This window comes from Veillonella parvula, from assembly GCF_040097785.1.
Lineage (GTDB): Bacteria > Bacillota > Negativicutes > Veillonellales > Veillonellaceae > Veillonella > Veillonella parvula_D.
The window spans coordinates 807,398-854,590 of record NZ_JBBNNS010000001.1 but is presented as its reverse complement, the minus strand read 5'-3'; the positions used below and the strand labels follow the sequence as shown (position 1 = coordinate 854,590).

General features: G+C 39.5%; 34 protein-coding genes, 3 tRNA genes, 1 rRNA gene, 1 pseudogene and 1 riboswitch (1 of these 40 running past the window's edge). Of the genes and pseudogenes, 34 read left to right on the top strand and 5 right to left on the bottom strand.

Going from position 1 to position 47,193, the window contains the following annotated elements:
* Positions 1 to 18 precede the first annotated feature (18 nt).
* From rrf to AAA071_RS03985, 3 genes are all read left to right on the top strand, one after another.
* Positions 19 to 135, top strand: a 5S ribosomal RNA gene (gene rrf, locus AAA071_RS03995).
* Positions 136 to 892: 757 nt separating this feature from the next.
* Positions 893 to 968 (top strand) — tRNA-Trp (locus tag AAA071_RS03990).
* 112 nt (positions 969 to 1,080) lie between these two features.
* Positions 1,081 to 1,157: transfer RNA gene (locus tag AAA071_RS03985), tRNA-Arg, on the top strand.
* Between the two features lie 123 nt (positions 1,158 to 1,280).
* Here the strand turns inward: AAA071_RS03985 and AAA071_RS03980 are convergent.
* Positions 1,281 to 1,559, bottom strand: coding sequence for a helix-turn-helix domain-containing protein (locus AAA071_RS03980; RefSeq protein WP_128114310.1), 279 nt, complete (start codon positions 1,557 to 1,559; stop codon positions 1,281 to 1,283).
* 168 nt (positions 1,560 to 1,727) lie between these two features.
* Between AAA071_RS03980 and AAA071_RS03975 the strand changes: the two genes are divergently transcribed.
* The 12 genes and pseudogenes from AAA071_RS03975 to AAA071_RS03925 all read left to right on the top strand — a co-directional run bounded on the left by AAA071_RS03975 (position 1,728) and on the right by AAA071_RS03925 (position 16,922).
* Positions 1,728 to 3,428 (top strand): efflux transporter outer membrane subunit, encoded by a 1,701-nt coding sequence (locus tag AAA071_RS03975; RefSeq protein WP_195213053.1) that lies wholly within the window; start codon positions 1,728 to 1,730, stop codon positions 3,426 to 3,428.
* Between the two features lie 21 nt (positions 3,429 to 3,449).
* Positions 3,450 to 4,490: an HlyD family secretion protein gene (locus tag AAA071_RS03970; RefSeq protein ID WP_195213054.1), complete on the top strand. Its 1,041-nt coding sequence runs from the start codon at positions 3,450 to 3,452 to the stop codon at positions 4,488 to 4,490.
* Positions 4,491 to 4,499: 9 nt separating this feature from the next.
* Positions 4,500 to 4,997 (top strand): annotated as a pseudogene (locus AAA071_RS09515) (ABC transporter ATP-binding protein); the annotation flags it as partial.
* Positions 4,998 to 5,192: 195 nt separating this feature from the next.
* Complete coding sequence (locus AAA071_RS09510; RefSeq protein ID WP_412226865.1) at positions 5,193 to 6,299, top strand: ABC transporter ATP-binding protein; 1,107 nt, start codon at positions 5,193 to 5,195, stop codon at positions 6,297 to 6,299.
* A complete protein-coding gene (locus tag AAA071_RS03960) occupies positions 6,296 to 7,408 on the top strand; it encodes an ABC transporter permease (RefSeq protein ID WP_195213056.1) in 1,113 nt (370 codons plus the stop codon). The genes AAA071_RS09510 and AAA071_RS03960 overlap by 4 nt, the downstream gene beginning before the upstream one ends.
* Positions 7,408 to 8,523: an ABC transporter permease gene (locus tag AAA071_RS03955; protein WP_156697027.1), complete on the top strand. Its 1,116-nt coding sequence runs from the start codon at positions 7,408 to 7,410 to the stop codon at positions 8,521 to 8,523. The genes AAA071_RS03960 and AAA071_RS03955 overlap by 1 nt, the downstream gene beginning before the upstream one ends.
* A gap of 137 nt (positions 8,524 to 8,660) precedes the next feature.
* A riboswitch (cobalamin riboswitch) is annotated at positions 8,661 to 8,832 on the top strand.
* 566 nt (positions 8,833 to 9,398) lie between these two features.
* Positions 9,399 to 9,483: transfer RNA gene (locus tag AAA071_RS03950), tRNA-Leu, on the top strand.
* A 196-nt stretch (positions 9,484 to 9,679) separates the two neighbouring features.
* Positions 9,680 to 12,976 carry a transcription-repair coupling factor gene (gene mfd / locus AAA071_RS03945; protein WP_195213057.1) on the top strand — a complete coding sequence of 1,099 codons (3,297 nt, stop codon included), beginning with the start codon at positions 9,680 to 9,682 and terminating at the stop codon, positions 12,974 to 12,976.
* Positions 12,973 to 14,580, top strand: a complete 1,608-nt coding sequence (locus AAA071_RS03940; protein ID WP_195213058.1) for a putative polysaccharide biosynthesis protein — start codon at positions 12,973 to 12,975, stop codon at positions 14,578 to 14,580. The genes mfd and AAA071_RS03940 overlap by 4 nt, the downstream gene beginning before the upstream one ends.
* Entirely contained in the window at positions 14,564 to 15,334 is a 771-nt protein-coding gene (mazG, locus tag AAA071_RS03935; RefSeq protein WP_195213059.1) for a nucleoside triphosphate pyrophosphohydrolase, read from the top strand. The genes AAA071_RS03940 and mazG overlap by 17 nt, the downstream gene beginning before the upstream one ends.
* Before the next feature lie 51 nt (positions 15,335 to 15,385).
* Positions 15,386 to 15,685 (top strand): HU family DNA-binding protein, encoded by a 300-nt coding sequence (locus AAA071_RS03930; RefSeq protein ID WP_004696710.1) that lies wholly within the window; start codon positions 15,386 to 15,388, stop codon positions 15,683 to 15,685.
* 82 nt (positions 15,686 to 15,767) lie between these two features.
* The gene (locus tag AAA071_RS03925) at positions 15,768 to 16,922 is read left to right on the top strand and encodes an MGDG synthase family glycosyltransferase (protein WP_101928796.1); all 1,155 of its coding nucleotides are present in this window, start codon (positions 15,768 to 15,770) and stop codon (positions 16,920 to 16,922) included.
* A gap of 43 nt (positions 16,923 to 16,965) precedes the next feature.
* On the opposite strand, the gene AAA071_RS03920 is transcribed toward AAA071_RS03925, so the two are convergent.
* The gene (locus AAA071_RS03920) at positions 16,966 to 17,286 is read right to left on the bottom strand and encodes a hypothetical protein (protein ID WP_008714437.1); all 321 of its coding nucleotides are present in this window, start codon (positions 17,284 to 17,286) and stop codon (positions 16,966 to 16,968) included.
* Between the two features lie 112 nt (positions 17,287 to 17,398).
* Between AAA071_RS03920 and AAA071_RS03915 the strand changes: the two genes are divergently transcribed.
* The 5 genes from AAA071_RS03915 to AAA071_RS03895 all read left to right on the top strand — a co-directional run bounded on the left by AAA071_RS03915 (position 17,399) and on the right by AAA071_RS03895 (position 23,513).
* Positions 17,399 to 19,414 (top strand): ABC-F family ATP-binding cassette domain-containing protein, encoded by a 2,016-nt coding sequence (locus tag AAA071_RS03915; RefSeq protein ID WP_101928797.1) that lies wholly within the window; start codon positions 17,399 to 17,401, stop codon positions 19,412 to 19,414.
* A gap of 132 nt (positions 19,415 to 19,546) precedes the next feature.
* Entirely contained in the window at positions 19,547 to 21,016 is a 1,470-nt protein-coding gene (locus AAA071_RS03910; protein WP_101928798.1) for a [FeFe] hydrogenase, group A, read from the top strand.
* Between the two features lie 273 nt (positions 21,017 to 21,289).
* Positions 21,290 to 21,919: a DUF47 domain-containing protein gene (locus tag AAA071_RS03905; protein ID WP_004697557.1), complete on the top strand. Its 630-nt coding sequence runs from the start codon at positions 21,290 to 21,292 to the stop codon at positions 21,917 to 21,919.
* Positions 21,912 to 22,910 (top strand): inorganic phosphate transporter, encoded by a 999-nt coding sequence (locus AAA071_RS03900; protein ID WP_008601598.1) that lies wholly within the window; start codon positions 21,912 to 21,914, stop codon positions 22,908 to 22,910. Before AAA071_RS03905 ends, AAA071_RS03900 begins: the two co-directional genes overlap by 8 nt.
* A gap of 429 nt (positions 22,911 to 23,339) precedes the next feature.
* Positions 23,340 to 23,513: a hypothetical protein gene (locus tag AAA071_RS03895; RefSeq protein ID WP_004697552.1), complete on the top strand. Its 174-nt coding sequence runs from the start codon at positions 23,340 to 23,342 to the stop codon at positions 23,511 to 23,513.
* A 230-nt stretch (positions 23,514 to 23,743) separates the two neighbouring features.
* Here the strand turns inward: AAA071_RS03895 and AAA071_RS03890 are convergent, their stop codons facing one another.
* Genes AAA071_RS03890 through AAA071_RS03880 form a run of 3 tightly spaced genes read right to left on the bottom strand, consistent with a single transcriptional unit; the run spans position 23,744 to position 26,550 of the window.
* Positions 23,744 to 24,748, bottom strand: coding sequence for an ABC transporter substrate-binding protein (locus AAA071_RS03890; protein WP_101928799.1), 1,005 nt, complete (start codon positions 24,746 to 24,748; stop codon positions 23,744 to 23,746).
* A gap of 21 nt (positions 24,749 to 24,769) precedes the next feature.
* On the bottom strand, positions 24,770 to 25,516 hold the full coding sequence (locus AAA071_RS03885; RefSeq protein ID WP_021148436.1) for an ABC transporter ATP-binding protein: 747 nt from the start codon (positions 25,514 to 25,516) through the stop codon (positions 24,770 to 24,772).
* A 26-nt stretch (positions 25,517 to 25,542) separates the two neighbouring features.
* Positions 25,543 to 26,550, bottom strand: coding sequence for a FecCD family ABC transporter permease (locus tag AAA071_RS03880; protein ID WP_101928800.1), 1,008 nt, complete (start codon positions 26,548 to 26,550; stop codon positions 25,543 to 25,545).
* A 251-nt stretch (positions 26,551 to 26,801) separates the two neighbouring features.
* Here AAA071_RS03880 and AAA071_RS03875 point away from each other — a divergent pair, with 251 nt between their 5' ends.
* The 14 genes from AAA071_RS03875 to AAA071_RS03810 form a co-directional block, all read left to right on the top strand.
* Positions 26,802 to 27,257, top strand: coding sequence for a PTS sugar transporter subunit IIA (locus AAA071_RS03875; protein WP_004696688.1), 456 nt, complete (start codon positions 26,802 to 26,804; stop codon positions 27,255 to 27,257).
* 20 nt (positions 27,258 to 27,277) lie between these two features.
* A complete protein-coding gene (locus AAA071_RS03870; RefSeq protein ID WP_004696686.1) occupies positions 27,278 to 27,553 on the top strand; it encodes a PTS sugar transporter subunit IIB in 276 nt (91 codons plus the stop codon).
* Between the two features lie 31 nt (positions 27,554 to 27,584).
* Positions 27,585 to 28,952 (top strand): PTS ascorbate transporter subunit IIC, encoded by a 1,368-nt coding sequence (gene ulaA / locus AAA071_RS03865; RefSeq protein WP_004698733.1) that lies wholly within the window; start codon positions 27,585 to 27,587, stop codon positions 28,950 to 28,952.
* The gene (locus AAA071_RS03860; protein ID WP_004698716.1) at positions 28,952 to 29,347 is read left to right on the top strand and encodes a YbaN family protein; all 396 of its coding nucleotides are present in this window, start codon (positions 28,952 to 28,954) and stop codon (positions 29,345 to 29,347) included. Before ulaA ends, AAA071_RS03860 begins: the two co-directional genes overlap by 1 nt.
* Before the next feature lie 258 nt (positions 29,348 to 29,605).
* Complete coding sequence (locus AAA071_RS03855; RefSeq protein ID WP_004698620.1) at positions 29,606 to 30,496, top strand: helix-turn-helix transcriptional regulator; 891 nt, start codon at positions 29,606 to 29,608, stop codon at positions 30,494 to 30,496.
* Positions 30,497 to 30,727: 231 nt separating this feature from the next.
* Positions 30,728 to 35,749 carry a TonB-dependent receptor plug domain-containing protein gene (locus tag AAA071_RS03850; RefSeq protein WP_165851637.1) on the top strand — a complete coding sequence of 1,674 codons (5,022 nt, stop codon included), beginning with the start codon at positions 30,728 to 30,730 and terminating at the stop codon, positions 35,747 to 35,749.
* A 186-nt stretch (positions 35,750 to 35,935) separates the two neighbouring features.
* Positions 35,936 to 41,014, top strand: a complete 5,079-nt coding sequence (locus AAA071_RS03845) for a TonB-dependent receptor plug domain-containing protein (protein WP_101928802.1) — start codon at positions 35,936 to 35,938, stop codon at positions 41,012 to 41,014.
* 35 nt (positions 41,015 to 41,049) lie between these two features.
* Positions 41,050 to 41,667, top strand: a complete 618-nt coding sequence (locus tag AAA071_RS03840; protein WP_004696674.1) for a MotA/TolQ/ExbB proton channel family protein — start codon at positions 41,050 to 41,052, stop codon at positions 41,665 to 41,667.
* 2 nt (positions 41,668 to 41,669) lie between these two features.
* Entirely contained in the window at positions 41,670 to 42,077 is a 408-nt protein-coding gene (locus AAA071_RS03835; RefSeq protein WP_004698605.1) for an ExbD/TolR family protein, read from the top strand.
* Between the two features lie 2 nt (positions 42,078 to 42,079).
* Complete coding sequence (locus tag AAA071_RS03830; protein ID WP_004696671.1) at positions 42,080 to 42,883, top strand: energy transducer TonB; 804 nt, start codon at positions 42,080 to 42,082, stop codon at positions 42,881 to 42,883.
* 28 nt (positions 42,884 to 42,911) lie between these two features.
* Positions 42,912 to 43,430, top strand: coding sequence for a flavodoxin family protein (locus AAA071_RS03825; protein WP_008601576.1), 519 nt, complete (start codon positions 42,912 to 42,914; stop codon positions 43,428 to 43,430).
* A 21-nt stretch (positions 43,431 to 43,451) separates the two neighbouring features.
* Positions 43,452 to 45,092 (top strand): heme anaerobic degradation radical SAM methyltransferase ChuW/HutW, encoded by a 1,641-nt coding sequence (hutW, locus tag AAA071_RS03820; RefSeq protein ID WP_120055516.1) that lies wholly within the window; start codon positions 43,452 to 43,454, stop codon positions 45,090 to 45,092.
* Between the two features lie 339 nt (positions 45,093 to 45,431).
* Positions 45,432 to 46,436 (top strand): carbohydrate kinase family protein, encoded by a 1,005-nt coding sequence (locus tag AAA071_RS03815; RefSeq protein WP_195213061.1) that lies wholly within the window; start codon positions 45,432 to 45,434, stop codon positions 46,434 to 46,436.
* Positions 46,437 to 46,442: 6 nt separating this feature from the next.
* A protein-coding gene (locus AAA071_RS03810) for a TrkH family potassium uptake protein (protein WP_195213062.1) crosses the window boundary here: on the top strand, positions 46,443 to 47,193 show its 5' portion. Its footprint extends 611 nt past the window's final position; the window shows 751 of its 1,362 coding nt (coding positions 1-751); it begins with the start codon at positions 46,443 to 46,445; its stop codon lies beyond the right edge, outside the window.

The following is a 47,193-nucleotide window of genomic DNA, read 5'->3' as shown; positions in this document are numbered from 1 at the left end:
AGTACAAACTCTGACAGATTCAGTGGCGATGGCTATGAGGATCCACCTGTTCCCATCTCGAACACAGTAGTTAAGCTCATAAACGCCGAAAGTACTTGGCTGGAGACGGCCTGGGAGGATAGGAAGCTGCTGATTGAAGCAAAGGCACACCTGAGGGTGTGTCTTTTTTTATGTATGGCTTTCTATCCTCCCAGGAGACCTGGTGAGTAGGGCAAGTTAAAGGTAATAAGAATTAAACAACGACAGATTCACTGCATCGCTTAGTTCATTATTTTTTAATTATATTATCAATTAATTGATAATATAATTAATGAAGGTCTAATTATAAATTTTAATAATTACTATTTATTACATATTCTATTCATGCATAGAATTATCACTTTTTTATATAGGTCCCTATCTAGCCTAGTAAATACGTGCTTTATAGCTATCTTTCTGATATTTAATAATATACCAAAATGTACCAAAAATTACTCGTTTTGATTATATTTCATATCACTTTCACTATGTTTTCACGAACTATCTATATACTAGCTATAGTTGATTGAGATCAACTAAGGAAATGGAGGTCTACTACTAATAACTTTTACCTGTCCCTTTTACAAATAATACAAACAACACAAAACAATACAACACATAAAACAACACTTAAATACACAACAATACTCTCCCTGTGTATAAACAAAACAATACATATACAAAACTCTCTAATTATATATACCATCTCCCGTATATATAAAGGTAAAAGTTAAGTAGACATAAGAGCCCTTGAAAGAGGGCTCTTTTCCTTTAATATTTCCTATTATTTTATTGATTAATAAGCCTATATTTCTTGACATAGTATGTAATATTTGTTAAACTAATCAAGTATCAAGCAAAGCTTGATGAACATAGGGGTATAGCTCAATTGGTAGAGTAGCGGTCTCCAAAACCGTTGGTTGTGGGTTCAAGTCCTACTGCCCCTGCCAAATTTTGGATGGCGGTCTTCGGACCGCATGTCCATAAAATTACTCAAAAAATATTAAAAAATGCTTGCGTAGCTGCAATCATTATGTTAATATAAGTGAGTACCTTGTACATGACTCAGTAGCTCAGCTGGATAGAGCGTTTGACTACGAATCAAAAGGCCAGGGGTTCGAATCCCTTCTGGGTCACCAAATTAAAGCATCACAGTAATGTGGTGCTTTTTTATTTTGCTTTATATATATATAAAGGACCCTACATATTTATGTAGGGTCCTTTTATGAGCTAATGATCTTTATTTAATTAACTAAGTTTTATTATTTCGCATGTGGCTGATCTGATTCAGCTACTACGTTAACGACAATTTCTTGATCTGCAGAAATAAGATTCATAATGATGGGGATTGGCTGTTCGATGGCTTCAGCTATACTTTTAATTTGTCGCATTGCAACAGGATAAGGTGTTGTTCTGTCACTTTGAAATAATTCTTCCAATTGGGTGATTTCTGCTTGACTTAGATTCGATTTATTTGCGAATTCTTCAACTGTCATATTATGTTGTTCGCGATAGCTTTTAATGATTTCACCGATATACATAATCGCCTCCACTTGAATTATATTAATACATTTTTATTTTATGTGAAAGTTCGATAAAACTCAAGTTAGATTGAAATGATACTTCATATTATTGATACATAATGGTTTTATATTATAAGATGAACATATAATGATACTGATATATATGGAAATGAAAAGAGGTTTGCTATGAAGACGAATAGAAAACAACTTTTAATTGTTTATATATGTTTAGCATTAGGGGCTTGGAGTGCTAGCGCTAGCATCAGCTTTAGTCAATCAAATAGAGATACGAATCAAACGCGTCGAGATAATACGACAATACAGCATAATTCTGAAAAAACTGTTTATGATTCTGACCAAGGCAGTCCTGTTATTGCATCGTATTACAAAGATGGCAAAAAAAAGAAGAAAAAGAGCACTGCTGCTGATGAGACTAAGCTTTCAGAGAAACAAAAAGCAACTAAAGAATTGAATGAACATTCTTGGGTAGAGGAAGTGGGAAAACATCCGTTACCGTATGAGGTTGTAGAAGGGAAAGCGGTCAGTGAAGAAGAATTAGCCCACTGGTGGAAGGTTTTTAACGATCCTGTATTGGATCAATTAATTGATTTGACCCTCAAAAATAATCGGCAGTTAGAGGTAGCTCGTTCTCGAGTTAGACAAGGACGGTTACAGTTGGGTATTGCTGAAGCACAGCGATTACCTTGGCTAGATGCTTCCGGTTCATGGTCGGCTAATAGAGGTCAGGGTGAATGGGATTCAGACCGAGAAGCGATAAAGAATTTACCTATATCTGATAAGATGACGAGAAATGTAGAAACCGGTAAATTGGGAATTGATGCGCGATGGGAAATTGATATATTCGGAAGACAAAAAGCAAAATCACGTGCTGCATCGAATTCGTTACAAGCATCACAGGCGGATTTATATTCCACTTGGGTATCTTTGAGCGCGGAAACCGCATTACAGTATATGTCGTTAAGAACTTTACAGGAGCAATTGCGCATAACAGAAGATGATGTGAAGCGTCAACAGGAAGCGTTGGAACTGATTAAGATAAATTATCAGTCTGGTATTATTAATGAATTACCTGTGCAACAGGCTACATATGCATTATCTCAGACTCAAGCGGAGATTCCTTCATTAAAGAAAAATATAGCTTCCACAATGGCTGCTCTTTCTATATTGACAGGAACAGTTCCAGGCGAGATTGACGGGTTATTGATGGAAAATACTTCATTACCTACGGTGGATCCACACATGTTTATCGGCATACCGGCGGAAGCTTTACGACAACGGCCTGATATTCAGGCGGCGGAAAGACGTATTGCGGCGCAACAACAGAAAACCAAGGCTGCAAAGGCTGACCTTAAGCCTAGATTTTCACTAAATGGCAGTATAGGCTTGGAGTCGTTTTCATCGGAAGGTCTTATTTCGGCTATCGGTAAAATGATAGGAATAGGACCATCTATCACTATGCCTATTTTCAATGCCGGTGCTATTCGTAAGAATATAAAGGTACAAACAGAAAAGGAACAGGAATACTTGGCACTTTACGAAGAGACTGTTTTGAAAGCTGTAGGAGAGGTCCGAAATGCGGTAACGGATGCATCTCAGGATCATATTAAGTCTGAGGAATTGAAATCTGCTGTAGAATCTGCACAGCAAGCGGAATCTTTGGCGCAAACCAATTTTGACTCCGGTCTTAGCGATTACTTAAGTGTTCTTGATGCACGAAGAAATGTATTGTCTGCAAGGCGGCAATATATCATGAGTCGGGGGCAAGAGTTTGCTGATACCGTTCGTTTATTCAAATCCTTAGGCGGTGGTTGGGAAGCCATGGACATGGATCAGGAGGCAGAGGCGGACTCGCATGCTAAGAAATAGTGTGAGAAACGGGGAATGATTATGAAAGAGAAACTTGATGTCCTTAAACGGTGGATGGCGAATAATAGAAAAAAGTGCGCAGGTATAATGATTGCCTTTCTAATAATTTTGGGTGGAGTAAGTTATTATGCTTATAATCAATACGAAGTGTACATGGCCTCTCATCATATTGTGTTGCAAGGCAATGTGAATCTGCGTGAAGTTAATGTTGCATTTCGGGGAAGTGACCGGATTGCCAGCCTTTTGGTGGATGAAGGTGCGGTGGTGAGCAAAGGGCAGATTTTGGGGTATTTACATTCTGATGAATTGAATCTTGCTGTACAGCAGGCTAAGGCTACCATTGCAGCACAGGAAGCTATAGTGGCCAAGTTGCAGGCAGGCAGTAGACCAGAAGAAATCGCTCAAGCATCGGCACGAGTTACATCTGCAGAAGCTGCGTTAGCTCAATCGAAACAGGAGACAGAGAAGTTACAAAAATCCTATAATGCTTCAAATGGTAAGGCCGTTAGTCGACAGTCTGTAGATGATATACAGGCGAAGGTGAAAGTATCGGAAGCCAAATTAAACGAGGCTCAGCAAGCATACAATTTAGCTGTCGCAGGGCCAAGACAGGAAGATATAGCACAGGCCCAAGCCCAATTGGATGCGATGAAAAGCGAACTGGCCCGTCAGGAGTTCTTGTTGAACCAATCTGTATTAACGTCCCCGATAGACGGTGTTATAACGGCCCGATTATTACAGGTCGGTGATATGGCTTCACCGAATACACCTGTATTTAAATTGGCTGAGAATACTAAGAAATGGGTTCGTGTATATGTGAACGAACGGGATTTAGGAAAAATTTATAACGGTATGGATGCAAATGTAACAACGGATACATATAAGAACGAACCGATTCACGGAACAATCGGATATATTTCTTCCGTAGCGGAATTTACACCTAAATCGGTAGAAACGGAGGATGTGCGTACTACACTTGTATATGAAGTGCGGGTATATGTAGATGATCCTGATAATCGTCTCCGTTTAGGAATGCCTGCCACTGTTTCCATTGATATATAGAGGTGTGCAGTGAATGATGTATATGCAATCGAAGGGTCACAATTATATAAAGAATTCCCCCTTGTCGGAGCTGATCCTATAATAGCATTGGACCATTTGGATTTTAAAATCCGGAAAGGCCGTTTAACTGCGTTGGTTGGTCCAGATGGGGCGGGAAAAACGACTTTGATTCGTTTGATAGCTGGTTTATTGGATGCCACGGCTGGTTCTTTAGAGGTCCTCGGAATGGATGTGAAAGCACATTCACAGGCAGTTCAAGATAGACTCAGTTATATGCCTCAGAAATTTGGGCTTTATGAGGAATTATCCGTCAGTGAAAACATGAATCTCTATGCAGATTTACACGGTATTCCTTTGCATGTGAGAACGAAGCGGTTTGAAAAATTACTGCATATGACAGGGCTAGCCAAATTTACTAAGCGTCAAGCCGGTAAATTGTCAGGTGGTATGAAGCAAAAGCTTAGCCTAGCTTGTACATTGGTTCGTTCTCCGGAGCTATTACTGCTCGATGAGCCTACCGTAGGGGTCGATCCATTTTCAAGGCGGGAGTTATGGGAGATCTTAGAGTCGCTGGTATGTACAGATGGAATTAGCGTACTTGTTAGCACTGCATACTTAGATGAGGCGGAGCGTTGTAAAGATGTTTTCGTCCTCAATAAGGGGCGCTTTTTAGCAACCGGGACACCGCATGAGTTGACTCAAATGTCTGAGGAACGATGCTTTCAGGTAAAGATTCCGAAGTCATTGAGCATGCGAAATGTACAGGCCGCATTGATGGATGACAGGAAATGCGTGGCGGATGCAGTTCCAGAGGCCGGTGCTGTGAGGTACATAAAAACAAAAGAAATGCTTTCGATTCCATGGCTTAATGAGTACGGTATGGAGGAAGAACCAGTTCAGAGCCGTTTGGAAGATACCTTTATGATGCTGTTAAAAGAGGATGAAATTGCCTCAAAACAAGGGGCTAAGCCTTTAGATAGTATCGATATGGATTTGGATGAAAGTGCGATAGAGAAAGAACGAAAGCATTTGTTGGCCCCCAATGAAATGGTTGAGCGTCCAGTAGAAATTTCCGTATCTCATTTGGTGAGGACATTCGGTGATTTTACGGCGGTGGCTAATACATCATTTACGGTGCAGCGCGGAGAAGTATTCGGGTTACTCGGACCAAACGGAGCAGGGAAGACGACGACATTTCGTATGTTGTGTGGATTATTGCCTGTAACGAGCGGGGATTTGCGCGTGGCCGGCATTGATGTCGTTAAATCCCGTACGGCGGCAAGAAGCAATTTCGGATATGTAGCGCAGAAGTTTTCTTTGTACGGTAATCTGTCTGTTATGGAAAACTTGAATTTTTTTGCCGGTGTGTACGGCCTTCACGGACAGAAGAAGCTTGATCGTATAGAAGCCGTTATCAGTGAGTTTCGTCTGAATGACGTGAGAGATATGATAGCCGGTGATTTGCCTGGTGGTTATAAACAGCGCTTGTCCATGGCGGCTGCCTTAATGCATGAGCCTAAAATTCTTTTCTTGGATGAGCCCACAAGTGGTATTGATCCTCTTACAAGGCGTAATTTCTGGCGACAGATTACTTCTTTATCAAAGCGAGGAACAACGATTATTATTACGACTCATTTTATGGATGAATCGGAATATTGTGACCGTATTATGATTCAGGATGCAGGAAAACTCGTTGTACTGGGAACACCTGATGAAGTTAGACGGATTGCCGGCGATGAGAATTGTACTATGGATGAAGCGTTTATCTCCGTCATACTAAAAAAACGGGAACAGGAGGATGACGTATGAACGGATTTATAAGACGGTTTTCCTCATTGGTATACAAGGAGACCTTACAAGTATTGCGCGACCCTAGCACTATTTTGTTGGGTGTTGTGCTACCTATACTACTTATTATCCTCATCGGCTCAGGGGTTACTTTGGATGTTAAACACGTGCCGATAGCAGTGGTTATGGAACGTCAAGATTCGATGACCCAAAGTGTGTATGACTCCTTATACGGCTCTGAGTACTTTCAACCTATAGCGGTTCGCGATAGAAAAACGGCGGAACTATTGATGGAAAAACGAAAGGTAGATGCCATATTGGTGATTCCACAGGACTTTTCTGATCAAATTATGCGTGGACAAGGGAAAGTGCAGGGGATTTACTATGGTGTCGATACTTCGGTAGCGATGAGTATAGAAAGTTATGTAAACTCAGCTATTAACTTATGGGCCGTTAAGAATATTCCGTTTATGCTACGTGGTGGATATATAACAATGAACCCTCGCATGTGGTTTAATGAGGCAAATACAAGTACCTGGTTTTTGATTCCCGGGCTTATTATGATTATCATGACGATTGTATCCGTTTTTCTTACGGCTGTCGTTATGGCTAGAGAATGGGAACGTGGTACTTTTGAGGCTTTATTCGTTACACCAGTTAAGCCTATTGAAATTATTTTGGCTAAGGTAGTGCCTTATTATGTATTGGCCATGTTGGGGCTGTTGTTTTGCCTCGGTGTTTCGTATTTCTTTTATGAAGTACCTATGCGTGGTTCCTTATGGATCATCTGCATTGTGTCCACATTGTATTTGATTGTTTCTTTAAATATGGGACTACTTATATCTGCGTTTACGAAGAAACAGTTCTTAGCTTGTCAAATGGCATTACTCACCAGTTTTTTACCAGCTTTAATATTGACGGGTTTTTTATTTGATCCACATTCACAACCTGTGGTGATTCAATATATTTCACGGCTTTTACCTCCTACATATTTTTTAGAATTACTGAAATCATTGTTCCTAGGTGGAAATAACTGGTATTTGATTATTAAAAATAGTGCCGTATTATCGGGGTTTGCTATTTGCTTTACAATATTGACAATTTATATTACGCGGAAGAAGGTGGAATAATGAATTGGCGCCTGTATTGGAATCAAATTGTCTCCATCATATGGAAAGAGCTATTAGCCACCTTTAAAGATCCGAAAACTCGTATAATCTTACTGTTACCGGTCATTATTCAAGGGTTCCTCTTCGGTTATGCCGCAACCTATAATCTCAACAAGGTTCCCTATGTATTGATTGATGAAAGTCATACGCAGACCGCAGCTGCATTAGAATCGACTATTAATTCATCCGGTGTTTTTGAACTGTATCAATCTGCGAACTCTCCGGATATAATCGCACCATTAATAGACTCCAACAAGGTTATTATGGCGGTTATCATACCTCAGGATTTTGAAGAAAACTTAAAGCATAAACAACCTACATCTATTACTGTTATTGTAAATGGAACGAATACAATGACTTCAGGTCTTGCCACAGCCTATATGGGGCAAATCATTTCTCAATTCAATCAGACTTGGTTAGGTGTTGAGCATAAGGGAATCACAATTGAATCTCGTACCTGGTACAATGAAAATCAGCAGTCTTCTTGGACTTTCTTGACAGGTCTCGTTATATTGATCAGTATGACACAAGTTATCATGTTGGGGGGGCTATCTGTGGCACGAGAACGAGAGCAGGGGACCTTTGATCAATTATTGGTAACGCCCGTATCATCTATGCAAATTTTGGTTGCAAAGTCTATACCACCCATGTTAATAGGACTGTTTCAAAGTACTGTATTGTTATTAATAGCCATGTTTTGGTTTAAAGTTCCATTTCGGGGCAATATATTTCTTGTGTATGCCGTGTTGTTTACGTTTATAAGTAGTAGCATTGGATTGGGGTTATCTATTTCGGCTATTGCAAAAAATATGCAGCAAGTTCTCGTATATGTTTTTGTCTTTCTTTTTCCACTAGCCTTATTGTCCGGATTAATCACACCTGTACATAATATGCCGAAAATATTGCAATATCTTACATATGGAAATCCTATGCGGTTTTCTGTTGAGGCAATGCGCAGAATTTATCTAGAAGGTGCAGGATTGACGGATATTTGGTTTAACTTTATTCCTATGATTATATTAACTATTGTTACTATGTCAATGGCGGGGTGGTTGTTTAGAAATCGTGTGGGATAAGTTTGTTTTCTAGCTAGTTGAATTATTAATTTCTGTTATAACAATACGGCAGAACTATATAGCTTTTTTTTATTAATAAATATGCTTTTGCCGTATTGACGAAATGAATTTAGACTGTTAGAATAAAAGCATAGAAAACATCATATTTGGGAATAGGTGCTGAAAAGCATAATAGAGAAGCTGGTTAAATGCCAGCACGGTCCCGCCACTGTATGGTCGAGCGAGTCTAAATTAAGTCACTGGGAAACTGGGAAGGCTAGATGAGCGATGAAGCCGAGTCAGGAGAACTGCCTATTCAACATTCACCATTTGACCTACGAGAGATAGGGAGGAGAAGTTAATAGCTCCTTTTTACGTATCCGTAAAAAGGATTTTTTAGTTCTATAGGATTTAAATTGTATTATATTTAATTTAGATTTTAGTTCTATACGACCTAAATGTCGTGCTATGGTCATGGTGGATTTACCTTCTTGGTATTACCAGCATGACGTATGTTATGACTGTTAATATATTTTATGGTAAATGTAGGGCATGCATTTATTCATCATCATCCTAAAAAAGAGGCTGACCCAGGGTTCTAGTAGTTCGGATTCTGGGTCAGTCTCTTTTTATTTTGCAAATATTAATTATCAGTAAGAACTTTTAGATTGAGACCTGTAGCGTTAAGGTTTAGATGAGGCGTTAAGCGTTAATATATATACAATTGTAGAGTTAAGAGTTTTTAGATTTAGAATTTGTTTTAGGTTTACGTAAATTGTAAGGTTTAGATAGTTATTATCCTTGGAATATATTTTTCGATGTATGAATTTTAAGTCATTTATAAAAAAATGATTGACGATGAATTCCATACATGATATTATTATTTCAGTTGAGACGCGGGAGTGGCGGAATTGGCAGACGCACCAGACTTAGGATCTGGCGCCTTACGGCGTGGGGGTTCAAGTCCCTTCTCCCGCACCAACTTTATTGCACCTATTGCACCTTTAGAGGTGTATTTTTTTTGCCTAAATTAAGTATTAACGTGGATATTTATATCGATAAACACATACATTTTGATAGGAAGATAGGTACAGATTTAACTACTACGTTATATGTTATAATAAATGAGTTAGAACTATTTAATTAATACAATCATAGTAATACTATATGGTGCAGTATGGATAATACATTAACAAAACTGCTTTCACAGAACCCATCCTTTGTGGATGGGCTAAACGCATTTCAGCGAAAGGGGAAGTCAGTCATATATGGTCTTAGCGGATCTCAAAAGAGTTTCCTCTTAAGTCAATCTTTTTCTGCAGGTCTTACAAAACCTGTAGTCATCGTAGTCCATGATAAGGACCATAAAGAGATGTGGGAACGGGACTTAGCTTTTTTCATGCCTAATGTGCCAGTCTTATCATTTCCTACAACAGATCATGTAGACTTTACGACTGTGGCTCGCAGTCTTGAAGACCAAGGTGCGCAGATGCGAGCATTAGCACTGTTGGCGTGGCAAGAGCCGGCAGTAGTCATTGCCAATGCTGAAGAGGTTACACAGTATGTTGTATCTCCTCATTACTTAAAGGGACAATCGTTGCATTTTGCTTTAAATGATGCGATTGAACGTGATGTAGTCCTTGAACAGCTCGTAACAATTGGATATGAACGCGTAGACCAGGTGGAACAACGTGGTCATTTTGCCGTGCGTGGAGATATTTTGGATATTTATCCTGTAAATAGTGATCATCCGATTCGTATTGAATTCTTTGGCGATGAGATCGATACATTGCGTTTCTTCTCCGTTGAGAATCAACGTTCCATTGAGCAAATTGAATCCTACACGGTGACGCCTTTCTTTCTTGGTAAAAGTGATGCAGAAAGTACTTTATTATCTTATGTGAAAGAGGGCACTCTAATTTATGACGAGCCAGGTCGTATTCAAGAAGCATTAAAGAAATTCCTTAAGGAAGATCCTACACATCGGAAAAATCATTGTGATTGGAATGAACTACAACGCACTGTAGATTCTGTGAATCAAGTGGCTTTCACATTTATGCAACAACGTTCTATTGGTCTCACTGGATTTAACCCTATTGGTATTCAAGGGAAGACGATGACGAGCTTTGAGCGTCAAATTCCCCTATTAACAGATGAAATAAAGCAATGGCATCGTTTAAATCACCAAGTAGTACTAGTATTAAATAATCAGCAACGACGAGAAGGTATTGAGCGTGCCCTTGAAGGGGAAAATATTGCATTTACTCATAGTGATACATGGATAGCAAAGCCGAACACTGTCGTTATTTTAAAAGGATTATTAACAGATGGTTTTGAATTGCCAAATAGTCATTTAGTAGTAGTCGTAGAAGGCAATATTTACGGACAACAAAAGCGCAAGCTTCGCACCAAACCTAAAAAGGGCCAAGAGATCAATTATTTCACGGATTTAACCCCTGGTGACTATGTTGTACATAGTATGCACGGTATCGGTAAGTATATTGGTCTTAAAACGATAGAAACGGAAGGCATCCATCGGGACTATATTGAAATCGCTTATGCTGGAATGGATAAATTGTTCTTACCTGCAAATAATTTAGATCAGTTACAAAAATACATCGGCAATGAAGGTGATGTGCCTCGTATTCATAAGATGGGTGGCCGTGACTGGGCTAAAGTTGTTACAAAGGCAAAAAAATCCATTGATGATTTGGCAGATAAGCTCGTTGAGATATATGCACAACGAGAAATCACAGAAGGCTTTGCATTCTTGCCGGATCAACCATGGCAGCAAGAGTTTGAAGATGCGTTCCCATATGAGGAGACGGAAGACCAGTTACAGGCTACGGCGGAAATTAAAGAATCTATGGAACGACCTGTTCCTATGGATCGCCTGCTCGCTGGTGATGTAGGCTTTGGTAAAACGGAAGTGGCTATGCGTGCCATTTTTAAGGCCGTTATGAGCGGTAAACAAGTAGCGGTACTTGTACCGACCACGGTATTAGCACAGCAACATTTCCAAACCTTTTTAAATCGATTTGCTCCATTCGGGGTTAAAGTAGATGTGCTTAATCGATTCCGAACTACATCAGAGAAAAAACAAATTCTTAAAGGCGTAGAGGATGGATCTATTGATATTCTCATTGGAACCCATTCATTACTTAACAAAAAGGTGGTATTCAAAGACTTAGGAATGCTTGTTGTAGACGAGGAGCAACGTTTTGGGGTAGCACAAAAAGAAAAGTGGAAAGAGTGGGCTAGCAATATCGATGTACTGACTTTGAGTGCTACACCGATTCCGCGGACTTTACATATGTCCCTCGTTGGCGTTCGAGAAATGTCTGTTATCAATACTCCGCCAGAGGAGCGATTGCCTGTTCAAACCTATGTGGTGGAATACGATATGAATCTCATAGCAGATGCTATCAAACGAGAACTTGCAAGAGGTGGACAGGTCTATTTCGTATATAACCGTGTCGCATCCATTAATCACATGGGAGAACTATTAGAATCCGCATTGCCTGGCTTGCGTTATGCTGTTGCTCATGGACAGATGACAGGCCGTCAAATTGAGGAGATTATGACCGATTTCTATGAAGGTCATTATGATGTGCTCTTGTCCACGAGTATCATTGAAACCGGCTTAGATATTCCTAACGCCAATACTATCATCATTTATGATGCGGATCGTTTAGGTTTATCTCAGCTATACCAAATGCGAGGGCGTGTAGGCCGTTCTCGTAGACGTGCTTATGCATACTTTATGTATCGGCCAGATAAAATACTTTCAGAGGCAGCTGAAAAGCGTTTGAAAGCCATAGAGGAGTTCACTGAGCTCGGCGCAGGATTTAAGTTAGCCATGCGAGATTTAGAGATTCGCGGTGCCGGTAATCTATTAGGTTCACAGCAACATGGTAATATCGCATCTGTCGGCTTTGGCATGTACGTGAGTATGTTAGAAGAGGCGATTGCAAAGGCTCAAAATAAAGAAGTTGAGCGAGATGTATCCATTGATCCAGCTATCGACTTAGAGGTAGATGCGTTTATTGACGATGCGTATATCAAAGATAGTGCTCGTAAGATTTCTGTATACCAACGATTGTTACATATTAAATCTAAAGAGCAACTCGACGATATGACGGATGAGCTCATTGATCGCTTCGGTACACCAACCGATCCAGTAGACCGTTTGTTGCGCATTGCTCAAATTAAGGAGCAAGCACGTCTACTGGGCATTAAGAGTATCGTCCGTAGAGATAAGCAACTCACTATCCATTGGCATGACGATTCTAAAATGGCCGATTGGGATATGGGGGCTGTACCAGAAGATTTATGGAAAAAAATGAAGTTTATGGATACCAAACCAGCCACATTATATGTGAGCCTTAATGGTATGAAAGGTTCTATTTTGACCATTACGGAAGCGGTGATAAAGGCTCTTAGCCACAAGTCACCGACTAAGGAGGGCCTATGAATCGATTTTTAAAGGGTGCCATGATTTTGACCTTAGCCGGTATTATCGTGAAGGTCATCGGTGCGTTTAGTAAGGTTCTTATCGCACGAATCTTAGGTGGTGAAGGAATTGGCCTATATATGATGGCCTATCCAATCTATCAAATTATCGTTAGTATTTCTGCGGCAGGTATTCCTGTAGCCATATCTATTATGATTGCAGAGAAACTTGCTAATGATGATATGCGAGGCGTACAACAAGTATTTTCCGTATCTTTGAGGGTACTCGCTATATTAGGGCTGGTATTCAGTTTGGCCTTATATGGAAGTGCGCAATGGCTCGTAGATAATCAAATCATCAGCGATCCACGTGCTTTAATTGCTATTCAGCTATTATCTCCAGCCATTTTTGTAGTGACCATCCTGAGCTGTTTTAGAGGGTATTTCCAAGGTTTCCAATATATGGTGCCTACTGGTACGAGTCAAGTATTTGAACAGATTTTTCGTGTGTCATCTATGGTAGGTTTGGCATACTACTTCATTGATCGTGGACTCCATTTAGCGGCAGGTGGTGCGACCTTTGCTACATTCCCAGGCGTATTGGCGGGGTTACTTGTATTAATTTATTTTTACTACCGACAACGCAATATTCGAGAGAAGATGCTTTTACAACAGAATTCTAATGCCATTTGTGAAAGTAACGGCACCGTAGTTAAACGATTGTTTAGTCTTGCCATACCGGTTTCTATGGCGAATATCATGCTTCCCATGGTATCACTCATTGATACATTTATAGTTCCGAAACGATTGATGGATATTGGATACTATCTCAATGAAGCAACCACACAATTTGGTTATCTGACGGGTATGGCAACATCTCTGATTGGGTTGCCGATCATTCTAACTACATCCTTAGCCGCTAGTCTTGTACCAGCCGTATCTGAGGCACATACTCAAGGTGATGTACATCGCATCGTGAAACGGGCGGAAACGGCGATTAAAATTGCTAATATGTTTACGATTCCAGCCTGTATTGGTCTCTGTGTACTAGCTACGCCAATATCGCAATTAATATATGCAACACCCCACGCAGGGCCTGTTATTGCTGTTATTAGCTTGAGTATTGTGTTCCTCGGTTGGCAGCAGGTTACTGCAGGTGTTTTACAAGGGTTAGGAAGGACAGTAATTCCTATGGTGTCGATTTTTATCGGCTTATTAGTGAAGACATTCTTAGATTATGAGTTGACAGGCAGTGTTGAGTTGGGCATTAATGGTGCAGCTTGGGCGACGAATTTAAACTTTGCTATTGCAGCGCTTATTAACTATATTTTTGTAAAAAGATATGTAGGTTCGGTACTGAACACATTAGAGTTATTAAAAATAATAGTATCTGCCATGGCCATGGGCGGTGCTACACAAGTCATCTATGTGAGCACTGTTGATTTATTAGGCAATGGTGGCGCTGTGGCTGCAGCAATTGTAGTGGCTATTTTTGTATATGGTTTATCGTTATGGCTTACTAAAGCTGTCGTAAAAGATGATATTTACCATTTCCCAATCATAGGCAAGCGCTTACAAGCTCGACGCAATAGGGAGGAAGCAAAGCTATATGAAGAACAATATTGATATTCAACCTTTAGTCGATGTAGTGAAAACTTTGCGTGCACCAAATGGCTGTCCTTGGGATCAAAAGCAAACGCATGAATCTTTACGCCGCTATTTTATAGAAGAGACTTACGAGGTGGTAGATGCCATTGATAATAAAGATATGCCAAATCTTCGTGAAGAGTTAGGTGATGTATTATTGCAAGTTGTCTTTCACAGTCAATTGGCAGAGGAGGCTGGTCATTTTACACTTCAAGACGTAATTAATGATGTCGCTGAAAAAATGATTCGTCGTCATCCTCGTGTTTTTAGCCCAGGAAATGATGAAAAATCATACACTTGGGATGAATTAAAGGCACAAGAAAAGAAAAATATTCAAAATTCTGTATTGGATGGTGTATCGAAAAGTTTACCTGCTTTAATGGCGGCTTATAAGCTCCAAGAAAAGGCTGCAAAGCTAGGATTTGACTGGGATGAGCTTGATCCTGTTTGGGCTAAAGTTTCCGAAGAAATGGGGGAATTTAAGGAGGCTATTGACCAAAATAATAGAGAAAATATGGAAAAAGAAGCAGGAGATGTGCTTTTTTCCTTGATTAATCTATTCAGATGGTATAAAATAAGCGGTGAAAATGCACTAAATCGCACAAACACAAAGTTCCGACAGCGTTTTTTACATGTAGAAGCTTGTGTTAACCAAAGCGATCGCTCATGGGAAGACTTTTCATTAGCTGAGCTCGATGCTTTTTGGGAGGAGGCTAAAGTGCAGGAAAAGTAACCTAGAGGTTTATACACTTCTAAGGTATTGTAATTTTAAGGAGGTTCTGTCATGAACAAAACAGAATTAATCGCAAGTGTTGCACAAAAAACTGAATTAACTAAAAAAGATGCTGAAAAAGCAGTAAAAGCTGTATTTGACACAGTAGCTCAAGAATTAGCAGCTGGTGGCAAAGTACAAGTTATCGGCTTCGGTACTTTCGAAGTTCGTGAACGCGCAGCTCGTGAAGGCCGTAACCCACAAAACGGTAAAACTATCACAATTGCAGCTTCCAAATCTCCTGCATTCAAAGCTGGTAAAGGTTTGAAAGAACAAGTTAACGCTGCAAAAGCTAAAAAACGCAAAAAATAATCCATATTGGATGTGAAAGAGACCTTTCGAGGTCTCTTTTTTTTATCTATTTATGGTATAATGCACAGAGAAAGGGTGCATTATGAATAACGAAACATCAAGGAAGGTTCTCATCGTGTCCGCCTCAATCGGCACTGGACATATGCAAGCCGCAAGAGCCATAGAAGAATATTGGAAAGAAAAAGAGCCACAAGCATCAATTACTCATGTTGATTTTCTTGATACAGAAACTATGTCTGTAGAGCATTTAATTAAGGGTACCTATATAAAGATGATTGACGTATTCCCCATGCTCTATGATATGATTTATCGCGTATCGAAAGGGGAAAAACGAGGTACCATTTTGCAAACCGCATTGTCGTACCTACTTAAAAGCCGCATGCTTAAACTAGTACAACAAGAAGAGCCAGATGTAATGGTTTTTACACATCCATTTCCTTGTGGGGCGGCATCGATTTTAAAGCGCCAAGGTCATATAGATGTGCCACTAGTGGCTATTATGACAGATTTTAGTAGTCATCAGTTTTGGCTCTATCCACAGATTGATGTTTACTATGTTGCAACAGAATCTATGGTACCTGAAATGGTAGCTTCAGGTATCGATGAATCTCGTATTCATGTATCTGGCATTCCAGTGCGGCGATCTTTTTTTCGTGATGCTATTGAAGAGTATAGCTTAGAGGAACCTGTGAAAGTTCTTGTTATGGGTGGTGGCCTGGGTCTAGGCTCTCTTGAGACGGCTTTAAAACATCTAGATGAAGTAAATGGTATTGGTGAAATTACCGTTGTAGCCGGACAAAATACGTCTCTTTACGAATCGTTAGTTGTCCTTAGTGAATCTATGAAGACGAAGACCACCGTATATGGTTATACTACCAATATTTCTGAGCTCATGAAATCATCGTCTTTGCTCGTTACAAAACCTGGTGCATTGACCTGTATGGAGGCTGTTACAATCGGATTGCCAATGGTATTCTTTAATGCTATCCCAGGGCAGGAAGAGGCAAATGCAGAACTGTTAGAGCAACGGGGGTGTGCTCGTTGGGCTCGCGATATTCACAACTTAGAAGATGTGGTAACTGCACTGTTAATTAATTCTCCGCGACTTCAACAAATGTCTGAGCGTGCTCGCGAATGGCATGTGGATGGGGCTGCTGATATCGTAAATAGTCTCATTGAAATTTTAGATGCTAGTGCACAAGATGAGCTTGTGAAAGCTCAAGAGGCAATTAGCTAACCAATATAGAAAAAGCGATGACCTAAAGGGCCATCGCTTTTTTCTATTGATACTGTTCAATATGTTCTTTTCGAAGTTTTTGTAATGTGACTAAGAAAGCATCCGTACTTTCTGCACCATCCAATAAATCTTTTAATTGGTAAGAGTCATCAAGGGTAACACTCCATTGGAAGGAGTCGTTATCGTCGTACACATTGAATACGACTGGTGTCTCTAAGTCCTCTGGCATATAGCCGTCATCATCGGACACAGTTGCATACGTGCCATCCTCTAAGAGCTCAGTAAATAATGTGTCATACCCATCAATGTCGATAAGTTCAAAGTTGATACTTTCATAAAAGTCTAAAACCATATCCGTCGCCATGTGGACCTCCTCATGAATATATATGTTACGTTTATTCTACTGAGGGCGCCTGTTACTGTCAATGGTAATGTGTAGTATAATAAATAACAGAATTACAAAATAGGAGCGGAATATGAACGTTATTAGTTTACAGAACATAGAGAAATCATATGGCACAAGGCTGTTGTTTAAAGAGGTGAGTATGACTTTTACCACGGAAAAACGATTAGGTCTTGTGGGCATCAATGGAACGGGTAAGTCTACATTTCTAAAAATATTAGCAGGACAAATGGAAGCTGATAAAGGCACCATTGAGCGTAATGGTAAGGCTAGCATTTATTACTTAGCGCAGACACCTGATTTTGATGCGGAAGCTACTTTGCTTGAGGCCGTTCTTGATGGAAATCATCCTCGGTTGCAAATGGTAAAAGCTTTTGAACGTATTAGTCGTGAGTATCGCCAAATGCAAGAGTCTGGTAAAGACGATGCTAAAATATCTCGCAACTATATGAATGCATTGGAGCAAATGGATCAACAAGACGGGTGGCAGGTAGAGCAAGAGGCGCGCATTATTTTATCTAAATTGGGCTTTCCTGATGTGGAGCAAAAGGTAGCTATGTTATCAGGAGGGCAAAAGCGTCGTCTTGCATTGGGGCAAGCATTGCTATATCCATGTGATCTTTTATTACTAGATGAGCCGACTAACCATTTGGATGAAGATAGTATTGATTGGCTAGAGTCGTATTTGAGTGTACGTCAAGGAGGATTATTAATCAGTACCCATGATAGATATTTCCTCGATTCCGTATGTAATGGTATTTTAGAGCTATCAAATCGTCATATGTATCAATACGATGGCAATTATGAAGAATTTATTGCCTTGAAAGCTGATCGAGAGGCTCGTGAAGCTGCTACGGAAGAAAAACGACGTCAATTTTTAAAACGAGAAATCGAATGGGTACGTCGTGGTGCTCTGGCTAGAACTACAAAACAAAAGGCTCGTCTTGACCGTTACGAAAAATTAAAGAATATGGAGAAAACCCGCCGGCCGGATCAAATGGATCCTATTGCGCTGAAGACACGTTTAGGAAAAACCATCTTTGATATTGAGCATTTAGAGTTTTATTTTGATGAACGTCCTATGATTAAGGACTTTACCTATCACGTGGTACGCCATGATCGTATCGGTATAGTAGGACCCAATGGTGTTGGTAAATCTACCTTTATGAATATCCTTGATGGCACCTACGAAGCGACGAGAGGCACTATCGGTAAAGGTGAGACCGTTCGCATTGCTCATTTTAAACAAGAGCTACCTGAATTTGATGAAGATATGCGCGTTCTCGATTATATTCGTGAGGACCACTCTTATATGGTACTCGGTGATGGGTCTACATTGAGCGCAGGACAAATCCTTGAGCGATTCCTTTTTACCCCAGAATTACATGGTGTACCGATTCGAAAACTCTCTGGCGGGGAACGTCGTCGTTTATACCTCTTAAAATTGTTGATGAGCGCCCCTAACGTATTATTGCTGGACGAACCGACGAATGATCTTGATATTCCAACATTGGAGGTATTAGAGGATTTCCTTGACTCCTTTAGTGGCGTCATCATCACCGTTTGCCATGATCGGTACTTCCTAGACCGCGTAGTGGATAAACTGTTTGTCTTTACAGGCGATGGGCATATTGAAATCGTTCATGGCTCGTATTCTGACTACAAAGATGCTCTTGATGAAAGTAGTGGCAGCAAGCGCCCATTCTATATGCCAAATGATAATATACCGGCTAATTCCAAAGCGGTACGAGCTGTAAAAGGTGGAGAGGCTGATAGCGATGACTCTGTTGATAATCAATCTAATAGGGTAGATACCCTTGGAAATGATAATGTTGTAGCTAGTGATGAAACAGATACTTTCAAAGAAATACCAAAGAAGGGTCTCAATAAAGCAGAAGAAGCGGAGTATGCCAAAATTATGGATGAATTGCCTAAGCTAGAACATTTAGTGAAGGGCCTCGATGTTATGATAAGCCAAGTGGCTACTGATTATGAAAAAATGCAGTCACTGATGGAGGAACGAGAAGAAACACAGACTCAAATAGATGCGCTCACTGAACGGTGGATGGAATTAGAGGAACGCCTATAACTCCTTTTATCATGCTATTTTTTAATATCTGTTATGCAAAGGAATTACGTGTAAGTTTATTGATAAAACTCACAATGTATAGTATAATTTCTACGATTAACGATAACAACGTTACCTAAGTAGGAGGAACTCATGAGTAAGTACCAATTTTTAGACCGTCGCGTGCCAATTGAAGACGGAAATATTGCATTAGTACAAGATTTAACCAAATGTAAAAATTGCTCCTTATGTCGTAAAGCTTGTGCTGTAGACATGGGTGTATTTGATTATTATGATTTAACAACAAATGGGGATCATCCAATTTGTATTCATTGTGGTCAATGTGCATCTATTTGCCCATTCGATTCTATTAATGAACGCTCTGAAATTGATGAAGTAAAAGCAGCTATTGCTGACCCTAATAAAATCGTCATCTTCCAAACTGCGCCTGCCGTACGTGTTGGCTTAGGCGAGGAATTTGGTCTTGATGCTGGTACATTTGTAGAAGGCAAAATGGTGGCTGCTCTTCGTAAATTGGGTGGCGATTATATTCTTGATACAAACTTTGGTGCGGACATGACTATCATGGAAGAAGCATCTGAGTTATTAGAACGCGTTATTAATAGCGATGCAGTATTGCCTCAATTCACATCTTGTTGTCCTGCTTGGGTTAAGTTTGCGGAAACATTCTATCCAGAATTCTTGCCAAACTTATCTACGGCTAAGAGCCCGATTGCTATGCAAGCGCCTACACAAAAAACATATTTTGCTGAAAAAATGGGCCTTGATGCAAAACAAATCGTTGCCGTTGCAGTAACACCATGTACAGCTAAGAAATTTGAAATTCGTCGTGATGAAATGAATTCCTCTGCGGAATACTGGGATACACCAGAAATGCGCGATACAGACTACTGTATTACTACACGGGAACTTGCAAAATGGTTGCGCGCAGAAGAAATCAACTTTGATGATCTTGAAGATTCTGCATTCGATCCATTGATGGGTGAAGCTTCTGGTGGTGGTATCATTTTCGGTAACACTGGTGGCGTTATGGAAGCGGCTATGCGTGCGGCTTACAAAATGGCGACAGGTGAAGATGCACCTCAAACATTGATTCCATTCGAAGCTATTCGCGGCATGGACGGTGCTCGCGAAGCAGACGTAGTGATTGGCGATAAAACATTACACGTAGCGGCAGTTCATGGTACAGGTAATTTGCGTAAGTTCATCGAACGCATGCGTGCAGAAAATATCCATTATGACTTCATTGAAGTAATGGCTTGTCGTGGTGGCTGTATCGGTGGTGGTGGTCAACCACGCGTTAAATTACCGATGGCTGACAAAGCTCGTGAAGCTCGCATTGCATCCTTGTATACTCGCGATGCAGAAGTAACTGTAAAAGCTGCTTGTGATAATCCAGATATCCAAAAATTGTATGCTGAGTTCTTTGATGGCAAACCAATGAGCCACAAAGCACATCATATGTTACATACTACCTTTGTAAATCGTTCTGAAGATTTAGGCCCTAACGGCGCTTGTACGCCTGCTACATGCCCTACATCCGTACCTAATTTGAAAAAGGCGGCAGAGGCGGCTAAAGCGGCGGCGGAAGCTAATAGCTAAGAGTTGATGGTTATTAGTTAATAAAAAGCACAAAGATAGCTAAGAAATATATAGCAGATAGTTGATATGTTAGTCAGCTATCTGCTTTTTTATCTATTTTATATAGTGGAAATATGGTCAATAAAAGTTTTCACAGATGTAGATTCTATATATGCCATATACGCATAGGGGTTAAAATATAGAGATTGGTAAATTGGTTTAGGAATTATCTGTAGTATGCTATAATTAAATTGTTATTATAGAAGCAATCAATACTGGTTCGGGAGGATCTTCATGGCTTTTAAATTAAAAGGAAAAGAAGAAAAATTTTTCAGTATTTTGGAAAAGCATGCTGCACTAACTTATGAAAGTGCGGAAATGATGGAACGCGTGTTTAAGGGGGATATCTCTAAGGAAGAGGCATTTCTTGAAATTGATACAAAGGAAAAAGCTGCCGATGAATTAGTAAATGAAACTGTAGAGCGTTTGCGCAAAACATTTATCACTCCAATGGATCGTGAGGATATTCAGCTTTTGATTGACCAACTGGATACTACATTGGATAATATCAAAGAAATCATGGATAAAATGGTTATGTATCACGTTGGCAAACCAAGTGATGGTGCTATTCGCATGAGTGAAATTGTTGTTAAATGCGTTAAGCATATCAACAAATCCATTGGTTATATGGGTAGTCTTAAAAAGGATCATGTGAAGGTAGAGGGGCGTGTTCACCAAGTATTGAAACTTGAGTCTGAAGCGGATAATATTTATCATGAAGAAATGGCTAAGCTCTTTACAGAGTGTACAGATCCAATTGAAATTATCAAATGGAAGGAAATCCTTAGCGCTATGGAAGATGTAATCGATGGCTGCGAAGATTTGGTTGGTACATTCCGCCGGGTAGTATTGAAGTATGCTTGATGCTCATTATTTAGTATGGCTAGTTGTATTTTTAGCATTAGCCTTTGACTATATCAATGGCTTTCATGATACGGCGAATGCCATTGCCACATCCGTTTCTACACGAGCTATTGAGCCTAAAAAGGCAATTATGATGACCGCTGCTCTCAATTTTTTGGGTGCAATGGTTAGTACCGGTGTTGCAAAGACTATCGGTGGTGATATAGTAATGTCGCCATCTCTTATCGATAGTGGTATTATTTCTGCAGCTCTTATCGGTGCCATTACATGGAATCTTTTAACTTGGTATTGGGGGATCCCAAGTTCCTCATCCCATGCTTTGATTGGTGGTATCATCGGTGCTGTGGGTTGGTCTGTAGGATTTGACGCATTGAATGAGGCGGGGATTTTAAAAATCTTTTTGTCTCTTATTTTATCTCCGATTGTAGCCATGATTGGTGGCTATATTGTGATGAAAGTATTGTTGCTTATTTTCGGTAGATTTTCTCCAATTGCTTTAAATGATCGATTTAGATCCATGCAAATTGTATCAGCAATTATGATGGCATTTTCTCATGGCTCTAATGATGCACAAAAAGCGATGGGGATAATCACATTAACCTTACTTAGCGGTGGTTTCATCGATACATTAGATGTACCGATTTGGGTAAAACTTTGTTGTGCTACTGCAATGGCTATGGGTACTGCTGTAGGCGGTTGGAAAATTATCTCTACAATGGGTACCAAGATTTTCAAACTAGAAACTATTAATGGGTTCGCTGCTGATTTAAACTCGGCGATTACTATTTTTACAGCTACATTCTTACATTTGCCTGTAAGTACTACACATGTAGTAAGTGGTTCTTTACTAGGTGTAGGCTCTTCTAAACGTATTAAAGCCGTTAACTGGGGGGTAGCAAGATCTATGGTTATGGCTTGGTTTGTAACGATTCCATTATCTGGCATCGTTGCCGCTATTGCTTATGAAGTAGGTCACTTACTATTTGGCTAATTCATATACTTTTTATTATAGTAAAAAAGACTGCAAACGCAGTCTTTTTTGTTTATCAAAATATTCTTGCTATATTGTCATATTTATAAATAATTTGCTTTTCTATTTTAAAATTCTATTTACTATATGTGTACGTGATAGTATCTAAATAGTCTAAAAATATAGAAATAAACTGGTTTGTAAATACTATATTCTATAAAAGAGATTTATCTATATTTGGCAACATTAATGTTACAATTCAAGTTGAATAGGGAAAAATACTTATAAATATGTGTTTTGTTGATTATGCATTTTACTAATAAATGAAGTTTATTACTAATTTATAGGCTGTTAAGAGGTTGTTTAAAGTGAATGGCTATTGCATACTTATGTATACGAGGTTATACTATCGGTAGAAGGAGTTTTTCAAGTGAAAAGTGAGGTATGTATATGGCATGGGGTGGATCTAGACGCGGTGCCGGGCGCCCACGTAATCCTATTAAACGTATTGGTAGAACCTTTCGACTCAGTGATGAAGAGTTTCTTTCGCTAAAGCCATTGATCATGGCTATTAAGGCAAATAATGATAAACGATATAGGCAACAATATAGTCGAGAAGTATAAATAATCAGGCATTGTCACAGCATATACAATTTAATACATTTTAAATCTATTTTACAATAATTCATTATTTCTAAATCTTTCAACTACAACACATCTTTACTCTCTAAACAATATGCTGTGTGCAATACAAGTAGTACGAAAAGGTCCCAATTCATTTGAATTGGGACCTTCTTCGTTATATATAATATACAAAACATATTACATATTACTCTATATCTTGTTATATTAAATTAGTCTACTTTGATGCCGTGAATTTCTTCAGCTAAACGTTTTAAAGCATCAACTGTACGTACCCCAGGTGTGATTTCGGAAAGTTTTACACGAATGAAGTGACCTTCTTTTACAGCTGTGATGTCTTGAAGTTGAGGATTAGCCTTGATCTTTTCAATTTTTTGTTGGAAATCATCATCGTTGCGAATAGAATTACCATAGTCGGCGATAATAATGTAGTCAGGGTTTTGTGCAATTACTGTTTCCCAAGAACCTTTAGCCCATGTTTTATCAACGCCTAAGCCGCTCATTACATTATCAGCACCGATAAGTTTTAAGATGTTAGTAGTATAACCCTCGAATGCTGTGAATGGTTGACCGTCTTCAGAGTCATAAATGAAAATGCGTTTACGAGGTAAGTCTTTTAGTTTATCCTGGATAGCTGCCAATGTTTTACGTTGACCTGAAACCCATTCTTCAGCTTTAGGTTTTACGCCGAAAATCTCACCCAATTTAATCATGTCGCTGAAGTTGGTTTCTAGGTCAGCCTTAGTAGATAACATGGATTCAGGGATCCAAATATTAACCTTTTGGGAAATCATTTTATCTGCAGGAATGGCTCGTTTGCTGAAAGAATCAGGCCATCCCGTAGCAAAGTCAGGCTTTACGGACATGAATACTTCATAGGAAGGCCATTTATCAGATAATACTTTTACTTTGTCGTAAGCCGCTTGTAAAGGTGGGTAGATTTCTTCTTCTTTGAAAGCCGTCCCAGCCATTTTGTCTTCAAGGCCTAATTGTAACATCATTTCCGTTGTTGCTTGGGACATGGACACTGCATGAGTTGGGGCAGATTTTACGGCAAAGTCTGTTTTTGTACCGTCAAATGTTTCACTCCATGTTACAGAGGTCCCGTTATCACCTGTAGTTTTTGTAGTATCAGAACCACAACCAGCAATAGCGAATGTAGCACATGTCATTGCGATTAATAATAATTTTTTTGACTTTCTTAAATTCTGAAACATAGTAAGTCCTTTCTTTACTAATTAATAATATAAATGATAGCGCCCTTCATCCCAAGAGGTTTTGAAAGGAACTTCAAAAATTGGTTCAAGAATTTCAGGTGTGAGCACTTCGGTAGGGGAACCTTCTTTTAGGATAGTTCCGTTATTCATGATGACTATATGATCGCAATATTGAGCCGCTAGATTCAAGTCGTGAAGGACTACAATCGTAGTGCCTTTAAAAGCCCGTAATTGTTCCATTAGCGCCACTTTGTACTTCATATCTAAATGATTAGTAGGTTCATCTAAAAGAAGTATTTGAGGTTTCTGGGTTAAGGCTTTAGCAATGAATACGCGTTGCTTCTCACCACCTGATAAATGATGAATTTCTTCATTTGATAAATGGGTGATGCCTACTTCATTCATATAATGCTCTGCAATTTTAACATCCTCAGAACTATAGGTGCCAAAGTGTTGTTTGTACGGATACCGGCCCATGAGAACGATATCTTTTACGAGAAAATCATCGATCATAGCGTCTCTAGATTGTGTTAAGACTGCTACCAATTGAGCAAACTCGCGACCTTTATAAGACTCTAAAGGTTTTTCGTTTAATGTGATTTTGTTTTTTGATGGATGAAGTCGATATAGATGGCTAAGTAGCGTAGACTTACCACATCCATTTGGTCCAATTATGGCTGTTATTTTATTGGTAGGAAATGTTACAGAAATATTCTTTAACACTTCTTTGGTTTCATAAGAAAAAGACAGCTGATTAATTTGATACATAGTATCTCCTATAGATATGATATACACTAACCATTGTGTTTATAACGATTCATGATAATCCAAATGAAGAGTGGAGCCCCCAATAAAGATGTAAGCACACCAATAGGGATTTCTTCTGGACTGTAGAGTGCTCTCGATAATACGTCTGACCAGATCATAACGATGCTACCTATGAGTGCACTAAATAGTAATGTATGTTTATGTTTAGGTCCGCCTATAATCCGAGCAAGGTGAGGGATGATAAGGCCGATAAAGCCAACTACACCAACCTTTGATACTAGTGTGGCAATCACAATAGAGGATATGATAACGATGCTTAATTGTAACTGCTTAACGGAAAGCCCCATTTGTGCTGCTTCATGATTACCGAGTAGCAACACATCAAGGTCTTGATTGAACATATAGATATATAGCATAAACAAGGTTACAATAATTGCTGTTAATGGTAAATCGCCCCATTGTATGCCTGCAAAGCTGCCAAGTAGCCAGAACATGGCACTTCGTACTTGTGCTTCGTGTTTGGCTCCGTAAATGATCATCATCGTTAAGGCTGAAAATACACCGGTCATGCCCATGCCTATGAGGATAAGCTTTACTGGACTGTTACTTTTACCAACACATAGTAGTACTAATATAATTGAAAGTGCTGCGCCTAGGGCCGCAAAAATAGGCGTATTGTAATGACCTAAGAATGGAAGCCCACCCATGATAATAGCGAAAACCGCACCTGTGCTTGCACCAGAAGAAACACCTAATACATAGGGATCTGCGAGGGTATTGCGCGTGACCGTTTGCATTAATAGACCCACAAGTGATAGGCCTATACCTGTTAGAACAGAGTAAATAAGTCGTGGTAAGCGGATATCTGTAATAATCGTATCAGTCATAGATGCTGTAGCATTTACATCAATCATAGACATAAGTGCTGAAATAATTTGGTCTAGTGGTACAAATTTAGATCCAAACTGTAACGCTGTTACCAATGAAATACAGAGGATTAGACAGAGTATAAATACTTTTACCGAAGTCTGCATAAAATCTCCTTATTCTATTTTTATTTAGGTAGTCTAAGTCTTATCTAAGTATAGAAAATTTTCAATATATATACAATATTAATACCTGTATAGGTATTATAAGTATGAGGATTCATTAAATTATAAATAGCAAAATCTTATGTTAGCTTTATTCATTTTTATAAGTTCATTGTTATTTTGATATATGAAAAATTTATTAGAATGGCTATAATAGAATTATATGTACAATAGAATGTTTAGGAGGTGTTAGTTTGATACAAGATTTATTATCTGAGGATAATGTATCCTTTCATTATCCCGCCGAAACGTGGGAAGATGTAATTCGTCATGGTGGTCAACTGATGGTTGATGCGGGCTTTACGGATCCATCTTATACAGAGGCTATGGTTGAAGTAGTTCGTGAAATGGGTCCATATATCGTATTGGCTCCCGGTCTTGCTATGCCACATGCGCGCCCAGAACATGGTGCTAAGCGTGTAGGGACAGCTTTAGTGACATTGGAAAAACCATTGAATTTTGGCAGCCCTGATAATGACCCAGTATCTGTCGCATTATTCTTATGTGCTCCCAATAAAGATGAGCATATTCAATTGTTAACAGATATTGCTACTTTATTTGAGGATGAAGAGTTCTTAGATGCGGCCGTTGACTTTGAAAGTATTGACGACGTACAAGCATTCTTGGCAGAGCATTTAGACGAGCAATAAACATTTAGAAGGAGGCAAGTATGATTTCTGTATTAACTGTATGTGGTAATGGTATTGGTTCTAGCTTGATGTTAAAAATGAAAATTGAAGAAATTTGTGCTGAAAATGGTATCGATGCACAAGTTGAATCTATCGATTTTAACGCGGCTCAAGGTCGTAAGGCTGACCTTATCGTAACTGTAAAAGAATTGGCTGAACAATTTGACGATAAAAATGTTGCTATTGTTCGTAGCTATATTAATAAAAAGAAGATTACAGAAGATGTTCTTGAAGCATTAAAACAAGCCGCTCAATAATATGTAACAATTATATATAGGAGGTAGTGCCATGGAAATGGTATTAGAGTTCTTGCGTGATGTGCTGTCTCAACCGGCACTTTTGATTGGTATTATGTCATGTATAGGCTTGATCGCCTTGAAACGTCCGTTTCATAAAATAATGACGGGCACATTAAAACCTATTCTTGGGTATTTAATGTTAGCTGCAGGTGCGGGTGTTATCGTTAGCAATCTTGACCCATTGGGGAAAATGATTGAACATGGATTCCATATTACTGGTGTAGTGCCAAATAATGAAGCTATCGTAGCTGTTGCACAAAAGGTACTTGGCGTTGAAACGATGTCTATTCTCGTAGTAGGCTTATTGATGAACTTATGTATTGCTCGTTTCACCAAGTTCAAATATGTGTTCTTAACTGGTCATCACAGCTTATTTATGGCATGTCTTATGTCTGCCGTGCTTGGTACTGCAGGATTATCTGGCATGGAACTAATTCTTGTAGGTGGTTTCTTAATGGGGGCTTGGTCTGCCATTTCTCCAGCTATTGGTCAAAGTTATACATCCAAAGTGACAGATGGTGATGAAATTGCCATTGGTCATTTCGGTAGTTTAGGCTACTATTTATCGGCTTGGGTTGCTAAATATGTTGGGAAAGCTGAAGATAGCACAGAAGATATTGAAATACCAGAAAAATGGGGGTTCTTACGAGACTCAACATTATCTACAGCATTAACTATGATCGTATTTTACCTAATTGCGGCATTTGCAGCAGGTTCCGAATTTGTCGCTACTTTATCAGGTGATATGAGCCCATATTTATACGCTGTTATGAGTGCTATGAATTTTGCTGTTGGTGTAACAATCGTATACTCAGGTGTGCGTATGATCTTAGGTGATTTGATTCCTGCATTCCAAGGGATTGCTACAAAAATTATTCCTAATGCAATTCCAGCTGTAGACTGTGCCGTATTCTTCACCTATGCTCCAACTGCGGTTGTATTAGGCTTCCTTAGTTCCTTCATCGGTGGTATCATCGGTATGCTTATCCTTGGGGCTGTAGGTGGCGTATTAATCATTCCTGGTCTTGTGCCACACTTCTTCTGTGGTGCTACAGCAGGTATTTATGGCAATGCTACTGGTGGTCGTCGTGGCGCAGCGGTAGGTGCTTTCCTAAATGGTTTGGCTATTACATTCTTGCCAGCTTTGGCGTTGCCAGTTCTTGGTCAATTAGGCTTCCAAAATACAACCTTTGGTGATGCGGACTTTGCAGTGATGGGTCTCGTATTAGGTAATGCTTATGAATGGGTAGGTATGGCTGGTATTTATGGCATTGTAGCTATTGCCGCTTTAGTACTTATTATTCCTAACTTTATTAAAACAAAAGGTAAAGTTATTAATTATGTAGAAGAGGATTAATGAAAAAAACTGAGCAACACAGTAATGTTGTAGTACGATATGTATTCCTGACTATTGGAGCAATAAGTTTTGGACTTGGTACAGCAGGTATCGTATTACCACTATTGCCAACAGTTCCTTTTTATATGCTAACTTTATTTTGTTTAGCTCGAGGGTCTGAACGATTCCATAAAATGTTTTTGGAATCTAGTTTATATCAAAAGACTGTTGCTGCTTATGAACGCGATAAAGCGTTGACCTTGCGGGCAAAGTTGTCCATTCTCGTATCCGTTAGTGCCATAATGGCGGTTGGTGCCTATTTTAGTCAAGATATGCCTATTGCTCTAATGGTTATGGGCATTATATGGGTAGCGCATGTCATAGCATTAGCTTTTATTATTAAAACAAAAAAATAGGAACTTATATCCTTAGTTTTGAATATAGCCTCATGAATTAAATTGTTGTAGTTTAATTCATGAGGCTTATTTTATAGTACACTAGAATAACTCTCAACGAAGATCTTAATTGTTTTATATTACTAAAACGAACTAGCTTGTGTTTTTAAATCTAAAATGAATTATTACTAATTAGAAGTTGACAATGACTATCAATAAGTATACTATAATATAATATTATTAATTTATGTTTATAGTATTTGTGTATATGGTGATAGTATGAATCCACATAATCATGCGGTTTCACATGCTGGAACATCTATGTCAAGACATACGATATTTGACGGTATCGATTTGATGTTCTTAGATGTGAAGCAAGAGACGATTCAATTTTATGCTAAATCACATACCAAGACGTTTGCTATAAATCACTGTGAAGAAGGGCGCATTGAGTGCAAGTTCACATCTGGTGAGTATTTATATATGGGTCCAGGGGATATGTCGTTAGGGTGGCATACACGCTCCGCTTACCAACATGAAAATTACTTTCCTACAAAATTATTTAAAGGAATTGTATTATTAGTAGATGTTGAAAAGGCACAACCCGTATTAGATGCACTTGTTAGTGATTCTCGAATTGATTTGACTGAGCTGGCCAATCGGTTTTGTGAGCATTCTGATTTTGGTATGATGATGGAAGAAACGGAAACAGTTCGTCACATTTTTTCCAGTTTATATAATGTGCCAGATCAAATAAAGGAGCACTATTTTAAATTAAAAGTAATAGAAATTTTTTTATTATTATCTGTTATCTCTACAGCTAATCCTGAAAAGAGAAGTACCTATAGAAAGCAACAGGTAGATATTGTAAAAGCTGTAAGTGAATATGTATCGACACAGTTTATGAAGCGTATTACTATTGACTCCTTGTCTGAACAGTTTGATATTCCTACATCTACCCTGAAACGTTGCTTTAAAGGTGTATTTGGTACAACCATACATCAGTATCTAAAAGAATGTCGTATTAATGCGGCAAAGCGATTGCTTCAAGACTCAGATCAGTCTATTTTAGAAATCGCTAATGCGGTAGGGTATGAGAATGGTAGTAAGTTTACTAGTGCATTCAAAGAGGCTACTGGTGTAACGCCAAGTGCTTATCGTAAGGTTTAAATAATTTGGATCTTATATTATTCTAGATAGAAATTTTGTGCTTTAGGCTAGGTTTGATAGTCTATGAAAATTAAATATTGTCCGAAACGTATGTTTTTGGTCTATTCGGAGTAGATATGTATAATACACTTTGCTACCATTAAATCTGTAAATGATTTTCAATGTCATTTGGTTGTGGTGGTAAAGTGTATTTTTATATGCATGGTTAAATATATGTCTGGAGGAAATTTAATGAATAGGAGTTGGGTGCGGGCAAGGAGATATGTTATATTATCCTGCGCAGTAGCGTGCTGGTTGCAAATGCCGGTAGTTATGGCGGATAATGCGACTGTAACAACCGATGTAGTTCATGTTCGCGGTACATGGGCTGAAGAGCAGGCAAAACAAGAGTCTCAACAGACGACGATTATTACGAAGAAGGATATTGTCAAAAAGCAGGCAAAATCCGTAGAAGATATTGTATTTTCCGAAACTGGTGTATCCAGAACCGTTGATTCGATGGGGCGCGTCGGTGTATCTATCCGTGGTGCGGATCCGCGTCATACCTTGATTCTTGTGGATGGACAGCCTGTGATGGGCGATCTTGCTAAATATCAAGGCGCCGGTGATGAATTACAGCGTCTCGGTACAGAAAATGTGGAACGTATAGAAATTATTCAAGGTGCAGCTAGTGCTAAATACGGATCCGACGCCATCGGTGGTGTTATCAATGTTATTACCAATAAACCGCGTAAGATCGCTGGCCTTCAGTTTAATGCAGAAGGTCGTAGAACTAAAGGCGACGGTGATATCGTACCGTTTTCCAATTTCTTTATGCGCGCTGATTCTGGCTCATTAGGTAAGTTAAAAGTTAATATTCACGGTAGTAAACGTGACATTATGCCTATTTATGCCAGTGAGCAGCGTCGTATCAGCGCTATGACCAATGATGAAGACCATGGCTTTTTAAAGAATTCCCTACGGTATTACGGTACAAATTCTAATATAGGTTTGGCCGCTACGTATGATATTAATGATAAGCAGTCTCTGGGAATTCGCATCGATCGGTATAATGAGGACTTAGAACGGTATGTAAAGCGCAGTACTTCTTATTTGGAACCTCAGGTTCATTACAAACGGGATTTAGACAGGAATAATCTCAATTTGACGTATACTGGTCAGGATAATAAGAGTTCGTGGAAAGCGGAACTGAATTATACGCGGACCAAAGAAGATGATGTAACATTAACCAGTGACTACGGGAACAGTACCTATGAAGGGAAAAATACATTAAACTATGTGGATAATGTAGATCATCGTCAATGGAGCATAACACTCGGGGCAGATACGCAAGTCAATAAGAAACATCTCTTGTCTTATGGAATTGGGTTTATACGGGAGACAGGCGAAGGTAGCAGACTTAAAAATGCGCCTCATACCTATAAACGGCATATCGACCCCTGGGATTATGATAAAAGTCTGGCAGTAAAAAACGGTGTTCCCTCATCCACAATTTATGACCATTCTTTCAGAAAAAACGAGGCCGGTGTAGAGCAGTGGAATAAGGAGAAAGAATGGTATAACGGAGATAAAAGCAAGCCAAACACATTGCCGGAATTTACTTACGAAGAATATCTTCAATATTTGGATCCGCAGGCGGGGATTGATTCAGCGGCCGCAATGGGGCTTGTGGACGGCCCCGTGACGGAGCGTACGCTGAAAAAACGGAATCCTGAAGCTTATGCGCGATATCAGCAGTTTGCTAAACGTTTATTAGCGGAGAATAAAGAATTTATTGAAGACTATCATTTTAATAAGGAGGGCCGAAAAGATGAAAACGGTAAGTATTATCCAGCACTTTATGATGCCTATTTACCGAGCTTTTACTATGGCGCCGTACCGGATTTTGATTCTACGAAGTTGAAATTAAACGGAGCTTATTTTAAAGAAGAGTATTTAAAACGCGTTAATCAACAGACCGCAGGACGTGCGGAAATCAAGAAACAGAATTTCTTTATTCAGGATACGTGGCAGGTTAATAAAAATACTACTTTATCACCAATTATAAGACTGGATCATAGTGATTTATTTGGCTCTAACTGGTCGTTTAATTTCGGCATGACTCATAATGTACATGGAAATGTACACCGCAGATTAAAGGCTAATGTGGGTACCAGTTATACGGAACCTGGTATGGGCGAGCTGTATTATAACTGGGAAATGTATGGCCCGAATATTACAAATGCCACAATCGGTGGCGGTGAAGCCCGATTAGGTTGGTATTGGGTCGGAAATCCGAACCTTAAACCGGAGAAATCCATGAATTTTGACCTCTCTTTGGAAGGGGAAAATAAAAATACCTATGGTAAAGTAACCGTATTCCATAATAACATTCGGAATTATATGTCGATTTACAATACGGGATATTTGATGGATTTTTATCCTCAGTATGATGAATCTACCACATATGGAGCGGCGAAATTTGCTCATGCACCAGATATGATTTACAGTTTCCGTAATATCGGCAAGGCCCAAATTACGGGACTTCAATTTGAAGTTAAACAAACTTTGAATAAACACTGGAAGGCCCGTTTGGGATATACGTATTTACGAGCGCTTAATAAGAGCGATAAAGATATGCCTCGTGAATTACTGGATAAACCTCGTCATAAAGTGGATATCGGTGTGGATTTTGAGGATAAGGCTAGCGGATGGAGCGGTAGTCTGTGGGGAGATTATTATATTCATATGCTGGATAGTAACTCCTTGTCTGGTGGAGGTAATTATATGGTATCTTATATTGATCCTAATAATTCCGATCGTTCCGTTATCAGATATAATTTGAATAATAGAAAAACCGCCGATATGTATGAACATAAAACTTATGGCATATGGAATTTGATGATTCAAAAGAAGATTGATAAGGATTCACGAATCTATTTCGGTATTGATAATCTCTTTAATCATCGTGATGATGATCGGGCTTTATCGGCTCGAGTATATCGGATCGGATTAAATATGAAATTCGGTTTCGGTTCAGGTGAAAGTAAAACGAAACTTACGAAGGAGCAGTTTGAATCGTTACCTCCGGTTATGCTGCAGGATTTTATTACGCGTCCTTTCGATACAGACAGAAAACAAGGTATGGAACTTGTAGGTGATTATCGTGTACGTAATGACAGTCATCTTGGATCTGATCGTCCTGCTACGCGGGTGACTGCTACAAGTTACGTATCCGACGAGGCCGCAAAGAATCTGGCGGACCGCAAGGAACATGGCTTGAATCAACGTATACGTGTCGGTGTCGATGCTCGTATTAACGATAATATGAATGTACGTGTTGTGGGTAGTGCTTCTGGTCAAGCTGGTGTAGATAGCAGTCATGAAACAGAAGGCTCTAACGGTTTTAATCATCAACGTCTCGAAGAACTAGATGTAACACATCACGGTTCTAAATGGGATCATAGTGTTGGTCGTATTACTGAATCTATGGGGGTTACAGGTTATTGGTTTAATAAAGAATATGACGGCCTTCGTAGTGTTTGGACGAATAAGAATACTCAAGTCCGTATCGGTGTGGGGACCTTTAAACATAGTACGGGAATTAGCGACAGTGCTTATACTCATGCTATTTATACGCATTTTAAACGGGTTCCAACGGTAGAGGAATTCTTAGGTGTTACTATGGATTCGGACGGTGCCAATAAGGAACTCATCGTACCAAATGCAGGGAATACTATTAATTTCTACCAGCAATTAAAAGCCTTGCGCGATAAGGAAGGCACCTTAGATGCGGAGGTAGGTACATTAAAGAAGAAAATCGACGATATGACTTCCGATATCTGGTCTAAAGAATTTATTGACGGCATGTCCGCGGATCAACTGGCTCCATTAAAAGCGGAGTTGGCAAAGTTGGAAGCATCTTTACCGGATGTGGAAGCTCGTGTGGCGAAAGAACGGGAACCGTTGCGAGCTGCGCAGTTTGATGTGTTGCGCCGGATGCAGGAAATCGCGGTGAAAGCTTATGGTGCGGATGCGGCTAAACAGACTGTATCGATTAAGATGCCTGATGTGTCAGTAACGTATTCTTATAAATCGCGATACTATGATGAAGATGATGAACAATGGTATGAAGACGAACGTACTTTCACTCAGAAAATAGCACCGGGAACGATTGGGCTTGATAAGAAAAACCCATTGTTTGAAATGAAGTTGAGTGATACCACTGTTCTTTCCAATGGCGGAAAAACGTTTATTTCAAATTGGTACAATCAGAATAAGGCGGCTATCGTGGAGGCGTATCGTGCCAAGGCGAAAGATATAGCAACCTATAGCTTCGGCAATAATCCGTATACGATGAAATTTGAAGATAATGCCTTTGACGGGCTGGACAAGTCTATTTATAAGGCGAATGTCGTTGATATTAACGACTCCGGCACGTCTGGTCTTATTAACGTAAAAGGAAGTGCCTATTATCCTTCTATGATAGCTTCGTACTTTAATAGCTTGGCCCGAATGCTTGAAAAAGCGGACGGCAACAGTCGTTTGCCGAGAGAGGCGCTAGGCAAATATACAGGTGCTGTTATTCCTTCAATAGGTGTCGTATTGGAGCGGGATACAATTCCACCAATTGAAAAGGCTACCTATGTTCAAGTTAAACATATGGTAACACCTAGACTTGGCTTAGCTGCGTGGTACTTACGCTCCTTTGGCGGTAGTGACTATCGCTTCTATACGGCGAATGGTAATGCTACAGAAGCGCATGAATTCAACAATATGGCTAATGTTTTTGGCGTTGGAGCTAAGTATCAATTAAATCATAATGTAAGTGTTTCCTTCGACTATGGACAAAACCGTAGTGACTTTGGTCGCTTCATGAATGGCAATACTCATTATGACCATAAGGCTGGATCCTCTCAATTCGATATCAAGGGCCGTGACGTAGGTGGTGTACCTCATTTCTGGGCATTGCGCTTTGATGTTGGTCGTGCCGATATGAATAAACCTGGTTCTTGGAATGCCTATGTAGACTATAAATACTTTGCCCATGGTTCCTTCTTTGGTGGCAATGGTACAGAGGCTGTTCCTGACCGTTACTTAGATGGTATTAAGAGCTTTACCTTTGGTGGTGGCTATGTGCCAACTAAAGATCTTCTTTTACAAGCATTCTATACATTTGATGCAAAAGGGATCAATAAACGAGATACCTTATATGGATCTGAAAACTTTAAACTTGGGAATTATACTCGTTTCCAAATGACGTATAAATTCTAAAAATTTATATCCGATTTGTCCGAAACGTATATTTTTGGTCTATTCGGAGTAGATATGCAAGATACACTTTGCTAACATTAAAATGTGAATGATATTCAATGTCATTAATGTTGGTGAAGTGTATCTTTTTAATTTTTGTGTGGGAGATACAAGACATATGTTTAGTTATAAGTTTAGGAGGGCATAATGAACCGGTGGGGACATACAAAGCGTACCATAATCCTGTCTAGTGCAGTTGCCTTGTGGCTTAGCGCACCTCTAGTGGTTTGGGCAGATAATGCGACTGTCACTACAGATGTTGTTAATGTGAAAGGCACATGGGCAGAAGAAGAAGCAAAATTGAACTCACAGCAAGTGCAAATCATTACCAAGAAAGAGATTGAAAAGAAACAGGCGAAGTCCGTTGAAGATATTATTTTTACGCAAACAGGTGTATCTAGAACAGTTGATGCTATGGGGCGTGTGGGCGTGTCCATTCGCGGTGCAGAAGCGCGTCACACTCTTATCCTCGTAGATGGTCAACCAGTGCTAGGTGATTTTGATAAGTACTCTGGTGCGGCAGATGAAGTACAACGTTTGGGTACAGAGAACGTAGAGAGAATTGAAGTTATTCAAGGTGCGGCTAGTGCTAAATACGGATCTGATGCAGTAGGTGGTGTAGTTAATATCATCACTAAAAAAGCACAAAAGAAACCATCCGTACAATTTAATGCTGAAGGCCTGCGTCGCAAGAGCGATGGCGATGTATTTCCGTTCCAAAACTTCTTCATTCGTGCCGATTCTGGTCAAATGGGCAAGTTAAAGGTTGGGTTATCAGGTAGTAAACGAGATCTTATGCCTGTTCTAGCATCTGTTAAACGTCGTGCCTCTGGGATGGCCTTTGATTATGCAAAACATAACTTCAAGCCAAATGTACTTCGTTACTATGGTGATGCGGCAGATATCGGTCTTGTAGCGACCTACGAGGCAAATGATAAAAATAAGGTAGAATTGCGACTTAATCGTTACACGGAAGACCTTGTGCGCGATGTTAAGCACTCCGACTCCGATTTAGAGCCACAGCAACACTTCAAACGTACGGCAGATCGTAATACAGCTAACCTGCAATGGTCCTCTAGAGCTGGAAAGAGTGACTGGACTGTAGAAACTAATTACTCTCGTATTAAAGAAAATGATGTAGCGCTCATTAACTATACAGGTCGTTCCGCTTATGAAGGCTCTAATGAGTTGCGTTATATTGATAACATCGATCATCGTCAATTAGATATTCGAGTAAATGCTAATACGCAAGTCAATAAAAATCATTTGCTAAGCTATGGTGTTAGCTATGCTCGTGAAGAAGGTTCTGGTAGTCGCTTAAAGAGTTCTCCTAATACAAGTACGATGTACATTGATCCATGGGATTACGATAAAAGCTTGTTAGTAGACCGCCTTGATCGTCTCGTGCGACGTAAAGGCGATAATAGTATTAAAGTTTACTCTCACATCCATGACTATAAATTCATTAATTCCGGTGGCGGCATGCCGCAATGGGATATGGATTATGAATACTATGGGGCTGAAACAAAGGCACAAAAGCCGGGCATTACGTACGATGATTATGTGAATTATGGTTTATCGGAAAGCAGACTTAGTGAATGGTCAAGCACATCGCCGAATAATCAACCCGTAACGGATGAATTTAAGAAGCGATATTATGCTTTGGAAAATCGGTTGAAATCGGAAAATCCTGAAATGGCGGCACATCGTGCAAACATCGTAGGTGACTATTTTAAATATGGTGAGTCTAACGATCCAGAAATGCGTAAGAAAGCACCTAAGTTAAATGGTAAGGCTTTCTTGGAAGAGTACCGTAATCGCGATCAACGCTTGACTACTGGTAGTGGTACGATTCGTAAAATAAACGCTTACATTTCTGATACATGGCAAGTTAATAAGAATTTAACATTGTCTCCAATTGTGCGCTTCGACAATAGTAGCTTGTTTGGTTCTAACGTATCTGCATCTTTGGGCATGACATATAACGTTAAAGGTAATACACATCGCAGATTTAAAGCCAATGTAGGTACCGGTTATACAGAGCCTGGTATGGGCGAATTGTGGTATAACTGGGAAATGTACGCTTCTAACCCTGTAGGGATTGGGGTAGCAAAACTCGGTTGGTATTGGGCTGGCAATCCTAATTTGAAACCAGAAAAATCGGTCAATTTCGACATGAGCTTGGAGGGTGAAAATAAAAATACATATGCACGCGTAGGTGTATTCCATAACCGTATTAAGAACTATATGTCTGTATACTTCACTGGTGATTTTATGGACTTTGCACCATATCTTAAGGGTGATGCGAAATACCAACGTGCCCCGGATATGATTTACAGCTTTAAAAATATTGGTAAAGCTGAAATTACAGGGCTGCAAGCGGAAGTACAACAAAAATTTGGCAAATATTGGTCTGGTAAATTAGGTTATACATATTTACACGCTATCAACAAAAGCGATCCATCCATGCCACGTCAATTATTGGATAAACCAATGCACAAAGTTGATATTGGCATTACTTATGATAACCCTAAATCCGGTTGGAATGGCTCCATCTGGGGTGATTACTATATCAATATGCTTGATAGTAATACTCTTAATAACGGTGGTAACTACTGGCCAGATATCTTGTCTGGTGATGCAGGCGTTTATAAGAAACAAATGTATGAAAAGAAAACATTTGGCATTTGGAATGTAATGATTCAAAAACGTTTCAATAAAAATGCCATGATGTATTTCGGTATCAACAATATCTTTAACCATCGCGATGATGACCGTGCTACACAAGAACGCGTATACCGCATGGGTGTTAACCTTAAATTTGGTGGTGGCGATAGTAGTAAAACTATGGCCATCGGCAAAACTAAGGATGGTGCAAAAGTTAATGCTACAGGGGCTAATGTAGCTAATGGTGAAGTGGTAAATTCTGAATCTGGTGTACAAAACGTAGCTGATATAGTTCGTTTAACTGACTTTATTCGTTCTGATTTTGATACTACTAAAGAACGTGGTATTACAATGGTTGGCGACTATAGAGCGCGTTGGATGGCACATGATGGTTCTAATAGACCGCAATCTCCATTTAGAGCAAACTCTGCCATCGGCTCTGCAAAAGCTAATATGTACGATGCTAATCGTCATAGTTTTGAACAACGCTTACGTCTTGGCTTTGATGCTCGACTCAATGAGTTCACAAACCTCAAGGTTATTGGCAGCATGAGTGGTATGAGTGGAGTAGATACAAGCTGGACAAAATCTGATTCCAAAGGTCTCAACCATCAACGACTTGATACAGTTGATCTTACAAGACGCGTTAAGAAATGGGACGTATCTGTAGGGCGTTTAACTGAGCCTATGGGCGCTAGTGGTTACTGGTTTGGTCAATCTTATGACGGCGTTCGTGCTGTTTGGAATGGCCATGATTCTCAAGTTCGTATTGGTGTTGGTACTTTCAAACATAGTACAGGTATCACTGATTCTGCATATACTCATGCAGTGCACAAAGTTATCTTTAGACCACCAACAGCAGCTGAATTGATTGGTATCAATCGCGATGATTATCCATACGATATTGAGAGTGCTACTAAAACCGGTTCTGATGGTGAGAAGAAGACCTCAACAGATCCGGCAGCTCCAGATAGTCCAACTGGTATTTATAACTCCACTTACAAAGGTAAGACAGATAGCCTCTATTTCTATCAACAGCTCAAAGACTTGCAAGCTGAATACGAAGCTTATAAAGAAAGCTTAGACTTAAGATGGAGTAATCCGAACCGTGATCAAGAAATTGAAAAGGCTAATGCTAAATTAGCTGAAACTCAGAAAAAACAAGCTCAAATTATGGGTCGATTACAAGATATTCTTACAAAAGCATATCCTACAGATATGGCAGGGACTAAATTCTCCCTTGATATCCCATCTGGTGGGTATGCAATGTATGAAATCACCAATAAGAAAACAGGGGAAAAACTGTATAAAACAGGGGACATTATGTATAACGTAAATTCCCCATTGTACCCTGAATCTATGAAAGAAAAGGCAAAAGGTCTTATCGTATCCTCTGATAATAAAGAAGCCTTGCTAAATCCTAAAGAGTATGTTGATAAACATGCAGCTGAGATTAATCAATCGATTACAGAAATTGCCAAATATAATGCAAAAGATAACTGGAGTAATTATAACAATAGTGGGCTTGACGAAGTTTGGGTGAAACAAGCTGATGGTACATTTAAGAGATCTTATGATTACTATGGTCAACCGTCAAGTGATTATGAATTCACTGGCTTCTTAGGTGCAAAGACTTACAAATACGATAGTGGTAAATACGTATTTAGTGATTATGATGCTAAAGATGCCATTTACAAAAAGAACTTCACCATGTCCTCTGGTGATTATGGCGAAGGTGGTTCTTACTATGGTTGGGGTATGCCTAATGCATTGTTTAACTATATGTATAATCTTGAAAAAGTTGTACATGACGCAGAGTCTGAAAATAAATTACCACGCGAAGCAATCGGTAAGGTCATTGGCAACTTGATCAGAACAGAAGGTGTAGTTCTTGAAAAAGATACTGTACCAGCCATCGATAAGGCCGCATTTATTCAATACAAGAAACAAATTGGTGCTCGTCTTGGTTTACAAGCTTGGTACTTACGTTCCTTTGGCGGTAAAACACATACATATTTAAATGCTAATGGAAACAGTAATGATGAATACAGCTTCTCCAATGTAGCTCATGTATTTGGTATCGGTGCTAAGTATCAACTTGGTGCTAATGCAGCTGTTACGGTTGATTACGGTCAAAATCGTTCTAACTTAGGACGTTACCTCAATGGTAATACCGTATATCAACATGAACGTGGCACAGCAGACTTTACTCTAAAAGGTCATCAAATGGGCGGCACACCACACTTCTGGATGGCTCGTCTAGATATTGGGCGTGCTGATTTAGATGTTCCGAAATCTTGGAATGCGTTCATCGATTACAAATACTTTGAACATGGCTCCTTCTTCGGTGGTAATGGTACGGGTGCAGTACCTGATCGTTACTTAGATGGTGTTCGTAGCTTTACATTTGGTGCCGGCTATGTACCGCGCAAGGATTTGCTCCTTGAAGCATTCTATACATTTGATGCGAAGGGCACTAATAAACGAGACACTTTATATGGTAGTGAAAGCTTTAAGTTAGGCGATTATACAAGAATTCAAGGGACCTACAGGTTCTAATGTTCAGTCTGTAAACAGGCAGAAAGGTTACAAATATGGAAAATTTAAATTATGTCATTCACTTATTTCATAGTGGCGGGTATGTAATGTATCCATTGTTACTCTTGTCTTTCATGGTTATCGCTATAGCTGCAGAACGTGCTTTCTTCTATCGTAAGTATGCAGGCAAAACATTTGTTGTAACTCATGCAGTAAATGAATTCGCAAAACTACAACGTTGGGATGAAATCGATAAAGTAATTAAAGAGAACCCTTCTATTGCAAGTCGTATTGCAGAAGCAGGTTTAAAAAATGATTCTAGCGAAGAAGCAATGAAGACCGCTTTTGCTGATCAAATGGGGGTTGATGCAGTTGGTTTCCGAAAATATATGGACTACTTAAGTGCAACAGTTACAATTTCTCCATTATTGGGCTTGCTTGGTACAGTAACAGGTATGATTGGCTCTTTCAGTATCCTTGACTCCGGTGCGGGTGCATCTGCCATTACTGGTGGTGTAGGTGAGGCGCTTATCGCGACAGCATCTGGCTTATGTGTGGCCATAATGGCATTTATCGTTTACACAATTTTTAGTCATCGTTTGGACTCCATTATTAACCAAATTGAAAATATGTGTGTAAATATAGTTACAGCTAAACGAGAAGGGTGGAAATAGTTATGAACTTGCAAAGCTTTCGTATGAAAACTAAGCCGGAATTCATGATCATTCCAATGATTGATATCATTTTCTTCTTGTTGGTATTCTTCATGATGAACAGCTTGCAAACAGTGGCTCAAAAAGCCTTGTCTGTACAATTACCACAGGCTACTAGTGCTTCTGCACCAGCTCAATTACCAGTGGTTTTAACATTAGATGCGGAGGGTCATATTACGATTGATAACAAGCCAATGAGCATTGACGATGCTGAGGCAATGGTAAAACAACGTATCCAAGAAAACCCTAATGCTAGTGTTATCTTACAAGCCGATAAACGAGCGGCTCATGGTCAAGTAGTAGCGATTATGGACATGTTAAAACAATCTGGCGTTAAACGCTTAGCTATTGCAGCTGAACAGAAAGGATAACTATGGGACTAGGCATATCATGGAAAAAAGCAGCCATTATATCCGCCGTAGTTCATCTTATTGCTCTCTTTATTGCTGTAATCTTTTTTGTAGTGGTTCCAGCCATTCAAGAAATGGATACCTATGAAATCGACCTCACACAAAGTGTGCTCGATGATGGTGGCAGTGGACATGCTGGTGGTGGCGGAGGTAACAGAGCAGATCTGTTCCCAAAACCATTGTCAGCAGATGAAGTAGCGGCAAGAACAAAGGCTGTTGTAGCAAATGTTGAACCATCTACAGCAACAGATATCCCTGATGCAGTAGATGTGGCAGCTAAAGCAAGTGAAAATAAAGGCAATACATCCGGTGATAATTCCGCTGTTGGTGGCACAGGCCCTGGATCAGGTGGCGGATCTGGTGGCGGTCATGGTACCGGTGAAGGTACTGGCGTTGGTGATGGTAGAGGCCATGGTACTGGTACAGGTGATGGTACCGGTGAAGGTGATGGTCATGGTACAGGTAAAGCAGCGTTCAATGTAGAGGGCTTTTATGCAGCTGTAGATAGCCAAAAACAAATTCCTTATGCGGCTATTAAGCGTAAAATGAACGTAGATGTTACAATTAATGTAATGGCTAAATTAGATACTAATGGTAATTTAATAGACGTATATCCAACTAGTGGTGGCGATGAGATATTTGTAGAAGCGGCTCTTGATGCAGTGCGACGAGCGACTCCGTATCCAAATGAAACAGGGGATATACAACCGGTAGAAGTTCCTGTACACTTTGTAGTACAGGCCGATGGCGAAGATGAAGAAGAATAAATATATCTAAGTAATAAAGGAGATAAATATGAAATCTATTATTTTATATTCTTCCCTTACGGGAAATACTAAAAGTGTAGCGGAAGCAATGGCTTCCGTTATGCCTGAAGGTACACCTTGCGTTCCTGTAAAAGATGCACCTGAAAATTTAGCTGATTATGATACAGTATTCGTAGGTTTCTGGGTGGATCGAGGTACAGCGAATAAAGAAGCGGCAAAATTGATTGAAACTTTAAAGAATCCTAATGTGGTATTCTTTGCCACATTAGGTATGTATGCTGATTCTGATCATGCTCGTGAAAGTATCGAAAAAGCATCTGAATTATTGCCTAACAAAGAAGCTCTTGTAGACGGCTTCGTATGCCAAGGTAAAATCGATCCTAAAGTAATCGAAATGATGTATAAAATGTTCCCCCCTGGATCAGCACATGGGCAAAGCCCAGAACGCGATGCATTACATAAAGCGGCGGAAACTCATCCAGATGAACAAGACTTTGCAAATGCAAAAGAATTTACAAAATCTGTACTTGCAAAGTTGCAAGCCTAATTTCTGAAAGGGGATTGGAGTATGAGTTTAGCAAGTTTCTTTGAATCCATTCCGGAGAAGCAGCGAAACCTACAACTAGGTTTAGAATGCGATAATCCGATGAGTGGTGCATTTCCTCATAAACGTGTTGTACATGCAGGTCTCAATGGTACGCTCGTTTCTCCAAAAGAAACACAAGCCGTTTGGGATTCGTTAATGAATGGCACTCCTAAAAAGGGCGAAATGCAATGCGCTTACATTCATATTCCGTTTTGTAAGACAAAATGCACATATTGTGGTTTCTTCCAAAACGGTACGAGTCAAAGTGTTGAAGACCAATATATTGATGGTCTTATCAGTGAATTAAAGCTCGCTAGTGAGCGTTCGAGATTAAAAGATGGTTTGATCCATGCCGTATTTATCGGCGGTGGCACACCAACATCTCTATCACCTACAAATTCTGAAAGATTGCTTAAAGCGATTAAAGCGTACTTGCCATTGGCAAATGATTACGAGCTTACCTTAGAAGGTCGTATTCACGATTTGATCCCTGAAAATCTTGAAGTTTGGATGGCAAACGGCGTCAACCGTATGTCCATCGGCGTACAATCTTTTAACACAGAAGTGCGTCAAATGGTAGGCCGTTTAGATACGAAAGAAACCGTATTAGAACGACTAGCTGCTTTGAAAGCTTATGGTCAATGCTCTGTCGTTATTGACTTAATCTATGGCTTGCCTGGTCAAACTATGGAGGTGTGGGAACAAGATTTAGCTGATTTAGTAAGCTCTGGTGTTGATGGTGCAGACCTATATCAATTAAATGTATTTGATGGTAGTGATCTCAATAAAGACATTACAAACGGTAAAGTTCCAGCTGCAGCCACAACAGCAATGCAAGGAGATATGTTCGAATTCGGTCGACAATACCTAGATGCGCGATCTTATCGCCGATTGAGTGCTGCACATTGGAGTGCTAATAATCGTGAGCGTAGCCTATATAACACTTTAGCTAAATCGGGCGTCCCAATGTTCCCATTTGGTAGTGGTGCAGGTGGTAACGTCGACGGTTATGGCATGATGTTACATCGTGCATTAAAACCATACGAAGATATGGTTACCCGCGGTGAAAAACCATTTATGGCCCTTATGAAACAAAGTGATTTACAACCTATCGTCAACCGAGTAGTAAGTCAATTAGAACAAGGATTCCTCAATATTATGAGCTTAGTAAAAATGGATTCCAGATTAGATGAATTGAACTGGCTCTATAAATTATGGGAAAAACGAGGTCTTGTTGCCTATAATGGTTTGCTTTATAAATTGACTGATGCAGGCGAATTCTGGACTGTAAATCTTACGCAAAGTACATTAGAAGCTGTTGAATATATCATGACTGGTAAGAATTCCTTCGCTATAGAAGCAGTAGCAGCACAAGATACAAAAACAACTTCTAAAGAAAATCCTAACCAAGAGGTACGTGGCATTGGCCAAGGTAAAGCCAATATCTCTGTACCAACTGACGAAGATTCCGAAGCACAACGTAAAGATGCTCTCATTGCTAAGGCTAAAGCTGAAATTGCTAAGAGCGGTGCTTCTGGCGAAGCAGCAGAACGAATGGTACAAGCTATGTACAATTTAAGTGCTGATGAGATTGAATATATGATGGAACGTATGATGTCTTAAACTGTTATGTTACACCTTAATTCTAACAACCTCTCCCAATAATCAACATATAATATACAAGACATATTACGTGACATATACGTGCTCTCTGTAGTACAAAGTAGCCCCAGACTGTAGTCTGGGGTTTACTTTTTATAGAGCGAAAGGTATTCTGTAGGTATAAGACTTAAATGACTTTAAAAAGTATAGCAATAGATGTATAGGAATAGATGTATAAGTCTATAAGGACAATAAAAGTCTAATTGCTGTTAAAATCATAAAACAATAAGTGAGATAGTAAATCTATAAGATGTGAAGTGATATTGCTTGTATAGCTGATAAAAGGCTTAGGAGGTTAGTATGAATACATGTCCTCAAAAAGAAATAGATATATTAGGTATTGGGGCTAGCACATTAGACCGCTTCATCGTTGTGGATCATTACCCAACGGGACGTGAGGTACAACAAGTTGTATCTTCTACCACCGATGGTGGAGGACCTGTAGCTACAGCATTAGCCGTTGCAGGTAAATATGGTGCACGTACGGCCATGATTGACAGTATCGGTGACGATATGGTGGGGCGTCATATTTTAGATGATTTCAAAAAATATAATGTTAATACTGATGCTATCCACATTGAAAAGGGGGAAAAGAGTGGCGTTGCTACAATCCTAGTAAAGCATAGCACTGGCGAGCGTGCCGTATTTTTTGAACGCTCTACTGCGCCAGAGCCAGTATTTTTAGATACTCATAAGCAATTAATTAAAGAAGCTTTCATTTTACATGTCAATGGACGGCATCGACAATTCATGTGTTCTGCCATGGCGTTAGCACAAGAGGCAGGTACTATTATCTCCCTCGATGGAGGTGCACAGCGCTACGATGAAGAGATGAAATCTATTACAGAGTCAAGTCATATTGCTATTGTTGCTCGTGATTATGCTGAAAAATATACGGGCACTACTAATTTAGAAGAAGCCTGCCATATCATTCATGACCGTGGTGCTCTTATTGCGGGGGTTACGGATGGCGCTAATGGTAGTTATTTCGTATGGCCTGATGGAACTTTCTATCGTTGTCAGGCCTTCCCTCAAGAATATGTAGTTGATACAACGGGGGCCGGAGATAGTTTTCATGGTGCATTTCTTTCAAAGCTTGTTACATTATTGAGAGAGTTAGCCCCAGTAGAAGGGTTAAAGACCTCTACATATGCTATAGATTTATTACAACATTGTGGACATTCTGATTTAGAAAAAACTGCTATTTTTGCGTCCGCTGTAGCAGCTTTAAATACGCAAGGGATTGGTGGTCGTAGCGCTTTACCAAGTTTACACGTTGTAAATAAGTTAATGGGATTGGAGTAAATCAGTATGTGGCACGATATTTCCCATTCTCATGTACAACGGTACATGCAACAAAATCCCTATCGATTATTAGCGTTTAGCTTTCTAGGCGTCATGATTATAGGTACAATATTGCTTATGTTACCGATGGCGAGTGCTCAGGGGCAGACGACGGCTCTTGTAGATGCCGCTTTTACCGCCGTATCTTGTGTTTCGGTAACAGGGCTGACCACTGTAGATACTTATTATCATTGGTCTTTATTTGGTAAGATTGTAATGGTTATCCTTATTCAGTTAGGTGGGTTAGGAATTGTATCTTTCACAACCATAATTGCTTTGCTTCTAGGTAAACGAGTAGGCCTTAAAAATCGTATGCTTTTGTCCGAGGACGTCGGACAGGATGGTATGACTGGTTTATTACATATTACGAAAAAGTTAACGCTTTATACCTTTGCTATTGAAATTGTGGGAGGCATAATCTATACGATTCAGCTATATCCCTATATTGGACAGGCTGCATTGTATACCGGTATCATGCAAGCTGTTTCCACCTTTTGTAACGCTGGATTTGTATTTTTTGATAATGATCTACCTTATGCCATGGTAGGGGACATATTATTTAATATCAATACAGCAGTACTAATTGTTATCGGTGGTTTTGGCTATTTAGCGGCCTTTGACATATGGTCACACCGTAAGGTGCGACGATTTGTTGACTTAAAACTTCACACTAAGATTATGTTAGTAGGCACAGCGATTCTTATCCTATTAGGAACTA

What these genes read in the sequence shown, in the direction of transcription:
- AAA071_RS03980 (WP_128114310.1), bottom strand. Translation starts at nt 1,559, where the DNA reads ATGTATATCGGTGAAATCATTAAAAGCTATCGCGAACAACATAATATG.
- AAA071_RS03975 (WP_195213053.1), top strand. Translation starts at nt 1,728, where the DNA reads ATGAAGACGAATAGAAAACAACTTTTAATTGTTTATATATGTTTAGCA.
- AAA071_RS03970 (WP_195213054.1), top strand. Translation starts at nt 3,450, where the DNA reads ATGAAAGAGAAACTTGATGTCCTTAAACGGTGGATGGCGAATAATAGA.
- AAA071_RS09510 (WP_412226865.1), top strand. Translation starts at nt 5,193, where the DNA reads ATGTCTGAGGAACGATGCTTTCAGGTAAAGATTCCGAAGTCATTGAGC.
- AAA071_RS03960 (WP_195213056.1), top strand. Translation starts at nt 6,296, where the DNA reads ATGAACGGATTTATAAGACGGTTTTCCTCATTGGTATACAAGGAGACC.
- AAA071_RS03955 (WP_156697027.1), top strand. Translation starts at nt 7,408, where the DNA reads ATGAATTGGCGCCTGTATTGGAATCAAATTGTCTCCATCATATGGAAA.
- mfd (WP_195213057.1), top strand. Translation starts at nt 9,680, where the DNA reads ATGGATAATACATTAACAAAACTGCTTTCACAGAACCCATCCTTTGTG.
- AAA071_RS03940 (WP_195213058.1), top strand. Translation starts at nt 12,973, where the DNA reads ATGAATCGATTTTTAAAGGGTGCCATGATTTTGACCTTAGCCGGTATT.
- mazG (WP_195213059.1), top strand. Translation starts at nt 14,564, where the DNA reads ATGAAGAACAATATTGATATTCAACCTTTAGTCGATGTAGTGAAAACT.
- AAA071_RS03930 (WP_004696710.1), top strand. Translation starts at nt 15,386, where the DNA reads ATGAACAAAACAGAATTAATCGCAAGTGTTGCACAAAAAACTGAATTA.
- AAA071_RS03925 (WP_101928796.1), top strand. Translation starts at nt 15,768, where the DNA reads ATGAATAACGAAACATCAAGGAAGGTTCTCATCGTGTCCGCCTCAATC.
- AAA071_RS03920 (WP_008714437.1), bottom strand. Translation starts at nt 17,286, where the DNA reads ATGGCGACGGATATGGTTTTAGACTTTTATGAAAGTATCAACTTTGAA.
- AAA071_RS03915 (WP_101928797.1), top strand. Translation starts at nt 17,399, where the DNA reads ATGAACGTTATTAGTTTACAGAACATAGAGAAATCATATGGCACAAGG.
- AAA071_RS03910 (WP_101928798.1), top strand. Translation starts at nt 19,547, where the DNA reads ATGAGTAAGTACCAATTTTTAGACCGTCGCGTGCCAATTGAAGACGGA.
- AAA071_RS03905 (WP_004697557.1), top strand. Translation starts at nt 21,290, where the DNA reads ATGGCTTTTAAATTAAAAGGAAAAGAAGAAAAATTTTTCAGTATTTTG.
- AAA071_RS03900 (WP_008601598.1), top strand. Translation starts at nt 21,912, where the DNA reads ATGCTTGATGCTCATTATTTAGTATGGCTAGTTGTATTTTTAGCATTA.
- AAA071_RS03895 (WP_004697552.1), top strand. Translation starts at nt 23,340, where the DNA reads ATGGCATGGGGTGGATCTAGACGCGGTGCCGGGCGCCCACGTAATCCT.
- AAA071_RS03890 (WP_101928799.1), bottom strand. Translation starts at nt 24,748, where the DNA reads ATGTTTCAGAATTTAAGAAAGTCAAAAAAATTATTATTAATCGCAATG.
- AAA071_RS03885 (WP_021148436.1), bottom strand. Translation starts at nt 25,516, where the DNA reads ATGTATCAAATTAATCAGCTGTCTTTTTCTTATGAAACCAAAGAAGTG.
- AAA071_RS03880 (WP_101928800.1), bottom strand. Translation starts at nt 26,550, where the DNA reads ATGCAGACTTCGGTAAAAGTATTTATACTCTGTCTAATCCTCTGTATT.
- AAA071_RS03870 (WP_004696686.1), top strand. Translation starts at nt 27,278, where the DNA reads ATGATTTCTGTATTAACTGTATGTGGTAATGGTATTGGTTCTAGCTTG.
- ulaA (WP_004698733.1), top strand. Translation starts at nt 27,585, where the DNA reads ATGGAAATGGTATTAGAGTTCTTGCGTGATGTGCTGTCTCAACCGGCA.
- AAA071_RS03860 (WP_004698716.1), top strand. Translation starts at nt 28,952, where the DNA reads ATGAAAAAAACTGAGCAACACAGTAATGTTGTAGTACGATATGTATTC.
- AAA071_RS03855 (WP_004698620.1), top strand. Translation starts at nt 29,606, where the DNA reads ATGAATCCACATAATCATGCGGTTTCACATGCTGGAACATCTATGTCA.
- AAA071_RS03850 (WP_165851637.1), top strand. Translation starts at nt 30,728, where the DNA reads ATGAATAGGAGTTGGGTGCGGGCAAGGAGATATGTTATATTATCCTGC.
- AAA071_RS03845 (WP_101928802.1), top strand. Translation starts at nt 35,936, where the DNA reads ATGAACCGGTGGGGACATACAAAGCGTACCATAATCCTGTCTAGTGCA.
- AAA071_RS03840 (WP_004696674.1), top strand. Translation starts at nt 41,050, where the DNA reads ATGGAAAATTTAAATTATGTCATTCACTTATTTCATAGTGGCGGGTAT.
- AAA071_RS03835 (WP_004698605.1), top strand. Translation starts at nt 41,670, where the DNA reads ATGAACTTGCAAAGCTTTCGTATGAAAACTAAGCCGGAATTCATGATC.
- AAA071_RS03830 (WP_004696671.1), top strand. Translation starts at nt 42,080, where the DNA reads ATGGGACTAGGCATATCATGGAAAAAAGCAGCCATTATATCCGCCGTA.
- AAA071_RS03825 (WP_008601576.1), top strand. Translation starts at nt 42,912, where the DNA reads ATGAAATCTATTATTTTATATTCTTCCCTTACGGGAAATACTAAAAGT.
- hutW (WP_120055516.1), top strand. Translation starts at nt 43,452, where the DNA reads ATGAGTTTAGCAAGTTTCTTTGAATCCATTCCGGAGAAGCAGCGAAAC.
- AAA071_RS03815 (WP_195213061.1), top strand. Translation starts at nt 45,432, where the DNA reads ATGAATACATGTCCTCAAAAAGAAATAGATATATTAGGTATTGGGGCT.